The organism is Actinomadura sp. WMMA1423 (assembly GCF_006547145.1).
In the GTDB taxonomy this organism is placed as follows: domain Bacteria; phylum Actinomycetota; class Actinomycetes; order Streptosporangiales; family Streptosporangiaceae; genus Spirillospora.
This window is the reverse complement of sequence record NZ_CP041244.1, coordinates 7,673,627-7,729,815: the sequence shown is the minus strand read 5'-3', so window position 1 is coordinate 7,729,815 and position 56,189 is coordinate 7,673,627. Positions and strand designations below refer to the sequence as shown.

The following is a 56,189-nucleotide window of genomic DNA, read 5'->3' as shown; positions in this document are numbered from 1 at the left end:
GGCGAGGCCCTGGAGAAGGCCGGGCTCGGCGACCTGGTGCGGCAGGCCCGCGACGACCTCGGCACCGGTGCGGCGGGGCGGGGCGTCCTGACCGAGGTGCGCACCCGCCCGTGGGAGGCCGAGCGTGCGGCGGCCTGCTCCGAACAGGGGCCGGAGCAGTGGCCGCGCACGTGGGCCGAGACGGGCGGCCTGCTGTGGGGCCAGGTGCAGGCGCTGGTGACGCGGGTGCGCGGGGCGGTCGGCGAGCAGGCCCACCGCAGGACGATCACGGCGGGGGACGAGCGGTCCACCCCGGAGGAGGACGCCGCCGAGTCGCTGCTGCGGGCGGCGACGCTCGACGCCGTCCTGGGCCAGCACGACGCGCCCTGGCTGGCCTCGTTCGAGGCGCTCGGAAGGATCGACGGCCCCCTTGCCGGGCTGGCCGAGGTGGCCCGCTCGGCCGGCTGGTGGTGGCCCTACGAGCGGCTGGTGATCCTCTCCGAACGCCCCGGCGAGTTGCATCGCGACGAGCCCGGGCGGCTGCACCGCGGCGACGGCCCCGCCCTCGCCTACCCTGACGGGTTCGCCCTCCACGCCTGGCGCGGCATGCCGATCCCGCCCGGTTTCGTGGAGTCGCTCACCGACCTGACGCCCGACCGCATCTCCTCCGAGCAGAACGCCGAGCTGCGCCGCGTGATGCTGGAGATCTTCGGATACGACCGGTACCTGGCCGAGACCGGCGCGCGCCCGCTGCACCGCGACGAGACGGGCGTCCTGTGGTCGATCGACCTGCCGGGCGACGAACCGGTCGTCATGGTGGAGGTGGTGAACTCCACTCCCGAACCCGACGGCACGCACCGCACCTACTACCTGCGCGTCCCGCCCGACACCCGCACGGCACGCGCGGGCGTCGCATGGACGTTCGGCGTAGACGAGGCCGACTACCACCCCGAGAAGCAGACCTGACCCAAGGAGAGCCGTCCCGCCCAGAGCACGCCGCCCCCGCTGATTAGGGCCGCGCCCCCTCACCGGGCCCGCGCTCCCCGATCAAGCCGCGCCCCGCGATCGGGGGCGTGCTTCCTGGCCGGGCCGTGCTTCCCATCAGGCCGCCCCCGCGATCGGGGTTGTGGTCTCTGGTCGGGACGTGCTGCCCGACCAGGCCACGTCCCCGATCAAGCCGCGGCCCGGGGGCGGGGGTGTGGTCTCTGAGCGGGGGCTTGCTCGATCAGGGGGGCGCTCTCGGTCTTGGTCACCGGGTCTCGTCGTCCAGCAGGGCGGAGAGTGTCTTTTGCAGGCGGGCGGTGCGGCCGGCCGGGGTTCGGGCCTTGAGGAGCGGAAGGATCATGAGGTAGCGGGCGGTCCTGTCGAGCGCCTCGAAGCGGGCGGCGGCGCGCGGGCTGGCCGCGAGCGCGGCTTCCAGGTCGGGAGGGACGGTGGCGTCGTGCTGGGGCGCGTAGGCGGCGGCCCAGCGCCCGTCGGCCTGGGCGGCGGCGACCTCGGCCAGGCCGGGCGGCCGCATCCGCCCGGCGGCGGTCAGCGCCTCCACGCGCTCGACGTTCTTCCGCGACCAGGAGCCGCCCTTGCGGCGACGCGAGTACCGCTGGAGGTAGAAGCGCTCGTCACAGGACCTGCGGTGGCTGTCGATCCAGCCGTAGCACAGCGCGATCTCCAGGGCCTCCGTGATGGTGACGGAGCCGACTCCGGACCCCTTCTTGGCGATCTTCAGCCGGGCGCCGTCCCCGCTCTCGTGGTGCTCGGCCAGCCATGCCTCCCACTCGGCGGCGTTCGCGAAGTGCATCATCGGTCCACGACCTCCAGGTGCTCGGTGTGGCGGCGGGCGGCGGCGTCGGCGGAGGGGCTGACGGCGGAGAGGCCTCGCGGCATCGGATGGTTCCCTTCTCGGTGAGCGACGACTCCCATGCTTCCCGGTAAAGTGCTCATCTTCTGAGCACTTTGTTTGGGAACCTGATGCCATGCGCGCTGACCGCCTCGTCGCCGTCCTGATGCTGATGCAGGTCCGCGGCCGAGTGACCGCCGCCGAGGTGGCGGCCGAGCTCCAGGTGTCGGTGGCCACCGCCCGCCGTGACCTGGAGGCGCTCGCGTCGGCGGGCGTCCCTGTCTATCCGCAGCCGGGCCGCGGGGGCGGCTGGCAGCTGGTCGGCGGCGCCCGCACCGACCTCAGCGGTCTGACGGCGGCCGAGGCGCGGGCCCTGTTCCTGCTCGCCGGTCCCGCCGCCGCATCGCCCGAGGCCAGGGCGGCGCTGCGCAAGCTCATGGGGGCCCTGCCGCGGACCTTCCGCACCGACGCCGAGGCCGCGATGGACGCGACGATCGTGGACCCCGTCCGGTGGGGCGAGCGGGACCGCCAGCGGCCGGCGGTGGTCGACCTGCTGCAGACGGCCGTGATCCGCCGCCGCAGGGTCCGCCTGACCTACGCCGGCCGCACCCGGGAAGCGACGGAGCGGCTGGTCGATCCGTGGGGCCTGATCGACAAGGACGACGTCTGGTATCTGCTGGCGGAGACCGAGCGGGGACGGCGGACCTTCCGCGTCGACCGGATCATCCGGGCCGAGCCGACCGACCTTCCCGCCGGACGCCCCGACGACTTCACCCTCGCCACCGCCTGGCAGGAGGTCGTCGACGAGATCGAAGGGCGACGCTCGCGCACGTGGGCGACGGTGCTCGTCGAGGAGCGGTTCGTGCCGGTCCTGCGCGACCAGTTCGGGCGGCACTGCCACACCGACGGCGCGGCCGGCGACGGGCGGGTCCGGGTCCGCCTCGCCGCCCCGACCCCGCTGGACATCGCCCGCCACCTGGCCGGCTGGGGCGCCCTGCTCGACGTCATCGAGCCGCGGAGCGTCCAGCGCGAACTGGCCCGCATCGGCGGCGAACTCGCCGGCCGCTACACCGGCGACACAGATGGCCAGAGCGGGACGGGGCCGGAGTGAGAGCGGTCAGGGCTGGTCCAGCAGGGCGGGGATCCGTTCCAGGACGCCTCCCGCGAACGTGTCGTAGAGGCCGAGCGGTTCCAGGTGGACGTAGCCGATGTGGCAGTCGCACGTGTCGAGGGGGCAAGCGCGCGGCGCCAGGGCGTCCCGGAACGAACCGTCGTAGAGGTTGCCCAGCACGGACGGGACGAAGTGGCAGCGGCGGACGGTTCCGTCGCCGTCCACCGACACGACCGTGTCGCCCGTCCGGCAGGGGCGGCCGCGGCTCGCGTGCGGGTGGCGGCTCAGGGGGAACAGCGGGTCGAGGTCGGTCCAGGAGGCCGCCTCGGCGTCGTCGTAGACGCGCCCCTCGGCGGCGTTGACCCACAGATAGGTACCGCCGGGCAGGTCCGCGCGGAGGCGGCGGGCCGCTTCGAGGTGCTCCGGCTGGCCCACGATCCCGACGCTGAAGCGGACCCCGCGCGAGGCGAGGTCCAGGCATTTGCCGAGGAACCGGTCGTAGGGCACCTGTCCGGGGTGGTAGGTCGCCCACAGGGCCAGCCGGGTGAGGTCGGCCTCGGCCGTCCACGAGACGCGGTGGCTGAGGTTGGTCTGGATCGCGACCCGCTCCACGTGCGGGAGGTGGCTGAGCTCGGTCAGGGCGCGCCGGTACCAGGAGCGCACCAGCCCTTCGCCCCAGGGGGTGAAGAGGACCGACACGCGGTGGCCGCAGTGGGTCGCCCACTCGGTGAAGCGTTCCAGCGCGGCGCGGTCGGCGCGGAGCTGCTCCGGGGTGTCGCGGCGCTTGGCGAACGGGCAGTACGGGCAGTCGTAGTCGCAGCTGGCGAGCGGCCCCCGGTAGAGGACGGTCAGATGGTCCATCACCGTGCCTCGTAGGAGTCCATGAGGGCTCGCACTTGCGACGAGAACAGCGCCGGGCCGATGGCGTCGGAGTGGGCGAGCCCTTCGGGGGTCAGCCGGAAGGTGTCCTTCGAGGCCTCCAGCCATCCGCGGTCGGCGAACGACTTCAGGTCGGCGGGGAAGTCGTCCACTGGGTCGCTCCCGAAGCGCGCGCGGTACGTGCCCAGGTCGACGCCGTCCGCTTGCAGGAGGGACTGGACGAGATGGCGCCTGCGGCGTTCGTCGCCGTCCAGCTCGAAGCCGACGCGGGCGGTGCCGAAGTCGGGCTCGCGCACGTAGTCGTCGATGATGGAGCGCACCTGCCCGGCTCCGACCGCGTACTCGAACGAGTAGTGGAGGCGGGAGGTGTAGGAGCGCGCCCCGCAGCCGAGGCCGACCATGCCGTCGGTCTGGCAGCAGTACTCCGTGCCGCCCGCGCCTGTCGATGGCAGGCGGAACATCCGCATCGACACCTGCTCGTACCCTTCGCCGAGCAGGTGGTCGCGGCCGATCCTGTAGAGGGTGAGGCGCTGGTCGTCCCAGTCCTGGGCGCGGCGCCCGAGGCCGGTCAGCGGGCGGACGTAGAGCGGGTACAGGTAGACCTCCTCCGGACGCCACGCGAGTGCGGCGTCCAAGGAGTGCGTCCACGTCGCGGGGGTCTGGCCGTCGATGCCGTAGATGAGGTCGATGTTGAGGATCGGGAACCCCACCGCGCGGATGCGGTCCAGCGCGGCCTCCACTTCGGCGCGCTTCTGAGGGCGGACGGCCGCGCGGGCCTCCTCGTCCAGGAAGCTCTGCACGCCGATGGAGACGCGGGTGGTTCCGCGTTCGGCGAGGACGGTCAACCGGTCGGTGGTGGCGGTCGCCGGGGACGTCTCCACGCCCAGCGGGACCGACCCGAAGCCGGGGAACCGTCCGGCGATGTCGCAGAGCCGCTCCAGCTCGGACGCCGTGAAGTAGGTCGGCGTCCCTCCGCCGAACGCCGCGGTGGCGAAGGCGGGGCCGTCCAGGGCGTCCAGGACGGCGGTGGCCTGCCGGTCGAGCGCGTCCAGGTAGGCCGCGGTCAGCTCCTCCGGCGCGCCGGTGCGGGTGAAGAGGTTGCAGAAGCCGCACCGCATCTCGCAGAAGGGCACGTGCAGGTACAGGAAGAGCGCGTCCAGCGGCTCGTCCGCCCAAACGCCCCGCAGCGGGGGCGCGGGGCTCAGCGGACGGTAGGCGGTCTTGTGCGGATAGGCGTACACGTACGCCTGGTAAGGGTTCCCGGTGGTCGGGTTTTCGGTGGTCGGGTTCACAGTGGTCGGGTTCACAGTGGTCGGGTTCACGGCAGAACGAACTCCCCGTACGGAACGGTCCAGACGACCTCGTGGCCGATGCGGTGGCCCGAGTGGCCGTCCTCGCCGTACGCCGTTCCGTGGTCGGAGCAGACGATGACGAAGCACGGCCGGCGCATCAGGCCGAACAACCTGCCGATGTGGGCGTCCACGTGCCGGAGCGCGGCGGCGTGGCTCGCCCGCGTGTCCCCGTCCGCGGGCGTGGCGCCGTCCTTGTAGAACCAGTTGGGCTGGTGCAGGGACGCGACGTTCAGCAGCAGGAACAGGCGGCGTTCGGCGGGCAGCCGGGCCATGACCTCGGCGATCCGGTCGATCTGGTTGGGCAGGGACTCCGGGTCGGTCACGCCGAACCCGCGCTCCCAGTGGCTCTCGGCGAAGAGCGACGGCAGCGCCGACCCGAGCGGCGTCAGCTTGTTGAAGAAGCCGACGCCGCCCACGCAGACCGTGTGGTAGCCCGCGGCGGCGAGGCCCGCCGGAAGGTCGGCGGCGTCGAACGTCCACGTGCCGGCGGCGGTGGTCTCGCTGCCGGGGAAGGCCCCGGCGAACAGGCGTGGATGCGGGCCGGGCGCCGCGGGCGTGGGCAGGTATCCGGCCAGCATCGCGGCGTGCGCGGCGTAGGTGAAACTGCCGGGCGTGTGGCGGCGTTCCCAGCGGCCTCCCGGGAGCAGCTCGGCGAGGGTAGGGGTCTCCCCCGCCGCGGCCAGTTCGGCGGCCACGTCGTACCGGAGCGTGTCGAGGGTCACCAGCAGCACGTCGTGGCTGCCGATGACCTCGTTCATGTCGTGCATGCGCTCAGCATGGCCCGGACCTGGGCGGCGTAGGTGTCCAGGCCCTCGGCGGAACTCCCGGGGAGCCCGGTCAGCCCCGGCAGCAGGTCGCCGAAGGCGTTCACCTCGCAGACCGCGAACCGCTTCAACCCGAATCCCACGAGCAGGTCGACGCCGACCATGGGGCTGCCCGGGAAGCAGGCGGCGGCCCGCGCACACACGTCCATGGCCCGTCTCCAGCCGTCGTCCCCAAGCGCGCGCTGCACCGCCCCCAGGTCTCCCCTGGCACCGCCCAGGTGCAGGTTCGTCATCGGGGTCCGGCTGGTCCGGACGACCGCGTGCGTGGGTTCGCCGCCGATGACGACGACGCGCAGGTCGAACACGCGCCCGCCGAGCGCCGCCTTGGGCAGCCATCGCTCCACGTGCAGGCCGTCCGGGGCGAGCCGGTCGATCAGCGCCGCGACCTCCTCCTCCGTCTCGTACGAGCGGACGCGCAGCGAGTTGACCAGCCGGTCGCCGTCCAGGGCCGCCGACGTCACGGCGCGCACGCGGCCCGGTGCGGTCTGGAGAGCGACCACCCCGGAGGCGGACGAGCCGTGCGCCGGCTTCACGAACACGCGCCGCTCGCCCGCCTCCTCCATCCTCGAACGGAGCGCCGCGTACCCGTCGACCTCAGGCAGGGCGGGCGGGACGGGTACTCCCGCGCGGAGCAGGCGGGCATGGGTGAACCGCTTGTCGAACATGACCGCGATCTCCTCGACGTCCCCGAGGAGACGGGCGCCGGACGCCGAGGCCGCCGCCGACACCCGCCGCAGCGCCGCCGTGAACGTCCGGTGCCAGCGCGCGCCGCCGCCCACGCGCGCGGGCGCGCCGGGGCCGCGCAGCAGCGCGTCGGCCTCGGGGTCCTCTCCGGGCGAGTCGACGCGGACCGTCTCGCCCGCCTCGAAGGAGAGCGGGGCCCCGCGCAGCACACCGGTCCAGGGGACGAGCCGCGGCTCGGGCAGCCCGGCGGACCGGCACGCCGCGGCGAGCAGCGCGGGACGCCGGTCGCCGGGCGTGCCGACCACCGCGAGCGTCACCGCGCCATCCTCTTCACCGCGCCACCGCCGTCACTCCGCCACCGCGACGTAGTTGTCGCTGTGGGTCCACTGCTCGCCCACCCAGGACGCCTCTCCGAGCGCGTCCTCCAGATCGACCTCGACGCCGGGCAGCGCCGCCTCGATCCGCTCCGCCATCGGCTCGCTCAGGTACGCGTGGTGCAGATCGAGGCCGCGCAGGTGGGTGAGGGGCTGCCCGGACAGCAGCGCCTCCGCCCCCCGGTCGGACAGCATCCCCATGGCCAGGCTGAGCGACTCCAGCCGGGCGACGACCGGGGCGCTCGCCAGGGCCTCGGCGAGCTCGTCCTGGAAAGGGCCGTTCTCCAGGCCGAGGTGCTTCAGCGACGGGAGCCGCTCGCCGGTGAGGATGGGCGCGAAGTCCTCGGCCGAGGACGTCCCGCCGTGCATGTCCGAGCCGATCCAGAGGTCCAGGTGCTCCAGGGCGGGCAGCGCACTGCCCGCGACCGCGCGCACGACCTCCGCCGGCAGCCCGCCCGACTCGATCCGCAGCGCCCTCAGCCGCTCGAGGTGCAACGGCTCGAACCGCAGGTCGTACGCGCCGCGGATCTCGAAGTGCTCCAGCTCCGGGTAGGCGGCGAACAGCGGCGAGATGTCTCCGTGATGGATCCAGGAGATGTGGCATTCCCAGTCGAGGATGTCGCCGAGGAACACCGCCCGCAGTCGCGGGAACCGCTCGGCGTTGTCCACCAGCCACTCGACCGGGGCGAACTCGTCGGTGCCGAACCCCCAGAAGCCGATGACGAGGTGGGTGACCTGGGCGGTGTCGACCTTCTTCAGGAGGAGGTCGAGGTTCTCCGGGACCTCCGCCCCCCACGCGCCGTTCTCGTGGACGTGCTGGTAGACGCCCCAGGCGACCTCGTCCGGCGCAGGCAGCGGGCCGTCCGGCTCGCCGTCGAAGGTGTGGACGGGCAGCCCCGCGAACTCGTCGAGGCGTTCCTGGATCATTCGGACACCGCGATGTAATGCCACTCGCCGTCGGGCTTCTCCTGGTCGTCGAGGTCGACCTCGACGCCGGGCAGCGCCGCCCGCACCCGCTCGACCATCGCGTCCGACAGGAAGTGGTGGTGCAGGTCCAGCTTGCGCAGGTGGGTGAGCGGCTGGCCGGCCAGCAGCGCCTCGGCTCCCTGGTCGGTCAGGATGCCCATCGCGAGGCTGAGCGACTCGAGCCGCGCGACGACCGGCGCGCCGGCGGCCGCCGCCGCGATCTCGTCCTGGATCTCGCTGTCCTCCAGGCCGAGGTGGCGCAGGTTCGGCAGCCGCTCCCCGGACAGGAACGGGGCGAGGTCGGCGACGGTGGTGTCGCCCCCGTAGTTCTCCTCGCCGAGCCACAGGTCGAGGTGCTCCAGGTTGGGCAGGTCGCTCGCCCCGACCGCCCGGACGATCCGCGCCGGGAGCCCGCCCGACTCGAACCGCAGCACCTTCAGCCTCTCGCTCCTGATCGGGTCGAGGACCAGCCCCTGCGCGCCGCGCACATCGAAGCGCTCCAGGTCCGGGAACGCGGCGAACAGGGGCGTGATGTCGGAGTGCTCGATCCAGGAGATCTCCGCCTCCTCGCCGGTGATGTCGCCGAGGAACAGCGACCGCAGGCGCGGGAACGACGCGGCGGCCCCGGTCAGCAGCGCGACCGGGTCGGGGAAGTCGTCGGACTCGTAGGACGCGCCCCAGTAGCCGATGATGAGCGCCGTCACCTCGGTGGTGTCGATCGTCTCCGTGAAGCGCCGGAAGACCGCGTCGAACGGCTCCTCGTCGAAGGAGGTCCCGACGAACCAGGCGGCCTCGCCCGCGGGCGGGAAGTCCGCCCCCGTGACGGGGTCGGCGCCCGCACCGCGGCCGTCGTCCTCTTCCTCGTCGGTGCCGGTGTCCTCGTTGAACGTGGCCACCGGCAGGCCGACGTACTCCTCAAGGTGCTCGTAAATGGCCATGGGGGTCCCCTTCGCATGATCGTCCGGACATGTCCTATCAGGACGAGCGGACAAACCGCGACGATTTGCGGCGTTCGGGGACCGGACGGGGATCAGGAGGCGATCAGCACCGACCCCTTGTACTTGTCCTCGACGTACTTCTTCACCTCGGGGCCCTGGAGCAGCTGGACGAGCTTCTTCACGCGGGGGTCGTCCTTGTCCTCCGGCAGCGTGACGATGCCGTTGGCGTAGGGGTTGCCCTCCGCCTTCTCCGCGGCGAGCGCGTCCCTGTTCGGAGCGAGGCCGGCCTCGATGGCGTAGTTGCCGTTGATCACCGAGAGGTCGACGTCCTCGAGCGAGCGGGGCAGCTGCGCGGCCTTGAGCGGCTTGAACTTCAGGCCCCTGGGGTTGCTCGCGACGTCCCGCTCGGTGGCGCTCGCCGGGGCGCCCGGCTTCAGCGTGATCAGGCCGTTGTCGGCGAGCAGCTTCAGCGAGCGCCCCTCGTTGGCCGGGTCGTTCGGGACGGCGACGGTCGCGCCCTGCGGGACGGCCTGCAGGCTCTTGACCTTCTTGGAGTACACGCCGAGCGGCTCGAGGTGCACGGGCGCGACGAACGCCAGTTTCGTCCCGGACTTCTTCTCGAACTCCTCCATGAACGGCACGTGCTGGAAGTAGTTCGCCGTGACCTGCTTCTCCTTCAGCGCGGTGTTCGGCTGCTGGTAGTCGCTGAACGTGACGATCTCGAGCCTGAGCCCGGCCTTGCCCGCCAGGTCGTCCTTCACGTACTTGAGGATGTCGCCGTGCGGGACGGGGTTGACCGCGACCTTCAGCGGGGCGTCCGGGTCGTCGGACGCCGACGACGAGCCGCAGGCGGTGAGGCCCGCGAGGAGGGCGACGGAGGCCAGGGCGGTGGTGAACTTGCGGAGCACGGGCAGTGCCTTTCTCTGCGTTTCCAAGGGATCTGCGTTACCAGGGGGATCCGCGTTACAAGGGGAGATGCGTCATCTGCGGGTCAGCCGGCGGGCGACGATGTCCCCCGCCGCCTGGATGGCCAGGACCAGGACGACCAGCAGCGCGACGGTGGAGACCATGACCTTGGTCTCGAAGCGCTCGTAGCCGTAGACGACGGCGAGGTTGCCGAGCCCGCCGCCGCCGACCGTCCCGGCCATGGCCGTGTAGCCGATGAGCGCGATGACGGTGACGGTCAGCCCGGACACCAGGCCCGGCCGCGCCTCGCGCAGCAGGACCTTGCCGACGATCTCGCGGCGGGTGGCGCCCATCGCGTCGGCCGCGGCGACGACGCCCGGGTCCACCTCGCGCAGCGCGATCTCGACGAGCCGCGCGTAGAAGGGGATGGCGCCGACGGTCAGCGGGACGATCGCGGCGGCGTTGCCGATGCTGGTGCCGACGACCGCCCGGGTGAACGGGATGATCGCCACCATCAGGATCAGGAACGGCAGCGACCGGCCGATGTTGATAACGACGCCGAGCACGGTGTTCAGCGGCGGCGCGGGCAGCAGGCCGCCCCGCTCGGTGGTCACCAGCAGGACGCCGAGCAGCAGCCCGAGGACGGCGGTGAACAGCGTCGCGACACCGGTCATGTAGAGGGTCTCGCGGGTCGCGGGCCACAGCAGCGGCATGACCTCGTCCCAGCTCATCGCGCGTCCTCCTGTACGGGGTATCCGGCCTGCCCGGGGTCGCCGGGCCGTCCCCGGCTTCCGGCCCGCTCCGGGTTCCTGACCTGCACGGCCAGTCCGGACTCGCGCAGGAACGCCAGCTGCGCGGCGTTGCGGTCCGGGTCGCCGGGCAGTTCGAGCTGGAGGCGGCCGACGCGCTCGCCGCCGACCGTCTCCACGGCGCCGCCGAGGATGTTGACGTCCATCGCGTACTTGCGGGCCAGCGCCGAAACGAACGGCTCGTCGGTGGCGCCGCCGGTGAAGGTGACCTCGACCAGCGTCGTGCCGTCGCGGGGATCGGCGGGCGGCAGCGGGAACAGGCCGCGGGCCAGCTCCGAGCCCGGGCGGGCGAGCAGCTCGGGCACCGGCCCCGACTCGGTGAGCCGTCCCTCGCGCATCACCGCCGCCGAGTCGCAGATGCGCTTGACCACCTCCATCTCGTGGGTGATCAGCAGGATCGTGAGGCCGAGCCGGCGGTTGAGGTCGCGCAGCAGCTCCAGGATCGAGGCGGTCGTCTCCGGGTCGAGCGCGGAGGTCGCCTCGTCCGACAGCAGCACCTTCGGCCGCCCCGCGAGCGCCCGGGCGATGCCGACGCGCTGCTTCTGGCCGCCGGAGATCCGCGCGGGGTAGGCCTTCGCGTGCTCGGTGAGCCCGACCAGGTCGAGCAGCTCGGCGACGCGCCTCGCCCGCTCGGCGCGCGGCACGCCCATGACCTCCAGCGGGAACGCGACGTTCCCGGCGACCGTCCTGCTGCCGAGCAGGCCGAAATGCTGGTGGATCATGCCGATGCCCTGGCGCGCCCGGCGCAGCGCTCCCCCGCGCAGCCCGAGCAGGTCCCGGCCGTCGACCACGACGCGGCCCTCGTCCGGCCGCTCCAGCAGGTTGACGCAGCGCAGCAGGGTGCTCTTGCCCGCACCGCTGCGGCCGAGGACGCCGTAGACCTCGCCCTCGGCGACGGTCAGGTCGACGCCGTCGACGGCGGTCACCTCGCGGCCGCGGCCGCGATAGACCTTTCTGAGTTTTTCGATCTGAATCACAGGAAATCACCGATGCGGACGGGGCCGCCGTGCGGGCGGCGGCGTTCAGGGCGGAACGATGCTCAGGCCGGGACGGCGTCCAGGACGGAGCAGAGATCAGGACACGCCGGTGAGCACGACACTGCGGCGGTCAGGACATTCCGGCGTCAGGGAGCGCGGCGTCGGGACATGCCGGGGCGCGCGGTCAGGAAAGACCGGGCGGGTACGGCGTGTGGCTCAGCAGGTGGCGTTCGAAACACATTGTGCGACTCGGGGGGTCGGAGTTCGCTCGCTTCGGGGCGCGAGTCTCAGGCGGGGGCCCTCAGCGGTCACACATTCGCCGGCAGCACGCACGCCGAAGGGCCCGCGGCATCGGCGGGCGGTGCTCACGGCACGGGCGTACGGAAGGCATGTCAGCAGTTAACCGGCTCCACACCGATGACGCAACTCCGCCCGGTGTGACGCCCGTCGCTTCGGGTCACGGCATTCGCCCTAGTCAGCGCCCTGGTCAGCGGCCTAGTCGTCGCGGTAGTCGAGGTAGGTGCCGCCCGCGCCGCTGCGGACGGAGATCCAGCGGGGCGAGCGGTCATCGGAGAGGACCGGGTTGAGGTGGGCGTTGCCGGCGCTCGTCCACCCGGCGATCCGGTAGCGCGAGCCCGCCGGGACGATGATCTTCACGGTCCCGGAGCGGGCGGAGGCGTCGACCGAGTCCGGGGGCTCGGCGTAGCGGAGGTCGAGGGCGCCGGACGACACGTCGGCCCGCGTCTTCGGCGAGGCGAGCGCGCGGCCGGTGATCGTGCCGGACCTCGCCAGCAGCCGCAGCCGGCCACGCGTGCCGGCGACGGCGATCTCCCCGGACCCGGTGCGCAGGTCGAGGTCGCCGGTGATCCCCCGCACGTCGATCCGGCCGGAGCCGGCGACCGCCGACACGCGCGCCCCGGCCGGGACCTGGACGTCGATGTCCGCCTCGCACCCCGCGCCCAGCCGCTCGGGTCCCGGGCAGCGGAACGTGACGAACAGCACGTCGTCCACCAGCGACTCGCTGAACTCGGGCCTGCTCAGCCCCCAGCGGAGGTCCCTGTAGACGCGCGCCCCGCCGTCCGAGCCCGGCCAGACCGAGACCTCGGCGTCGTCCACGTCCAGCCGCACCTCCCGCACCGGCTGCCGGTAGGGGGTCATCGACGTCGACGTCGACGTCCCCTTGACGGCCCGGAAGAACCCGGTGAGGCCGGCCCCGGCCGGCGCGACCACGACCAGCGCTGTCGCGATCGCCAGCGCGATCCAGACGCCGCGCCGCCTCGGCCGGTCCGGAGGGGCGGGCGGGACCTCGGCGGGCGGAGCCGTCACGCCTCGCCGTCCAGGAAGCGCAGCACGGCGAGGACGCGGCGGTGGTCGCCCTCGGCGTGCGGGAGGTCGAGCTTGGCGAAGATGCTGTTGATGTGCTTCGCGACCGCGCTCTCGCTCACCACGAGCGCCGCCGCGATGCCCGCGTTGGAGCGGCCCTCGGCCATGACGGCGAGGACCTCCTTCTCGCGCGGGGTGAGCCGGTCCAGCGGGTCGCGGTGCCGGCGCAGCAGCAACTGGGAGACGACCTCCGGGTCCAGGGCGGTACCGCCGGACGCGACCCGGCGCAGCGCGTCCAGGAACACCGAGACGTCCGCGACGCGGTCCTTGAGCAGGTAGCCGACCCCGCTGGTGCTGGTCGACAGCAGGTCCGCCGCGTAACGCTCCTCGACGTACTGCGACAGCAGCAGCACGGCGGTCCCCGGCGTCTCCCGCCGCATCACCAGCGCCGCGCGCACGCCCTCGTCGGTGAAGCCGGGCGGCATGCGGACGTCCACGATCGCCGCGTCCGGCCGGTGCTCGCGCACGGCGGCGAGCAGCCCCTCGGCGTCGCCGACGGCCGCCGCGACCTCGAACCCGGAGGTCTCCAGGACCTTGATCAGCCCGGCCCGGAGCAGGACCGAGTCCTCGGCGATCACAATGCGCACGGCAGCTCCACGGTGACGGTCGTCGGGCCTCCCGCCGGACTGGTGATCCGGAAGGTACCGTCCACGGACCGGACGCGGCGGGCGAGCCCGGTCAGCCCGGTCCCGGCGGACGGGTCGGCGCCGCCCACGCCGTCGTCGCGGACGGTCACCCGCAGCACGTCGCCGCTGCGGGCCACGCGGACGTCCACCTCGCCGGCGCGCGCGTGCTTGACCACGTTGGTGAGCGCCTCGGAGACGACGAAGTAGGCGACGGCCTCGACGGTCGAGGAGGCGCGCGGCTCGATGTCGACGCTGAGCCGGACCGGCAGCGGCACCCGCGCGGCGACGCCGGACAGGGCGGCGTCCAGTCCGCGGTCCTCCAGCACGGCCGGGTGCAGGCCGCGGATCAGGTCGCGCAGCTCGGTCAGCGCCGCCTTGGCCTCCTCGTGCGCCTCCACGATCACGCGCAGGGCGTCGTCCGGGACGCCGGTGAGCGTCTCGCGCGCCAGCCCGAGGTTGAGCGCGAGGGAGACGAGCCGCTGCTGGGCGCCGTCGTGCAGGTCGCGCTCGATGCGGCGGCGCTCGATGTCGGCGGCGTCCACCACGCTGGCGCGCTTCTCGGCCAGGTCCTCGACGCGCCGCTCCAGCTCCATCGCGCGGTCGGGGCCGAGCAGCAGGGCGGCGGCGCGGGCGTCCAGGTACCGGACGCCCGCCGCCGCCCACGGCGCCGCCGCCACGAGCAGCACGCCGACCGCGGTGAGGGCGGCGACGCGCTGGGGATGGCCGGCCAGCGGATCGCCGGGGTGCACCGCCCACGCGTAGGTCGCGGACGCGGCGAGGGCGAGGCCGGCCGCCCACGCCCCGATCACGATCGCCCCGCCGGCGGCGAGGAACGGCCCGGCCAGCAGGTGGTACTGGAGGACCCGCCACAGCTCGGGCGAGCGGAGGTGGCCGAGCGCGTCCCAGGGGCGCCCGGCGTCGAAGCCGGGCATCCGCGGGATGTCGAGGCCGAGCATCGCCCAGCACCGCTCCCGCTGCCAGGAGGTCAGCGGGCGAAGCGCGAGCAGCAGCAGGACGGCCGACGCTCCGAGGAGCAGGAGGATCGGGGCCGCCTTCTCGGGCGTCCAGACCGCCCAGAGGGAGCACAGGATCAGCCAGCCGGTGAGGTGCAGCGGCACCCCGGAGGCGACGAACACCGTGTCGCGCCATGCCGCCGCCGACCACGGAGCGCGCACGCGGACGTGCCGGACCGCGGAGAGGGATGACATGGGGCAACCGTATTGCCCCACTTCGAGCGCCGCCATGAACCAGGGTGCAGGGCCGGGGGTGAAGCCAGTGCCACCCCGGATCGGGAGGCCGCGTTACTGATCTTGAGGCGGATTCCGGCGAGGCTTTGACCGGCATCCGGGAAGCGGATGCGCACCCGTCCCCAGGAGTCCCCATGGTCACCGCCGTCACCCGCCTCGCTCCCCCGCCGTCCCGCCTCGGGATCGCCCCCCGGCGCCGTCCGCGCTCCGGACGCAGCGGGCCGCCCGCCCCCGCCGCCCAGCGGACGGCGGGGAGCCGACGGCTCGGCTGGGCGTTCGTCGGGAGCGCCGCCGCACTGGTTCCCTGGATGTGGATGCTCGCCGCCACGATGCCGTCCACGGCCGTGGTGTCGAACTGGTCGGCTGCCTGGGTGGGGCTGGACGCGATGGAGGCCGCCGCGCTGCTCGGCACCGGTGTGCTGCTCGTCCGCCGCGATCCGCGCCACGGGCTGTGCGCCGCCGCCGCGGGGGCGCTCCTGGCCGTCGACGCGTGGTTCGACGTGATGACCGCCACGCCCGGCGCGGAGCGGGCGGTGGCGATCGCCTTGGCGGCGGGAGTGGAGCTGCCGCTGGCGGCCCTGTGCGCGGTCCTCGCCGCGCGGACGCTCCCCTCCCGCGCGCCCTTGGACGACCACGAGATGAAGGACGGATGGCAAAGGGTCGTCGGGAGTACACCAGACGGGTGAAACCAGACGAGCCGGACCTCTAGAGTGAGTGCCACGTGGGGCCCTCTCGCGGGAGGGCCCTTTGCCCTGCCTGCACGATCAGAGGTCCCCCATCATGAACGACCACGAGGTGCACGAGGAGTGCCTGCGGCTCCTCCGGGACGGGCTCCCCGTCCCCGCTCCCGCCCGCTTCACCGAGGGGCGGGACTACCTTCCGCTCGGGCTCGACAAGGACGGCGACGTCGCCGTTGTCACGTTCCTTTACCAGTGGGCGGACCCGGCGTCCGCGTTCATCGAGGGCTGGACGTTCCATCGCCGCGACGGCGAGTGGATGGAGCTCGGCGGCGCGGGCGGCTCGGCCCCCGCCGAGCCGCTGGCGCGCCGCTCGTCCGGCGAGATGGGACGCCACCTGCTCAAGTACGGGTCGGCCCGGACGGTGCGCAACGCGAACCGGCTGCTGCCCTGGGGCGCCAAGTGGGTCAACGAGGCGCGGCTGCGGGCCTCGGCCGAGGTCGCGCGGGTGCGGGTCGGCAAGCGGATCCTGGACGTCCCCGAGCACGGGCACGTCGTCGTGGTCTGGGGCGCCCGCCGCGGACCGGTCGTGGAGGCGCTCGCCGCCGACGGCTCGGTGCTGGACGTCATGGACCTCGACCGCCCGTCCCTTCCCGCGCCCGCACAGGCCTGATACTTGACCACTCGTTCTTGAATTCCCTATCGTCGTCGCCATGGCACGGGCGAAGGAGTTCGATCCGGACGCCGCGCTGGAGCGCGCGCTGGAACTGTTCTGGGAGCGCGGGTACGAGGCGACGTCCATGGCCGACCTCGTGGCCCGTCTCGGCATCGCCCGGGCCAGCCTCTACGCGACCTTCGGCGGCAAGCGCGAGCTGTTCCTGAAGGCCCTCGAACGCTACCTCCGCGACACCGACCCGAAGGTCGCCGAGGCGCTGTCGCAGCCCGGACCCGTGCTGCCCGCGGTCCGCGCGCTGATCGAGCGCTACGCCGAGGAGTCGGCGCGCGGCCGGCCCCGGCGCGGCTGCCTGGTGGTGAACACCGCGGTCGAGCTGGCCCCGCGCGATCCCGAGGCCGCGCGGCTGGTGGAGGCGAGCTGGAACTTCCTGGAGGCCTCGCTCACCACGGCCCTGACCCGAGCGCGGGCCCAGGGGGAACTGGCCGCGGACAAGGACCCCCGCGCGCTGGCCCGCCTGCTGCTCGTCCTGTTCCAGGGCATGCGCGTCCTCGGCCGGGCCGCCCCCGACGACCACCGCCTGCGCGACGCGACCCGCCAGGCCGCGGCGCTCCTCACCTGACCCTCCGACCGACCGGCGCGGACCGGTACCGCCCCGCCACTCCGGCGGGGCTTCCTTAGGCCCTTATTCAAGACCGATCGATCTAATATTTGGAGTTCGAGATGCGATTCGACGGCAAGATCGTCCTCATCACCGGCGGCGCGGGCGGCATCGGCCGCGCCACCGCGCACGCCTTCGCCCGCGAGGGCGCGACCGTGGTCCTGGCCGGCCGCGACGCGGCGGCGCTGGCCGAGGCGGTGAAGGAGATCGGCTCGGACCGGGCCGACCACGTCGTGGCCGACGTCACGGACCCGGCCTCGGCCGTCGGCATGGTCGAGACGGCCGCGGGCCGCCACGGCGGCCTGCACGTCGCCGTCAACAACGCCGGGATCCTCGGCGCCGCAGGGCCCGTCGCCGACATCGACGCCGCCGCCTGGAACGGCGTCCTCGCGGTGAACCTGACCGGCGTGTTCCTGTCGATGAAGCACGAGATCGCCCACATGCGCGCCCACGGCGGCGGAGCGATCGTCAACGTCTCCTCCAACATCGGCGCGCACGGGCGCCGCCCCGGCCTCGCCGCGTACGCGGCCTCCAAGGCCGCGGTCAGCGTCCTCACCCGCACCGCCGCCCTCGACCACATCGGCGACGGCGTCCGCGTCAACGCCGTCAGCCCGGGCGCCTCCGACACACCGATGTCGCTCCTGCCCGGCGAGACGCCCGCCGGGCGCGCGGAGCGGATGCGCGCCACGCCGTCCGGCCGCGTGGCCGACACCGCCGAGGTGGCCGAGAGCATCCTGTGGCTGGCGTCGGACGCCTCGTCCCACGTGGTCGGGCACGACCTGGTCGTGGACGGGGGCGTCACCGCCTGACGACGCTTTCCGGGCGGCTCACCGGGCATGCTCACTGCATGGCCCTCTCACCCGGTCAAGACTCCGGCCCTGAACGCTTCCGCCTCGCCGCCAGGGTCACCAGGAAGTACCTGATCGGGGCGCGGAGCCTGCACGACCACATCGCCTCCAAGCTGCTGGGCTCCGGCGCGTCGCGCGTCCTGGACATCGGCTGCGGGGAGGGCGCCCTCAGCGACGCCCTCCCCGACCCGCCGCCGTTCGGGCTCGTGGGGCTTGACGTGTCCGCCGAGCTCCTGGCCGCCCACCCGGCGCCGCGCCTGCGGGCCGACGCGCTGCGTCTGCCGTTCCGGGACGCGGCGTTCGACGCCGCCGTGGCCGTGAACCTGCTCCCCCTGCTGGACGACCCGGACCGCGCGCTCCGCGAGGCCCGCCGCGTCCTCGCCCCGGGCGGCCTCCTCCTGGTCACCGCGATCTGCCGCACCGACAGCCCCGAGCTGTCGCCGGTGTGGCGCCCCGAGCCGACCCCGTTCGACGCCGAGGACGCCCCGGCCCGCGTCGGCGAGGTCTTCGGCGAGGTCGAGGTGGAGCGCTGGGACGCCCCGCTGATCACCCTGCCCGACCAGAACGCCGTCCGCGACTACCTGATAGCCCGCCAGGTCCCCCGCCCCAAGGCAGCCGAGGCCGCCGCCCACCTCCGCACCCCGCTCCCGGTCACAAAACGAGGCTCCCTAGTCCTGGCCCGCCGCTGACGAGGCTGTGTTTTCTACAGTCCCGGCCCACTTCGCTCGCCTGGCGGCTGTGTTTACTACAGTCCCGGCCCACTTCGCTCGCCTAGCGGCTCGCTACGTGACCGTGCCTGGGCGAACGCGGCATCGCTTCGCGATCCGCCCGGCGCCGCTCGCCTCCGGCTTCGCGGCACCGGCCAGGTCACGCGTTCGCGCGCGTGGCCGAGGCCACTTCGAAACAGGCTCTAGAAGACTGCTGAAGATCTTGGGGTTTTGGTCCCGCCGCGGATGCGGCGGGGCCAGTGTGTTGTGGTGTGGTGATGGGTGAGTGGGCCGGGGAGACGGTCGGTCCGGATGTGTGGGAGACGTGCCGGGAGCTGATCCCAGCGGGGAGCGTGTTCGCGTTCCTGGCCGAGCACCGTGGCGCGTTGTTCCCGGCGGTGATGTTCGCGGACATGTATCCGTCGGCGAACGGGCGGCCGTCGATGCCGCCGCAGATCCTGGCCGCGGCGATCACTTTGCAGGCCCTGCACGGGCTGTCGGATTCTGAGACGGTGCAGGAGTTGCGGTGTGACCTGCGCTGGAAGGCCGCGTGCGGGCTGGGCCTGCACGACACCGCGTTCGATGCGTCGCTGCTGGCCTACTTCCGCCGTCGGCTGGCACGCTCGGCCCGGCCCGACCGGATCTTCGAGGCCGTGCGGGAGGTGGTGCGGGCGACCGGGGTGCTCACCGGCAGGCATCGCCGTGCGCTGGACTCCACGGTGCTGGACGATGCGGTCGCCACCCAGGACACCGTCACCCAGTTGATCGCCGCCGTCCGCTCAGTGATCCGCCATGTCCCCGGGGCGGCCGAGGTGGCCGCGGCGGCGTGCACCGCCCACGACTACACCGACCCGGGCAAACCGCGCATCGCCTGGAACGACGAGCAGGCCCGCGCCGAGCTGGTGGACGCCCTGGTCACCGACGCGCTCAGGTTGCTGGGGCACCTGCCCGAGCAGGAACTGGGCGAGCGGGCCGCGAACGCGGTGGGCCTGCTGGCCCTGGTCGCCGGGCAGGACGTCGAACCGGCCGAAGGGTCCGACGGCCGCGACGGGCGCTGGCGCATCACCGACGGCACCGCCCCGGACCGGGTGATCTCGACCGTCGACCCCCAAGCCCGGCACGTCCACAAGACCCGCAGCCACCGCCAGGACGGCTTCAAAGCCCACCTGGCCGTCGAGCCCGAAACCGGCCTGTTCACCGCGGTGGCCCTGCGGCCCGGCGCCGGGGCCGCCCACCACGAGGCCGTCGTCGGCCTGGACCTGCTCGCCGGCGAGGACACCCCGGTGCAGGTGTTCGGCGACACCGCCTACTCCACCGGCCAGGCCCGCCACGCCCTCACCGCCGCCGGGCACCGGCTGTTCATCAAGCCCGCCCCGCTGCGGCCCGCCGTCCCCGGCGGCTTCACCCTCGACGACTTCGCCATCGACACCACCAACGGCACCGTGACCTGCCCCGCCGGGCACACCGCCCCCTTATCGGACCCCGGCGGACGCCACCACCAGCGCAAAGCCGTGTTCGGGAACCGGTGCACCGGATGCCCCCTGCGCGAGCGGTGCACCAACGCCAAGGCAGGCCGGATCCTGACCATCCGCCCCCACCACGACCTCCAAGCCGCCGCCCGCCGCCAATCGGCCCACGACCCGGCCTGGCAAGCCGACTACCGCCGCTGGAGACCACCGGTCGAACGCGCCGTCGCCTGGCTCGTCCACCACGGCAACCGCCGCCTCCGCCACCGCGGCACCATCAAAGCCGACGCCTGGCTCCACACCCGAGCCGCCGTCCTCAACCTCCGCCGACTCATCAACCTCGGACTCACCCGAACCAACGGCACCTGGCACCTGTCCACGGCCGAAGCATGACCACACAGGGGCTGTCCGGCCCACGGCCGGACAGCCCCTCACAAGATCTTCAGCAGTCTTCTAGGCCCGGCCACCACCGCAACCCGGCAACAACCTCAATGGTTGCGATCGCGTCCGAAGGCAGATTCGAGCGAAGCGAGAATCTGATCGCGCAGCGAGCCGCCAAGGCGAGCCGGAGCGATGCCAGCGATCGCCCGCGGTGCCCGACGATGGAGGGCCGCCAGGCCCGAAGGAGGAGGGCACTGCAATGAGCTAGAGCCATCCGAGGTCTTTGGCGGTGCGGGCGGCGGTGTGGCGGTTGTCGGCGCCCAGTTTGGTGACGGCGGCGGACAGGTAGTTGCGGACGGTGCCCTCGGACAGGCCGAGGGTGCGGGCGATGCGGGAGACGGGGGCGCCGTCGGCGGCGGCGCGGAGGGTGTCGAGTTCGCGCGGGGTGAGGGGGCACTCCTCGGCGGCGAGGGCGTCGGCGGCCAGCTGGGGGTCGATGTAGCGGGCGCCCGCGGCGACCTGACGGATGACCTGGGCGAGCCGGCGGCCCGGGGTGTCCTTGCCGAGGAAGCCGCGGACGCCGGCGGCCATCGCGCGGCGCAGGTTGCCGGGGCGGCCGTGCGCGGTCACGATCACCAGGCGGCAGGCGGGCAGCTCGCGGGACAGGCGCTCGGCGGCGGCGAGGCCGTCCAGCCCCGGCATGTCGATGTCGAGGACGGCGACGTCGGGCTTCAGCGCGAGGGCGCGCTCGACGGCCTCGTCTCCTCGTCCGACGTCGGCGGCGACCTCGATACCGTCCTCGGTCTCCAGGAGCAGGACGAGCGCCTCCCTGATCAGGAGGTGGTCGTCGGCGAGCAGGACGCGGATCATGCGACTCCCTTCGCGGGGACGGCGGCCGCCACCCGGAACGTCCCGTCGCCCGCGGGGCCCGCCTGGAAGGCGCCGCCGGCGGCGGTGATCCGTTCGGCGAGCCCGGCGAGGCCGCTGCCCGCGTCCCCGGCGGCGCGGCGCGCGGCGCCGTCGTTGACGATCTCCAGCCGGACCTCGCCGCGGCCGGACCGGACGGTGATCTCGCACCAGGTGGCGCTGGAGTGCCGCAGGACGTTGGTCGCGGCCTCGCGGGCGACCCAGCCGAGGGGCTCATGGACGTGGGCGGGCAGGTCCGGCGACACCTCGGGGCGCTCGCAGCGGATCCCGGCGGCGCGCAGGACGGCGGACATGCCGTCCAGCTCGGTGCGCAGGGACGTGGCGCGGTAGCCGCGGACGACCTCGCGCACGTCGCGCACCGCGTCCCGCGCCATGGTCTGGATCTCGGTCAGCTCCTTGCGGACGCGGCCGTCGTCGCGTTCGAGGAACCGCTCGGCGACCTCGGCGCGCAGCGCGACGGCCTGGAGGCTGTGGCCGAGGACGTCGTGCAGGTCGCGGGCGAATCGGAGGCGCTCCTCCCCCACCGCGGACCGGGCCAGTTCCGCGCGCGCCTCCCGGAGCTCCTGGACCACGTGGAACAGCCAGACCGTGACGTAGCCGGAGAAGGCGCCGAGCGGCACGCCCGTGACCTCGTACATGACGGTCAGCGCGGGAAGCCCGAGGAGCACGCCGTAGACGGGGGTCAGGACGGTCGCCGCCGCCGTCACGGCGATCGCCTCGCGCACCGGGAGGACGACGGCGATCAGCCCGGCGGGGACGAGGAGCGCGTTGCCCCAGCCCTGGCCGGTGCCGAGCAGCGGCGGCAGCGCCCAGCAGATCGCCGCGATCGCGGCGAGCCCGAGCCCGTGCGCCGGGGCGGTGCGGCGCATCAGGTTCTGCCAGAGGAGGCGGGCGTAGAGGGCGAACGCGGCGCCGGCCCCGAGGAGGGCGAGGACCAGCCGCCCGGCGTCGCGCCGGTCGACGATCTCGTACCAGAGCGCCGGCAGCAGGAACCCGGCCAGCGTCAGCACCGTCATCCCCACGATGATCGCGGCGATGACGGTGGGGCGCGGGATCCTGGGCTGCACGCGCCCAGCGTATGCGGCCGTCAAGGGGGGATGCGGGGGCTCAGGCGGCCCGGGGGCGGACGGCGCGGAGGCGGGCGGCGTCCCGTCCCGTGACCAGGCGGCCCTCGTCCAGGACGCCGACCCGGTCCGCGCGGCAGGCCTCGTCCGGGTCGCGGGTCGTGACCACCACCGCGACGCCGTCCGCGGCCAGCGCCCGCAGGACCGACCACACCTCGCGCGCCGCGGCGGTGTCGAGCCCGGCGGTGGGCTCGTCGAGGACGAGCACGTCCGACCGTCCGACCAGGGCCAGCGCCAGGTCGAGCAGGCGCCGCTGCCCGATGGTGAGCCGCTCGAACGGCACGTCGGCGAGGCGGGTGAGGCGGGCCAGCCGCAGTGCCCGGTCGCGGGTGAGCGGGTCCAGGGTCCAGCGCCGCCAGGTGTCGACGACCTCGGCGACGGTCAGGCCGGGGAAAAGGCCGCCGTCGCGCCAGACGGCCCCGGCGCGCGCGGCGTTGCGGTCGGCGTAGGGGTCGACGCCGCGGATCCGGACGGCGCCGCCGGTGGGGCGCCGCAGCCCGGCGAGGATCTCCAGGAGGGCCGTCTTGCCGGAGCCGTAGCGGCCCAGCAGCGCGTAGACCTCCCCCCGCGCCACGGTGAACGAGACGTTGCGGACGGCCTCGTTCAGGTCCAGGTCGCGTACCTCGATCACAGGTGCCTTCATGACATCCATGCTGTCCGGCGGCGGCGCGGGCGTGCAGTCACGGACGTCAGGAAACGATCATGAGGATCTCAGGGGTGACCCATGACGAATGTCATGGGTCGGCCCGGCCACGGCGGTTCCTTCAGGGTTCGGCGATCGCCCACCCTGCGGGCGGGACGACGGCGCCGTCCCCGGTGAAGTCGGCGTCACCGGCCACGCGCGTCCAGCCGGCGGCGGGCAGGTCGACCTTGGCGGGCTCCTCAGCCAGGTTCAGGACGACTCCCAGCCGCTCTTGGCCGTCCCCCACCGTGTAGGAGAAGGCCGTGTTCGTCAAGGTGGCCGCCGTGGTCTGCGCCCGGACGAGCCAGGGATGGCGCCGTCTGACGCCGATCAGGTCCTGGTAGAGGCGGTGGTGGGGCGCGCCGTGGCCGGGAACGTCACCGGGAACCGGCGGGAACTCCGGCCGGACGGCGTCGTCCCCGCCCTCGCGCTCCTCCTTGAGTCCTTCGAGGGCGAACTCGTCCCCCGCGTAGACGGACGGGACGCCGCCGACCGTCATCAGGACCACCAGCGCGTGGGCCAGGGCGCGCCGGTCGGTCAGCCGGGTGGCGATGCGGGTCACGTCGTGGTTGCCGAGGAAGGTCTGCGGGGCGAACGTGGCCAGCATCCCGTTGTGGCGCCCGAGCGCGTAGGCCAGTTCGAAGAAGTTCCGGTCGTTCAGTGAGCTCCAGATGGCCTTCCACAGCTCGTACTGGGTGACGGAGTCGAATCCGGTCTGCTGCACGAGGCTGGCGTAGTCGCCATGGATGACCTCTCCGACGAACCAGGCGTCGGGGAAGCGCGCGCGGACGCGCTCTGTGACCGTCCGCCAGAAGTCCGAGGGGACGGCGTAGGCGGCGTCGAGGCGCCACCCGTCTATGCCGCGCTCCAGCCAGTGGGCCATGACGTCGGTGACGTAGTCGGCGACTTCGGGTTCGGCATGGTTCAGGGTCACGAGGTGGTCGTGCCCCTCGAACGTGCGCAGGTCGGCGTGGAACCACTTCCGGTACGGGGAGGCGTCGCCATTGGCGGCGACGTCGGCGAAGGGCCCGAACCCGCGTCCCACGTGGTTGAAGACGCCGTCGAGCAGCACGCGCACCCCCTTCTGGGACGCTTCGTCGATCAGGCGCCGCAGGTCGTCCTCACCGCCGAGCCGGGGATCGACCCGGTAGTGGTCGACGGTGTCGTAGCCATGCGTCTCGGACGCGAACACCGGGCCGAGGGCGAGCCCGTTGCAGCCGAGGCCCACGAGATGGTCGAGCCAGACGTCGAACCGTCCGAGCCGCGGTGCCGGGGCGGTGGCGGCCGCGCGTTCGGCGCCGACGAAGCCGAGGGGGTAGGCGTGCCACCAGATGACGTGATCGGGCCAGCGCATGCGCGTCTCCTTACCCGGAAAACCATTACGTAACCGCGAACTATCGGGCGAGGCGCTCCATGAGCCTGGCGGCGACCCGCAGCACGTCGAGCTCGGTCTCGGAGAGCCCGTCGAGCGCCTCGGCCAGCCAGGCGTCGCGCTGGGCGATGTCGCGCCGCAGCGCCTCGGCGCCCCGCTCGGTGATCGCCAGCACGACCCGCCGCCTGTCCCGGTCGGCGCGCGAGCGGGAGATCAGACCCTCGGCCTCCAGCTCGGCGAACACGCGCGTGAGGGACTGCGGGCGCTGGCCTTCCGCCTCGGCCACCTCGCCCGCCGTGCCGGGGCCGCCGCGGTAGAGGTGGCCGAGCACGGTGAGCTTGTTCGCGCTCAGCGCCTCGGGCGACCTCGCCGCGCGCATCCGGCGCAACATGCGCATGATCCCGTGCCGGATCTCCGTCACGGCCTCTGTCGGGACGCTCTCCACAGTATTAAGATATCACTTACTAATTTCGAGGAGGCGATCATGACTCTCGCCGGAGTGCGGCCCCGGTCGGTGCCGCCGGCCGCCGTCACCATGGCGGCCGTCCTCGCGGCCTTCGGTTCGGCGCTCCTCCTGGGCCGGCTCGCCCCCCTCGGAGCCGACGCCGTCATGCAGGCGGTCGTCCTGTCCGTCACGCTCGCCGGAGCCCAGCGGGGCGCGTCCCCGGCCGACCGGCTCACCGCGTGCCTCGTCCTGCCCCTCGTCGCCCTCGCGGCGGCCGGGCTGGGGACGCTGATGTCGGGCCATCCGGTCGCGGGTGACGCCGCGTTCGTGCTCCTCGTCACCTCCGCGGTCTGGATCCGCCGGTTCGGGCGCCGGTTCGGCCGGGCGGGCACGCTGATGACGCTTCCCGCGATCGCCCTCCTCGTCATCCCGCATACGCGAGCACCGGGGCACCTCGTGTGGACGCCGGTGATGGCGCTCCTCGCGTGGGCCTGGGTGGCGGCGTTCCAACTGCTCGCCGACCGCCTGACCAGAGACGGCCACGCCCCGCCGAAGGAGTCTGCGAAGCCGAAGGAGTCTGCGAAGGGGACGAGGCGAAGCCCCGCCGTTGGACGGATGGCCGCGCAGATGGCGGTCGCCCTGGCCGCCGCCTTCGCCGCAGGACATCTCTTCTTTCCCGACCACTGGTCTTGGGTCGTCCTCACCGCGTTCATCGTGTGCAATGGTGCCCTTGGGCAAGGAGACGCCTTGTACAAGGGCCTCCTGCGCGCGCTCGGCGCCGCCGCCGGCACCCTTCTGGCCGCCCTCATGGCCGGGGTGTTCGCTCCAGGGGCCTGGGGCTCCGTCGCGCTCATCTTCGTGGTGCTCGGCGTCGCTCTCTGGCTGCGCCCCAGGAACTACGCCTACTGGGCCGGAGGAATCACCGCTGCCCTGTCCCTGCTGTACGGCTACTTCGGGCAGTCCGCGATGCCCCTGCTCTGGTCCCGGCTGGAGGCCATCCTCGCCGGAGGGGTCGTCGGAGTAGCGGCGGCCTGGTTCGTGCTGCCGTTCCGGACCCGGGACGTGCTGCGGCGCCGAGCGGCCGCGGCGCTGGCCGTCCTGCCCCGGGCCCTCGGCGGCGAGCCCGGGGCGCTGACCCGGTTCGAGCGCGCCGTCGCGGAACTGGACAGGCTCTACCCGCCGCTGAGGGCGCACCGGGCCGTCACGCGGCGGCGCCCGCACCACGCCGACGTGGTCGACCATCTGCGCGACATCCGCGGCCACCTCCGCGTCCTGGCCGGGGAACCCGCCGACGAACACGAGAACGGGGGCCGCGCCGCCGTCGAGGAGATCGATTCCGCGGTGGCCGGGATCCGCGCGGTGCTCTCCCCGGCTACGCGCGCACAAGGATCTCCGGGGTCAGCTCTTCCGGACGCCTGATGCCGGAGAGCGCCATGGTCAGCTCCAGTTCGGCCTGGAGGCAGCGCAGCACGTGCTGGACGCCGGCCTGGCCTCCGAGCGCCAGCCCGTAGGCGTACGGGCGCGCGACCAGGACGGCCTCGGCACCGAGGGCGAGCGCCTTGGCGATGTCCGCCCCCGTCCGGATCCCGCTGTCGAAGAGGACGGCCGCCCGGTCGCCGACGGCCTCGACCACGCCGGGGAGCGCGTCCAGCGAGGCGACCGCGCCGTCCACCTGGCGGCCGCCGTGATTGGAGACGATGACGCCGTCCATGCCCGCGTCCACGGCCTGGCGGGCGTCGTCGGGATGCTGGATGCCTTTCAGCGCGATGGGCCCGTCCCAGTGCTCGCGCAGGAAGACCAGATCGTCCCAGGTCAGGGACGGGTTCCCGAAGTTGGCGACCCAGTGCAGGATCGCCATGTCGCGGTTGGCGTCCGTCACCGGCCCGCCGACGGCCTTCTGGAACACCGGGTCGCTGAAGTAGTTCGCGACGCCGATCCCGCGCAGGAAGGGCAGGTAGGCCTGGTCGAGGTCGCGCGGGCGCCACGCCAGCGTGAAGGTGTCGAGCGTGACGACGAGGGCGGTGTACCCGGCCGCCTTCGCGCGCTCCAGGAAGCTGACGGCGAGGTCCCTGTCCTTCGGCCAGTACAGCTGGTACCAGCGCGGCCCGTCCCCGTTGGCCTCCGCCACCTCCTCGATGGCGAACGAGGCCGCGGTGCTCAGCACCATCGTCAGGCCCTCGGCCGCCGCGGCCCGCGCCACGGCGAGCTCGCCGTCCGGGTGGAAGATCGACTGCACGCCGATGGGGCCGAGCAGGACCGGCGACGGCATCGGCGTGCCGAGCACGGTCGCCGACAGGTCGCGCTCGGCGACGTCTCGCAGCATGCGCGGGACGATCCGCCACCGCTCGAACGCGGCGCGGTTGGCCCGCGCGGTCGCCTCGCTGCCCGCCGACCCGGCCACGTAGCCGAACGCCCGCGCCGACAGCGACCGCTCGGCGAGCCCCTCCAGCTTCGTCAGATCCGTGGGCAGCGCCGGCAGGACGTCCCCGAGTCCCTGCAGATAGATCGAGTTCTGGAAGTCGGCCAGCCCGCTCAACGAAACCTCCACCTGCTCGACGGAACCCCCGCCCCCGGCGACGAGAATCCGGAGCGGGAGACCGAAACGGTCCGTGCTCAATCTGCCAGGTCCGCGGAGGTGACGAAACGGGATCGATCCACCGTCTTGACCGGAACACCCGGTGGGGCGGGCGAAAGATGTCCCCGGGACCGGCCACAATGTGGGGCATGGCACGACGCGGATCCCAAGCCCCTCCCCCGCCGCCGGACTTCGAGGAGAACATCGTCGACGTCGACGTCTCCGACGAGATGCGCGGCAGCTTCCTCGAGTACGCCTACTCGGTCATCTACCAGCGGGCGCTTCCCGACGCGCGCGACGGCATGAAGCCCGTCCAGCGCCGGATCCTGTACTCGATGAGCGAGATGGGGCTGCGCCCTGACCGCGGGCACGTCAAGTGCGCCCGCGTCGTCGGCGAGGTCATGGGCAAGCTGCACCCGCACGGCGACAGCGCCATCTACGACGCGATGGTGCGGATGGCGCAGCCCTGGGCGATGCGGATGCCGCTGGTCGACGGGCACGGCAACTTCGGCTCGCTCGGCGGCGACGACCTGCCCGCCGCCATGCGGTACACCGAGGCGCGGATGTCCCGCGAGGCGATGCTGATGGTCACCTCCATCGACGAGGACACCGTCGACTTCCGCCCGAACTACGACGGGCAGGAGCAGGAGCCGGAGGTGCTGCCCGCCGCGTTCCCGAACCTGCTGGTCAACGGCGCGTCCGGCATCGCGGTCGGGATGGCGACGAACATGGCGCCGCACAACCTCGGCGAGGTCGTCGCCGCGGCCCGGCACCTGATCGACCACCCGGACGCCACGCTCGAGGAGCTGATGCGCTTCGTGCCCGGCCCCGACCTGCCCACCGGGGGCAGGATCGTCGGCCTGGAGGGCATCCGCGACGCCTACGAGCGCGGCCGGGGGACTTTCCGCACCCGCGCCACGGTCTCCATCGAGAGCGTCACGCCCCGCCGCAAGGGCATCATCGTCAGCGAGCTGCCCTACGCCGTCGGCCCCGAGCGCGTGAAGGCCAAGATCAAGGAACTGGTCAACGCCAAGAAGATCCAGGGGATCTCCGACCTGAAGGACCTCACCGACCGCACCGTCGGCCTCCGCCTGGTCATCGAGATCAAGAACGGCTTCAACCCCGAGGCCGTCCTCGCCGACCTCTACCGGCTGACGCCGATGGAGGAGACGTTCGGCATCAACAACGTCGCCCTGGTCGACGGCCAGCCCCGCACGCTCGGCCTGCGCGACCTGCTCCAGGTCTACATCGACCACCGCATCGACGTCGTCCGCAGGCGCTCGCTCTTCCGGCGCAAGAAGCGCGAGGACCGCCTCCACCTCGTCGACGGCCTGCTCGTCGCGCTGCTGAACATCGACGAGGTCATCCAGGTCATCCGGCAGAGCGACGACGCCGCCCAGGCCAAGCAGCGCCTCATGCAGATCTTCGAGCTGTCGGAGATCCAGGCGCAGTACATCCTCGACACCCCGCTGCGCCGCCTCACCCGCTACGACCGCCTGGAGCTGGAGAAGGAGAAGGAGCAGCTCGCCAAGGAGATCGCCAAGCTGACCGCGATCCTCGAGTCGGAGAAGAAGCTGCGCGCCCTCGTGTCCAAGGAGATGGGCGAGGTCGTCAAGGAGTTCTCCACCCCGCGCCGGACCGTCCTGCTGGAGTCCTCCGGCCACACCGCCGCGGAGGCCGTGCCCCTGGAGGTGGCCGACGACCCGTGCACGGTGCTGCTCTCCACGACCGGCCTCCTGGCCCGGACGCACGACGCGTCGCCGCTGCCCGACAGCGGGCCCCGCGCCGCGCACGACGTGCTGACCTCGGTCGTGCCCGCCACGGCCCGCGGCCAGATCGGCGCGGTGACGTCCCTGGGCCGCATGATCCGCGTCGACGTCCTCGACCTGCCGACGCTGCCGCCGTCCGCGACGCCCCCGTCCCTGGCGGGCGGGGCCCCGATCACCGAGTACGTCGACCTGGAGCCGGACGAGACGGTCGTGGGCATCGCCTCCGTCGGCGAGGAGGGCGGCGGCCTGGCGCTGGGCACCGCCCAGGGCGTGGTCAAACGGGTGGTCCCCGACTTCCCCGCCAACCGCGACGAGTTCGAGGTCATCGGGCTCAAGGAGGGCGACCGCGTGGTCGGCGCCGTCCAGCTCCTGTCCGAGGAGCAGCACCTCGTCTTCATCACCACCGACGCGCAGCTCCTGCACTTCGCCGCGTCCCTCGTCCGTCCCCAGGGCCGGGCCGCCGGAGGCATGGCGGGCATCAAGCTCGGCTCCGGCGCGGGCGTCCTGTGGTTCGGCGCCCTCGACCCGGCCCGCGAGGCCCGCGTCATCACGGTCTCCGGTTCGTCCTCCGCGCTGCCCGGCACCCAGACCGGAGCGATCAAGCTGGCCGACTTCGCCGACTTCCCGGCCAAGGGCCGCGCGACCGGCGGCGTCCGCGCCCACCGGTTCCTCAAGGGCGAGGACGTCCTTCTCCAGGCGTGGGCGGCCCCGACACCGCTCCGCGCGGCGGCCGCGGGCGGCAGGCCGGCGATGCTCAACGTCACCCTGGGCCGCCGGGACGGCTCCGGCGAGAGGCTTGACAAGCCGCTGACCGCGATCAGCGGCCCCCTGGGCCCGCCGCCTCCGGAGGAGGACACCCCCGACGACTGACGCGAGAGGCCCCGGGCGGTCGCCCGGGGCCTCTGCGTTCCGCCGTCCGCCGCGAGGGCGGAAGGGACCGGCGGAAGGGAGGGACGCCTCAGTCGGCGCAGATCGCGAAGACGCTGATGCCGACGTCGCTGAAGCCGGTCTGGCGGCCGAGCACGATCCAGCCGCGGGCGTCGTCGGTCGGGAACGAGCCGACGAGGATGGCGCCGTTGCCCCGCGCCTCCCCACCGCCGCCGAGGACGCGCTTGCCACCGGGGCAGAGGAGGGTCCGGCGCTGGAAGTTGGGGACGTTGGCGTTCGGCAGGGTCACGAGCTGGTAGCCGGGCGGAAGGGCGGCGGCCCGGTGCGCGGCCGGCCTGGAGGGGGACTGGGCGCTGGCCGCCCCGGCGGTGGCCAGGCCGGTCACCGCGGCGGTCGCGGCCAGGGCCAGGGCGGTCGTCTTGATCGACGGCATGTGCTCTCCTTCGACGGTGGTCCCCGCACCGCCGGGATCCGCGCGTCCCCGGAGACGCAGGGGGGTGCCGGGGACGCGGGTGGCGGGGGGTGACCAGTGAGGATTGAACACGCCCAGTGTTCAGCAAGTCACGCTGGGCTTCCAGAGCCTCGCCCACCTCAGTCGATTACGGAGAGTGCACAACCGCCATTGCGGAGGGAGTCTGCCTGGGCCGCGCGGCTCTCACCAGCGGTAGTCGCTTCATTACGGACAGCGCCTGTCCGGATGCGGCCAGCTACGCCGCGCCTCCCGGGGACTCCTCCCGGCGGTCAGACCTCCACGTCGTCGGGACCCCAGTGGGCCTCCATGCGGATGATCTTGCCCTCGGAGTCGAAGGTCATGACGTCGATGGCGTGGACGCGCATACCGGGGACGTCGACGGTGAAGGCCATGGCGGCGCGGTCGCCGTGGGAGCCGCGGATGGGCGCGTCGAGGGTGAGCTTGGCGCCGCCGGCGATGGCGTTGGCGTAGAACTCCTCGATGGCGGCGCGCCCGGTCATCGGCGGGTGGCCGACCGGGTCCTCGATGACGGCGTCGTCGGCGTAGAGGCCGCAGACGGTCGCGGCGTCGGCGGCGTTGAAGGCGTCGACGTAGGTCTGGAGTGCCTGCTTCATGTGGTCCTGGGAGGGCATGACCGAAGCCTAGCAAGCGATCGCTTGGTCACCGGCGGGACATGATGGGGGCATGGCTATCGCATCGTTCATGGTTCCGCTCGGCTCCCCCGTTCCCGCGTTCCGGCTCCCGTCCGTCGAGGGCGTGGCCGTCTCGGACGGCGACTTCCCGGACGCGGCGGCCCTCCTGGTGGTGTTCCTGTCCAACCACTGCCCCTACGTCCGGCGGATCGAGAACGGGATAGGCGCGCTCACCGCCGAGTACGCGGACAAGGGCCTGGCCACGGTCGCCGTGTGCAGCAACGACGTCGCGAACTACCCCGACGACGGCGCCGAGCACCTGCGGGAACAGGCGGAAAGGGCCGGGTTCCGGTTCCCCTACCTGGTGGACGAGTCGCAGGAGACCGCCAAGGCGTTCAAGGCCGCCTGCACGCCCGACTTCTTCCTCTACGGCCGGGAGCGCACGCTCGCCTACCGGGGCGAGTTCGACGGGGCGAGGCCGCGCAACGACGTCGAGCCGGACGGGGCCTCGCTCAGGGCCGCGCTGGATCACGTCCTGGCCGGAAAGGAGGTCCCCGAGCCGCACACGCCGAGCCTCGGCTGCGGCATCAAGTGGAGGCCCGGCAACGAGCCGGTGTGATCACGGGACGTCTGATCGCGGCGCTCGAATCACACCGCTCGAATCACACCCTTTGAATCACACCGCCTGAATCACATCGGGCGAGTTACGCCACCGTGGTTCGGTCCTCGCGGGGACGCGGCCTCGGGGACCGCAGGCCGCGTTCGGCGCAGTCGGCCAGGGCTTCGAGGAGGTCGGCCGGCCCCTTCGAGGCGTCGTCGTAGTGCCAGAACCGGATGAGCCTCTCGCCCTCCGCGCCCGGGTTGAAGCGGCCGAGGGTGAAGCAGCCGGCGACGGCCATGCGGACGATGACGCGTTCGCTGTCGTCCAGCTGGGCCACGTAGGCGGCCGCGTCGATGAGGCCGATCGCGGCGCGGGCGTTGCGGCCGCCGTCGCAGGGATCTGGCCGGTTGATGCGCCACTGCGCGTACGGGCGCAGGTACTCCGCGATCATGCAGGTTCTGAGCACCGTCTCATGCTGGGGCCGCCCGCGGGCGCGGGGGCCTGCCTTGACCCAGCCCTTGCCGGATGCTGACCGAAGATCAGCCGCTGAGGCCGTGCCGGAAGGCGTAGGTGACCGCCTGGGCCCGGTCCCGGAGGTTCGCCTTGGCGAACAGGTTGTTGATGTGCGTCTTCACGGTCGCCTCGGAGATGAACAGGTCGCCGGCGATCTCGGCGTTGGAGCGTCCCTGGGCGATGAGGGTGAGCACCTCCGCCTCGCGCCGGGTCAGGCCGTCCGGCAGCGTGCCGCCCCCGCCGCGGCGGGGGCGCTCGCCGACCGCCACGGCCTCGACCAGGCGGCGCTGGACGGCCGGGTCGAGCTGGGACGCTCCCCCTCGGACGGCGGCCACGGCGCGGGCGATCTCGTCGGCGTCGGCGTCCTTGGTGAGGTAGCCGCGGGCCCCGGCGCGCAGCGCGGCGAAGATCGACTCGTCGTCGGCGTAGGTGGTGAGCACGACGATCCCGACCTGCGGGTGCGCCTCCTTGATGCGGCGGGTCGCCTCCACGCCGTCCATCCGCGGCATGCGCAGGTCCATCAGGACGACGTCGGGCTCCAGGTCGGCGACCATCGCCACGGCCTGCTCGCCGTCGCCGCACGCCCCGGCGACCTCGATGCCGGGCAGCAGTTCCAGCAGCAGGACAAGGCCCTCCCGCACCACGGTCTGGTCGTCGACGACCAGGATCCTCGCCGTGTCGTTCACCGCTCCCGCCTCCCGTCAGGCCGGCACGCTGAGGGACACGCGGAATCCCTTGCCGTCCGGTCCGGTGACCAGCGTGCCATCGATCAACTCCGCACGCTCCCGCATCCCCACGAGGCCGTACCCGCCGCCGCCCAGCTCCTCGACGGTCTCCGTACCGCCGGTGTCGGTCACTTCGAGCTCCACCTTGCCGGTGAGGTAGCGCAGGGCGACCTGGGCGCGCGCGCCGGGAGCGTGCTTGCGGACGTTGGTGAGCGCCTCCTGCGCGGTCCGTACGACCGCGAGCCCGGCCTGCGGCGACAGTTCGCGCGGTTCGCCGGTCACGTGCACGTCGCAGGGGCGCCCGGTGCTGGCGTAGAACTCCTCGGCGAGCTCCTGGATGACCTCTTTGGGCTGCGGTGTCTCCCCGCGCAGCGTCGCCAGGGCCCGCCTGGTCTCCTCCAGGCCGGAGCGGGCGAGGTTCCGCGCGCGCTCCACCCGGTCCAGTGCCTGGACGCGGTCGCCGTCCCGCGCGAGCAGCAGCCGCGCACCCTCCAGATGGACGATCTGCGCCGACAGCGAGTGGGCCAGGATGTCGTGGATCTCCCGTGCGATGTGCGACCGTTCGGCGAGGACGGCGTTGGCCGCCTCCGCGCGGCGGGTCGCCTCCTGCGCGGCCTTGCCGTGGCGGCTCGCCAGCGCGCCGAGCGTGAGCCCCGCGAACGCCGCCATCAGGCCGAGATCCGCGCCGCCGGAGCCGAACCCCTCCCCCACCCCGGCGATCGAGGCGATCGTCAGGGCGCTGACCGCGATGCCCCAGGGGATCGGCAGGCGCGTCAGCAGCACCCAGAGACCGATCATGGAGAACAGCAGGCCGTCCCCGGGATGGGGGGCGAGCGCGTACAGCGCCATCGCCGCCGCGATGGACCCGAGCAGGAGGCCGATCCCGAGGCGCCGGTGCGGCCCCTCGTTCCTGCGCCCGAACCACAGACCCGCACCGAGCAGGAGGAACATGACCACGTTGAGCACGACGAATGCCAGGCCCGCGCCGTGCAGCGCGGGGGCGGGGTCGGCCCTGAGCAGGCCGCGGACGTAGGCGGCCAGCCCCCAGGCCAGCAGGTTGCCGATGACGAGAAAGCGGGTCACCCGCTCCCCGGTGGTCTTCACGGGACGACGCTAACCGGTGCGGCGCCGTCCGCGCTCCCCGCCCGCGGGCCCGGAACGGGACCCTGGGCGATCGCCACCGGGGCGGGGACGGTGCGGTCGAGGGAGTGCATGCCTTCGAAGGTATGCGGCGCGGGCGCCCGGCAGGATCGGCGCCAGGCTGGACTTCCCGGTCTCCACCGCGGGGTGGAGACCCACGCTCAGGTGTCGATGCGCTCGGCGTCCAGCTCGGTGGCTCCGGCGGTGATGAACGCGCGGCGCGGGGCGACCTCGCTGCCCATCAGCAGGTCGAACACCTTGCCCGCCTCTTCGGCGTCCTCGATGCGGACGCGCCGCAGCACCCGGTGGCGCGGGTCGAGCGTCGTCTCGGCCAGCTGGTCGGCGTCCATCTCACCGAGGCCCTTGTAGCGCTGGATCGGCTCCTTCCAGCGCTGGCCCTTGCGCTCCAGCTCGACGAGCCGCTTGCGCAGCTCGGCGTCGGAGTAGGTGTAGATGTACTTGTCCTGCCCCTTCCTGGGCTTGATCAGCTCGATGCGGTGCAGCGGCGGGACGGCGGAGAAGATCCGCCCGGCCTCCAGCATCGGCCGCATGTAGCGGTAGAAGAGGGTGAGCAGCAGCGTGCGGATGTGGGCGCCGTCGACGTCGGCGTCGGCGAGGATCACCACGCGGCCGTAGCGGGCGGCGTCGACGTCGAACGTCCGCCCCGACCCGGCGCCGAGCACCTGGATGATCGCGGCGCACTCGGCGTTCTTCAGCATGTCGGCGACGGACGCCTTCTGCACGTTCAGGATCTTGCCGCGGATCGGCAGCAGCGCCTGGAACTCGGAGTTGCGGGCCAGCTTGGCGGTGCCGAGGGCCGAGTCGCCCTCGACGATGAACAGCTCGCTGCGGTCGTCGGCGGTGCGGCAGTCGACGAGCTTGGCCGGGAGGGCGGAGTTCTCCAGGGCGTTCTTGCGGCGCTGGTTGTCGCGCTGGGTGCGGGCGGCGATGCGGGTCTTGGCGGCGCCGGCGACCTTCTCCAGGACGGCGCGCAGCGGCTGCTTCTGACCGCGCGGCGGGTTCTCGAAGATCGCGCGAAGCTCGCGCTGCACGACCTGGGAGACGATGCGCGTCGCCGCGGAGGTGCCGAGGACCTCCTTGGTCTGGCCCTCGAACTGCGGCTCGGGCAGGCGGACCGTCACCACGGCGGTGAGGCCCTCCAGGACGTCCTCCTTGATGACGTCCTCGTCGCCGTTCTTCAGCAGCTTGGTGGCGCGGAGCTGCTCGTTGAGGACCTTGAGCACCGCGCGGTCGAAGCCGCGCACGTGCGTGCCGCCCTTCGGGGTGGCGATCACGTTGACGAACGACTTGGTGATCGTGTCGTAGCCGCTGCCCCAGCGCAACGCGATGTCGACCTCGAGGTCGCGCTCCACGTCGGTGGGCGTGAGGTGGCCCTGGTCGTCGAGGACGGGGACGGTCTCGGTGAAGTGGCCGCGCCCCTGGAGCCGCAGCACGTCGACGAGCGGGGCGTCCTTGGCGAGGTAGGAGCAGTACTCGCCGATGCCGCCGTCGAACCGGAACGTCTCGTCGACGACCTCCTCGCCGCGCTCGTCGCGGACGTCGATGGTCAGGCCCGGGATGAGGAACGCGGTCTGCCGCATCCGGTCGAGGACGAGGGACTGCTCGACCGTCGCGTCCTTCAGGAAGATCTGCAGATCGGGCCAGAAGCGGACACGGGTACCGGTCGTCTTCTTGGCGACCTTGCGGATCTGGCGCAGGCCCGACTTCTTCTTGAAGCGGGCGTTCGGGCGGCCCTCGTCGGCGAACTCGCCGGGCAGGCCGCGCCGGAAGCTGATCGCATGGGTGTGGCCGTCGCGGTCGACCTCCACGTCGAGCCGCGAGGACAGGGCGTTGACCACGGAGGCGCCGACGCCGTGCAGGCCGCCGGAGGCCGTGTAGGACACGCCGCCGAACTTGCCGCCCGCGTGGAGCCGCGTCATGACCAGCTCGATCCCGGGCAGGCCCGTCTTGGGCTCCAGGTCGACGGGGATGCCGCGGCCGTTGTCGCCCACCTCGAAGGAGCCGTCGGCGCGCATCGTCACGCTGATGTGCGTGCAGTAGCCGGCGAGGGCCTCGTCGACGCAGTTGTCGACGATCTCCCACAGGCAGTGCGCGAGGCCACGGCTGTCGGTCGACCCGACGTACATGCCGGGTCGCTTGCGCACGGCCTCCAGCCCCTCCAGCACCGACAGGTGCCGGGCGGAGTAGCCGTGCGGGTCTTCGGTTGTCGCTTCGGCGGTCGCGGCGGTCAACGTGCGTGTGCTCCTCGGGGGTAGGACGGTCGGCAGAAGGGTACCCCCGGACGCCGACAATCCACCGAAAGGCTCGCCGCCGCCGACGTCGCGCACGCCGTCGCGGTGGGGCCCGTACGGTCCGCCAGGCTACCCCTACTTCGACTATCAGACCCGAACGTCCACCTATGGGTGGGTGTGCCAGGCCCGGTTTCTCCTTACTGTCCTCGCATGGCGCAAACGATCGAGGTCTCGGGCCTCCGCAAGCGATACGGGGACGTCCGGGCCGTGGACGGGGTGACGTTCTCCGTCGAGGAGGGCGAGTTCTTCGGCATCCTCGGGCCGAACGGGGCCGGCAAGACCACCACACTGGAGATCATCGAGGGGCTGCGGCAGGCGGACGAGGGCGACCTCACCGTGCTCGGCCTCCCCCCGTGGCCTCGCAACTCCAAGCTGCTCCCCAGGATCGGCGTCCAGTTGCAGGCGTCGTCGTTCTTCGAGCGGCTGACCGCGCGGGAGCAGCTGCGGACGTTCGGCTCCCTCTACGGCGTCCCGGCGAAGAAGGCCGACGCGATGCTCGAACTGGTCGGCCTGGACGACAAGGCCGACACCCGCGTCGAGAAGCTCTCGGGCGGCCAGGCGCAGCGCCTGTCCATCGCGTGCGCGCTCGTGCACGACCCTGAGCTGCTGTTCCTCGACGAGCCCACCGCCGCGCTGGACCCGCAGGCGCGCCGCAACCTGTGGGACGTGCTCCGCTCGATCAACACCGAGGGCCGCACCATCGTCCTGACCACGCACCACATGGACGAGGCGGAGAGCCTCTGCGACCGCGTCGCCATCATGGACTCGGGCAGGATCCTCAAGCTCGGCGCCCCGGCGGTCCTGGTGCGCGGACTGGACGCCCCCGCAAGGATCAGCGTGGCCAGCGGCGTCCTGGCCGTCGAGGACGCGCGGCTCCTGCCAGGCGCCGACGGGGCCGACGACGACGGCGTCTCGCTGACCATTTCCACCCGAGATCCCTCTGCGGTGGTCGCCGCCATGGCCGCCAAGGACGCCCTCACCGGCGTCCAGATCCGCGGCGCCACGCTTGAGGACGTCTTTCTGGAGCTCACCGGACGGGAGTACAGGGCGTGAGCACGTTCGAGAGTTTCAAGAGCCTGTCCAGGGCGATGTTCCTGGGTTTCCAGCGCGACTACACGGCGCTGTTCTTCACCGTGTTGTTCCCCCTGATGTTCCTGGTGCTCTTCGCTGGGATCTTCGGCCACCAGTCGACCTCCAAGGTGAAGGTCCTGGAGGTGGGGAAGGCGCCGGTCATCGACCAGGCGGTGACGCAGGGGGCCGACGAGCTCGGCAAGGTCCTGAAGGTCGAGAAGGCCCCGGACCGCGCCGCGGCCCTCCGCAAGGTCGAGAAGGGGGACGCCGACGCGGTCGTGGAGCAGCGCGGGGGCGAGCTGGTCGTCCACTACTCGGCGGCCGACCAGGTCAAGTCCGGGACGGTGCGGGGGCTGATGAACTCGATCGTCCAGTCGGCGAACCTCGCCGCCTCCGGCAAGCCGCCCGCCTACCGGGTGACCGACCAGCAGGTGGAGGACGACTCGCTCAAGGCCATCCAGTTCTTCACCCCGAGCCTGCTGGGCTGGGCCCTGGCGTCGGCGGGCGTCTTCGGGGCGTCCCAGACGCTCGTCACATGGCGGACCAAGGGCATCCTGCGCCGCCTCCAGCTCTCCCCCGCGCCGATCCCCACCGTGTTCGCCGCGCGGGTGGCGGTCAGCCTCGCCGTGGCCCTCGTCCAGTTCGTGCTGTTCGTGGTGGTGGCGCAGCTGCCGATGTTCGGCCTGAAGCTCAGCGGCGCCTGGTGGATGGCGATCCCGATGGTGATCGCGGGCGTGCTCGCGTTCCTGTCGATCGGGATGCTGATCGGCGCGTGGGCCAAGACGCAGGAGACCGCGCAGGCGGTGACCCAGCTGATCGTGCTGCCGATGGCGTTCCTCGGCGGCTCGTTCTTCCCGCTGGACGCCTCCCCCACCTGGATGAGGACGCTGTCCTACATCTTCCCGCTGCGCTATCTCAACGAGGGCATGCTCAATGTGATGGGCCGGGGGCTCGGGCCGGCCTCCGCGCTGCCCCAGATCGCCGTTCTGCTGGGCGTCGCGGTCGTCGGGGCGCTGATCGCCATGCGCGTGTTCCGGTGGGACGCCGCCTAATGTGACCTCGGTCACTTATTGGGCCATTCTGCTGTGGGCGTACGAAGAACCAGGTTGGGAACGCCAGCGTCGGGTTAGATGTTGTCCTAAGTACCGACCCCGAGCATGAGGAAGGTGCCGTGACTGGAGCCCTTGCCCCAACCAAGCCGCTGACCGTCGCCGACCGATGCGACCGCTGCGGCGCTCAGGCCTACGTCCGTGCGGTCCTTGTAGGCGGCGGCGACCTTCTGTTCTGCGCCCACCACGGGCGCAAGTACGCAGAGGCCCTCCGCTCCAACGGGGCCGACATTCAGGACGAGACCGACCGCCTCACCGAAACCCCGGCCGTCGCTTCGGACGAGGACCGGTAGACCTCCAATAGAGCGAACCCAAGGACGGCGGCCACCGGAGACGGGGGCCGCCGTTCGCATTCCACCCGTTAGGCGCATCGCCGAGCACAATGCGGCGACAATTGCGAAGAGTATGCGAATGATTGCGCATCGTAGCCGAATCGGAGTGGTGGCGTGCCGCGTCTCGTCCTTCTCACCGAGTGGTGACGTTCTTCACCCGGTAGTGATAGGCCGCCGCCCGCTCGAACCCCTCCGCCTCGTACAGCGCCCTGGCGGGAGCGTTCCGCTCGACCACGACCAGGTACGCCCGTTCGCATCCCTGCTCGCGCCCCCAGCCGAGAAGGGCACGCAGGACGCGCCTGCCCAGCCCCCGCCTCCGCGCGTCCGGTGCGACGGCCATGGCGTAGATTCCGAGCCACTCGCCCTGCGGGACGCCGCGCCCCACGGCGGCACCGTCCGCCCAGGCGTAACCGGCGCCCACACCGGTGAGGATCTTCTCCGCCATCGGCAGCTGGTGGTCGTAGCGGCCGTCCACCGACCACCAGAGGTCGAGCCACTCCCGGGACGGGGAGTCAGCGACCTCCACGCCCTCCCGCCCGTAGGGGCCGCTTAGCTCGGTCGCCATCGCGATCGTCGGTTCGACCACGCCGTACGCGCGGCCTTCAAGGACCCGGTCGAGCCCTTCGGGCCGCGCCTGGGCGTCCATCAGGAACACCGTCGGGAGCCCCAACCCGGCGTAGAAGCCCTCGGTCCGCTCGATGGCCTTGTCCAGGTCTCCTGGATCACTCAGAGGCAGGACGGAGTTGGCGCGCTTCGTCACGCCGCCGGCGTGGCGCAGCAGCCAGCCGCCCATATCCTGTGCGGATGGCGCGGGCCACGCTTCGGCGACCAGCTCGCCCAACCGGCTCTCGAGGGACCGCGCCATCTGTCACCGCTTTCGGGAGAATCGTGCACATCCTGCTGCCGCCGTCGGAGAAGAAGGCCGCCGAGGGGGACGGGCCTCCCCTCGATCTCGCCTCGCTGAGCTTTCCCGGGCTGAACCCGGCGCGCAAGCGCGTTCTCTCGGCCCTGGCGAAGGCCTGCCGGCGCGCCGACGCGGCCGAGGTGCTCGGACTGCCGCCCGGCCAGGCCGACGAGGCCATCGCCCGCAACAGGGCCGTGCGCAAGGCACCGACCATGCCCGCGGCACGGCTCTACACCGGCGTCCTCTACGACAACCTCGACCTCGCCGATCTGGACGCCGAGGCCGCGGCCCGGCAGATCATCGTGTTCTCGGGGCTGTGGGGCGCGCTGAGGCTCACCGACCGCGTCCCGCCCTACCGGCTGGCCATGGGCGTGTCGCTGCCTCCCGGAGGAGGGCTGGGGGCCTCGTGGCGCCCGGCGATGCGCAAGGCGCTCCTCCTGGACGACGACCTGGTCGTCGACATGAGGTCCGGACCGTACGCCTCGGTGTGGAAGGCGCCCGCGCCCGCGGTCGCCGTGCGGGTGTTCAGGGAGCGGCTCGCGGACGGCGTCGCCAAGCGGACCGTCGTCAGCCACATGGCCAAGGCCACGCGCGGACGCATCGCCCACGACCTCATCAAGGCGGGCGCCGCGCCGCGCACTCCCGAGGGCCTCCTGAAGGCCGTGGCCGACCTCGGCCACACCGTCGAGTTGAACGGCACGAACCTCGACGTCATCCTCCACGACTGACCCGCACGCCCCTCGGCCAGCGCCGGCCTCTCACGACCCGACACGCTCGCGGCAGGATTCCGAGGCGCGGCAGGCTCGCGGCAAGTGACACGCTCCCCGCATGCTCGCGCCACGCGGCAGGGCCCCGGCTTTGCCGGGGCCCTCGCGTCGGGCGGTGGTGCGGCCGGTCAGTCCAGGTAGTCGCGCAGGACCTGGGAACGGGACGGGTGGCGCAGCTTCGACATGGTCTTGGACTCGATCTGCCGGATGCGCTCCCGGGTGACCCCGTAGACCTTGCCGATCTCGTCCAGGGTCTTCGGCTGGCCGTCGGTGAGGCCGAACCGCATCGACACCACGCCCGCCTCGCGCTCGCTGAGCGTGTCCAGGACCGAGTGGAGCTGCTCCTGGAGCAGGGTGAAGCTGACCGCGTCCGCCGGGACGATGGCCTCGGAGTCCTCGATGAGGTCGCCGAACTCGCTGTCGCCGTCCTCACCGAGCGGCGTGTGCAGCGAGATGGGCTCGCGGCCGTACTTCTGGACCTCGACGACCTTCTCAGGGGTCATGTCGAGCTCCTTGGCCAGCTCCTCCGGGGTGGGCTCGCGGCCCAGGTCCTGGAGCATCTGCCGCTGCACGCGCGCCAGCTTGTTGATGACCTCGACCATGTGCACCGGGATGCGGATGGTGCGGGCCTGGTCGGCCATCGCGCGGGTGATCGCCTGCCGGATCCACCAGGTGGCGTACGTGGAGAACTTGTAGCCCTTGGTGTAGTCGAACTTCTCGACCGCGCGGATCAGACCGAGGTTGCCCTCCTGGATGAGGTCCAGGAACAGCATGCCGCGGCCGGTGTAGCGCTTCGCCAGCGAGACCACCAGGCGGAGGTTGGCCTCCAGGAGATGGTTCTTGGCGCGGCGGCCGTCCTCGGCGATCCACTCGAAGTCCTCGAGGTCCTCCTCGGACATCGAGGGGCCGGACGCGGCGAGGCGCTCCTCGGCGAACAGGCCGGCCTCGATCCGCTTGGCGAGCTCGACCTCCTGCTCGGCGTTCAGCAGCGGGACCTTGCCGATCTGCTTGAGGTAGTCCTTGACGGGGTCGGCGGTGGCGCCGGCGGCCGCGATCTGCTGCGCGGGCGCGTCCTCGTCGTCGTCGCCGAGGGTGAACCCCTCCTCCTCCGAGGTCGGGGTGTCGCCCTTGCCGGCCGGGACGGCCTTCGCCGCGGGCACGGCGACCGGGGCGGGCTCCTCCTCGGCCTCGGGCTCCTCGGCCTCGGCGGTGTCGGCGGTGTCGTCGGTGTCGTCCTCGAGCTCGACCTCGAGGTCGGTCAGGTCGGCGTCGAGATCGACGTCCACCTCGTCGTCGACCTCGGGGTCCTCGCCCTTGTCGGCCTTGTCGGACGGGGCGGCCTTGACGGGCTGCGCGGCCTTCTTCGCAGGCGCGCCCTTCTTCGCCTTGGCGCCCTTGGCCTGCGCCGCCTTCTTCGGCGGGGCGGGCTTGGGAGCCGCCGGACGCTGCTCGGCGACGGCCTCCTCAGGCGCGTCGTCGCCGACGACGGCGGTCACCGTGTCGGGCTGCTCCTTGGCGGCGGCGGCGGTCTTGGGCCTGCGTGCCGGCGGCGTCGCGCGCTTGCGCGGACGCTTGGGCGCCGCTGAGTCGGCAGCGCTCACCATGACGGTCACACCCTCCTTGCTGAGGCTCCGCAGAATGCTGGAGGCCTTCGACACGGGGATGTCGGCCTCCTCGAACGTACGTCGTACGTCGTCGGCTTCGAGGTAACCCTGGGACCGTCCACGCTCGATCAGTTGCGCGATGACGTGATCGTGCAGATCTGACGCTTTCGAGGTCGAGCTAGCAGGCGACACAAATACCTCTCGAACGAACGTGTGGCTTGGTTGACCCAAGTGCCCTGACGGGCTCGGCCTCACACTGGGTGGGACCACACACGGAGCGGACCTCCCGGTGCGGGACCGCAGCGTACCCGCTCTCTCTGGGTCAAGCATTCTGGCACTGCTGCGCATTCCGCCTTGGAGTCCTACCCGGTAACACTCCACCTTAGAGGGCGTGGGGCGGTCCTTCGAACGTGCGGGACCGTCTCGGCGCCGACTTCGGCGGGGTTCACTCGGATTTGGGCGGGACGTGCAGGGCAAGCACGGTCACATCGTCTACCTGCTCATACCCGGCAAGCATCCGATCGACCAGGAAGTCGACGAGTCTCTCGGGATCTCCTACCACTTCAGGTGGGGCGTCCGCCGCCACGGCGACAAGCTCCTCCAGCCCGGCGTCCACCCCACGCCTACGGTTCTCCACAAGTCCATCGGAATAGAAGACCACAGTGTTGCCGGTCTCGATGGAAAAACTTGTCTGCTGTCGTTGGCTCGGCCAGCCGAGGGGCGTCCCCGGCTCCCGCGTGCTCACGCGCGCGGGCGTGTCGGGCGAGATCAGGAGGGCCGGGGGATGGCCCGCGTTGCTGAGCTCCCCCTGCCCGGTCTCGGGATCGATCACCGCGTAGACGACGGTGGTGAACTGCTCCTCGTCCTCGGTGGCGCTGAACAGCCGGTCGAGCCCGGCCAGGACGGCGGCGGGACGCGGGTCGTTCAGCGCGAGGGCGCGCAGGGCGTTGCGGACGCGGCCCATTCCGGCCGCGGCGAGGACGCCCTTGCCCATGACGTCGCCGCACGCCACGGCGAGCCGGTTGTCGGCGAGGCGGAAGACGTCGTACCAGTCGCCGCCCACCTGCACGTGGCGCGTCGCGGGGTTGTAGCGGGCGGCCAGCACCATTCCCGGCAACTGCGGCAGGCCGCTCGGCAGGAGGCTGCGCTGGAGCTCCTCGGCGGTCCGGTGCTCGCGCTCGAACAGCAGGGCCCGCTCCACGGCCAGCGCGCACTGGCCCGCGAGCGCCTCCAGGAAGACCCTCTCCTCCTCGGTGATCTCCCTGGGGCGGGTGAACGAGAAGCGGAGCGCGCCGATCGGGGCACCGGCCGCGAGCAGCGGCAGGCCCACCCACGCGCGCTCCTCGGTGTGCTGGGCGAACAGGTCGCGCTCGCCGTGGCCCAGTTGCAGGCGCAGGCTGTCGGGATGCTCGGCCAGGAACGGCCGGCTCTCGCGCACCGCCACCGACATCACGGTCTGGTCGCTGACCTTGATCCCGTCGCGGGACGGCGGCTGCGTCTCGCCCTCGGACCCCGGCTGGGACGGGGCCACGATGCTGAGCCGCAGCTTGTCGTCGTCCAGCAGCGCGACGGCGGAGTAGTCGGCGCCGATCGCGGACCGGCCGACCTCGGTGATGACCTGGACGACCTGGGAGACGGTCAGGGCCTCGGCGAGCATGGAGGTGGCCTGCTGGAGGCGCGCCGTGCGCAGCGCCGCCGCCGACAGCTGCTCGGTCAGCCGGCCGCGCATCTCCTCGGCCTCGCGCTGCCCCGTGACGTCGGTGTTGGCGCCGACCCACTCGATCACCGCGTCGCCCTGCCAGATGGGCACGGCCCTGACGTCGAAGTGCCGGTAGGTGCCGCTCTTGGTGCGGATCCGGTAGTTGGTCTCGAAGACGCGGTTCTCCTCCACGCAGTCGCGCCAGTGCGCCTCGATGCGCGGGCGGTCCTCCGGGTGGACGACCGACAGCCAGCCGCCGACCGCGTAGTCGTCGGGCGTCTGGCCGGTGATCGCGCGCCACTCGGGCGCGTCGTCGATCACGCCGCCGGCCGGAGCGGCGACCCACACCACCTGGGCGCTGGCCTCCACGAGGGAGCGGTAGCGCTGCTCCTTGCGGCGGATGACCTCCTCGGCCCTGCGCCGCTCGGTCACGTCCAGGGCGGTCAGGACGACGCCCGGCCGCTCGTCGCCGCCGTCCTTGGCGGGCAGCCACGTGCACGCCAGGATGCGCTCCTCGACGGCGGTGGCGACGCCGGACGCCTCACCGGAGGCCTCCTGCGTCCGCGCCGGGACGACGACCTCGAGGCCGCTCACCGGGCGGTCCTCGGCGATCACCTTCCGGAGCGCCGTCTCGAACGCCGCCGCCAGGGCCTCGGGCATCACCTCCGAGGGCCGGCGCTGCTGGAGGTCGCGCACGCGCACGCCCAGCAAGGCCGCGAGGGCGTCGTTCGCCCGGCGGCATCGCAGCTCACGGTCGAAGAAGGCCAGGCCTTCGGGGCCTTCCTTCAGCAAGGTCGCGTACAGCGCGGCGTCGGACGCATCCATGGGCTGCCCCTCCACCCCTGACACGCGGGGATGCGGGACGGACGTCTCGGTGCTCAAGGACAACACCTCCGCCCCAGAGGGTCCCGTACCGCGCGGCAATTATTCATCACTATGAGTGAATGGGAGCAGGTTAACGCTCCCGCCTCCATCACAACACCGGTCGGAGTCAGGTACTCATCATCCCGATGGTTCGCCGCGTACGGAACCCCTGATGAACATCCTTGTCCCTTCGGCCCCGGACGAACTCGTCGGTTTCGGACACCGTCCTGGAAGTGGCGCGCGCGGCGGCCTGTTTCCGGACGGCGAGTAGCAGATGTTACGGCGTGCGCGCGTGACAGGGCGTCATCTCGCCCCGTTCGGCGAGTTCCGCCCGTCCGCGCCCCTACTCGGCGGCCTTGGCGGCGGCCTTCATCTCCTGCTTGAAGGCCCGCACCTGGGCGAGGGACTCGGGCCCTGTGATGTCGGCGACGGACCGGCGCGAGCCCTCCTCGCCGTACGCGCCGGCGGCCTCACGCCAGCCGTCCGGTCGGATCCTGTACTGCTTGCCCAGAAGGGCCAGGAAGATCTGCGCCTTCTGCTTGCCGAAACCGGGCAGGCCGTTCAGGCGCTTGAACAGCTCCTTGCCACTGTCGACGCCCTTCCACACCTTCTCGGCGTCCCCCTCGTAGTCGTCCACGAGGTACTGGCAAAGCTGCTGGATGCGCTTGGCCATCGAGCCCGGGTAGCGATGGACGGCCGGCTTCTCCGCCAGGAGCGCCGCGAACCGCTCCGGGTCCTGGGCGGCGATCTCGTGGGCGTCCAGGTCGTCCGTGCCGAGCCGCTGCGCGATGGTGTACGGACCGGAGAACGCCCACTCCATCGGGATCTGCTGGTCGAGCAGCATGCCCACCAGCGCGGCCAGCGGGCTGCGCCCCAGTAGCTCGTCGGCCTCCGGACGCTGTGCGAGGTGAACCTTCGTGGCCATGAGCCCAGCTTAGGGCGACGCCGCGTCGTTTAGGGCGACATCTATATAGGGGGACACCGTGTCCGTTCAGGGGCGTGCTACATCCTCGTTCAGGGATGGAGCCCGAATCTGTCAGAAGTCTTACGAGGTTCGCCGCGCACTGGCGGGCCCTGGCCGTCGGTGCTCGAATGGGGTGGTGAGCGAGGAGGAACGGACGGAAGGCAGTCCGGTAGGACGGAGAGTCGTCCTGGGGATGCTCGGCCTCGGCGTCGCGGGGGTCGCCGTGGGGGCATCCGTTCAGGACAAGGTGAGCCGGACGCTGGCGCCGGTCGGGCCGATCGGGGACGTCCTGCCGGCCGCCGGCGGGTTCCGCTACTACTCGGTCACGTCCGGCGTGAAGCGCCAGAGTGCGGCGACGCATCGAGTGACCGTTTCGGGGCTTGTGGACAAGCCGCAATCGTTCGGGATGGCCGATCTGGCGCGGTTGCCGCAGACGGTGCTCGACAGGGACTTCCAGTGCGTGACGGGCTGGCGGGTACCGGACGTGCGGTGGGTCGGCGTGGCGCTGCCCGACCTGCTGGAGGCGGTCGGGGTGTCCCCCGAGGCGCGGGCCGTGCGGTTCACGTCGTTCGACGGCGTCTATACCGAGTCGCTGACGCTGGACCAGGCGCGCCGCCGGGACGTCCTGGTCGCGACCCAGATGGACGGCAAGCCCGTCACCCACGACCACGGTGGCCCCACGCGGCTGTACGTGGCACCCATGTACGGCTACAAGTCACTGAAGTGGCTGGGCGGCATCGAACTGACCGACCGGGTGAAGCCCGGCTACTGGGAGGAGCTCGGGTACGACGTGGACGCATGGGTCGGACGGTCGAACGGACGCAGCGATGCACCGACCTGAAGCGACGCATCGACCTGAGCCGTCCTCGGGATGGCTCGTCCGGTTCACCCGGGCAGAACGGTCGATCCACCATGTCACCGCGCTGCTGATGCTGGTCTGCCTGCTGACCGCGGCCCTGCTCTACCTTCCGTTTCTGTCGACGCTGGTGGGCCGCAGGGAGATGGTCAAGACCGTGCACGTCTGGTGCGGGTTCGCCTTGCCCGTGCCGATCGTGCTGGGTCTGCTGTCCCGGGCGTTCAGGGCCGACCTCCGCCGGCTGAACAGGTTCGTGCCCGCGGACTGGCAGTGGCTCAGGCGCGGCGACCGCAGGGGCGTGCGGGCCGGGCGCGGGATCCTGCCCGTAGGCAAGTTCAACGCGGGCCAGAAGCTGAACGCTGCGTTCACGGCGGGCGCGATCCTCGTCATGCTCGGCACCGGCGAGATCATGACCTTCCCCGGACCTTGGGGCGACCGGTGGCGTACGGGCGCCACCTTCGTCCACGACTGGCTGTTCCTGGTCGTCCTCGTGGTCACCGCCGGACACCTGTGGGAGGCGCTGCGGGACCGCCAGGCCCTGACCGGGATGCTGACCGGGCGGGTGGATCCGGAGTGGGCCGCCCGGCACCACGTGGCCTGGGCCGACGCCGTCCGCGGGTCCGGGAACGCCGGTGCGCGAACGTCCTCCGGAGGGCCGAGTCCGCAGGTGGGCGAGGTGACGGACGCTCCGGAAGGAACGCCCGGTGAACGGGGTCCGGAATTTGCGAAACGACCTCCGGGGAGCTCTTGACTCCACCCGCACGCGCGCTGGAGTGTGGCATCGAGGCGGGTCGTCGCCGGAGCTCCCGCGCCAGGGCCGGTCCGACGCGCGCTCCGTCTCGCCGACGGCGTCCCCGCCCGTCGGTTGCCCCGTGCGCGGAGGTGTGCGCTGATGCCTGCACTGGCCGATCACCGGAACGAGACCCGCGACGCGCTCGCACGAAGGCTGTGCGACGAGTTCGCGACCTTCCCCTCGGACGCGGTGCACCGGTGCGTGGCCGACGTCCAGGCATGCATGGCCCATCTGGGCCTGGAGGCCACGCCGGCCAGAGTCGAGCGGATGGCCCGGGAGCAGCTCACCGGCATCCTGAAGTCGCAGCCGCCCTCGGGGCGTGCGGCCGCCGGCGGTGTGGACGGCTGAGCGGCCGGCCCTCCGCGCGCGGCGACCCATTCCGGCCTTCGGCCGCGTCCCGGCCACCGCCCGCCCCGGATCTGAGAGGCTAGGGGGGTGAGTCCCCGCAGCCGTGACCGATCTTCCGGGGACCCTGCCTGGGACGGCCCGAAACCCCCGGACGAGGTCTCAGCGATCTTCGACGGCATGCTCCGGCACGCCCGCGAGCTGCTGGCGGTGCGCAGCCCCCTCGACGCCGAACTCATCGTCAGCGAGATCCTCGGCTCCTGGTGGGGGCAGCGCGTCCCGGACGGCGACGTGGAGGAGGTCATCGGCGAGGCCCTGGTGGGCTACGCCGCGGCGGCGGCGACGCCGGCCGCGCTGGCGCTGCTCACGGGGATCGCCTACATGGGCACCCCGCGCCAGGCCGCCAAGGCGGAACGGGCGGCGCTGCAGCTGATGAGCGACGGCGTCGCCAGACCGGGCTGGGCCGACCGCGTGGGGATGGTCGAGCCCGAGGCGTGCTTCGCGTCCAGGGACGTCTACGGCGACCAGGACTCCGTCATCTGCACCTACACCTACGGGGGCGCCGAGAGGCACGCCCTGGTGATCCTGGTCGACCGCAACCGGGCCGGGGCCGTCCAGCCGCGCGGCGGCCCGTTCGCGACGCCCGCGCGCGCGGGCGAGCCGCCGGCGAGCGGGATGGTCCGGGACGCGTGGGTCTCCTCCCGGGTCGACAGGCTTCTGGAGCAGTGCCGCCGCGAGGCCCGCGACAACCCCCTGATGCGGTTCGAGGAGCTCGACCCACGGGACACCAAGGCGTTGCTGCGGAGCGCCCTGGATCTCACCAACGCGACCAACGAGCCGCCGGTGAACGAGAACTTCGGCTCCTACCACGCCTTCGTGCGCGCGCGTGTGGACATCCTCCCGCCGGGAGGCCGCCTGCCCCAGCCTCCGGTTTACGGGCGCGACAGGCGCGCCACGATCGCCACACGGTTCCTCGCCTCGGACGAGGCCGGGGAGCTGTCCGACCTCGCCTCGGCGATCCGGTGCGTCGACCGGATCATCGAGTACGGCTGCACGCACGACTTCGGGCGGCCGCTGCGGGTCAGCCCGATCAAGTGCGAGATGTTCCTGCTCGACTGGCTGCCGCGCAAGGTCCTGCTGTCCCCGTCGGAACAGGAGGCCGTCCCCCACGTGCTGGCCGCGTGGGTCCGCTGGGCCGGGCGGCGGACGGGGCTGCCGGAGGAGGGCATCAGAGCGACCCTTGACGCCCTGTGGGACGCCACCGCGCAGTTCTCCGCGGCCTACCGGGATCCGGCCGCTTTCGGCCTCGACCGCGAGCTGGTCGCCCGGCTCCTGCCCGACGGCGACCTGGAGGCCCTCCCCCGCCGCGCGTTCGCCCTCCCCTTCCTGTCGGGAACGCACAGGCGGACGGGGCGGCACGGCTTCGTCGACCTGTCGGAACTCGACCCCGCCGACCCAGGCGACCGCCGCGTCCTGCTGGAGTTCGAGCACCCGGGCGGCGGTGAGGAGCACCTCGACGCGCACGTGCGCCTCGCGGCGATGCTGTGGGACGGAGAACCGCCGGGCCTGTGGGACACCGCCCAGTCCCTGCTGGACGTCGGCTACGAACGCCATGAGATCCTGCACAGGCTCATCGACGTCCTCGACCGCTGCGGGGACGACCCGGAGGCCCTGCGGGAGGCCCTGCGTGTGCTTCGTCACGAACCGCCGCCGGACTGAACTCCCGGTTTGCGCGTCGCGCTCCCGGCGACAATCATCGGGTCCCGGGCGCGGTCTCGCGGGGGTCGGCACCGGCCCCTGGTCGTAGGGAGTGATCTTGTTGGAGTGGTCCGAGTTCGCCCGGCGGCTGGGACGGGAGCTGGCGGGCCTCGAACGGGACACGATCCTGATCGTGCGCGAACGCGACGAGAGCCGTCACTACGTCCAGGCCATGCGCGAGCCCGACCGGCTCTACGCCGAGGCCGTCAGCAACAACTTCCTCGAAGGCCCCCTCCTGCTCACCCTGGCCGACGAAGAGGTCATGAGCGAGGCGGGCTGGCGCCCGCCCGCCGACCCCGCGCCGCGCAACTGGTGGACCGAGCTGCCGGAGGCGGGCGCGCCCGGCGGGATGCCGAGCGTGACCGACGGCGACTTCTCGCGCCTCGCCGACGTGATGGTCACCGCGCTGCGCGACGTCCAGGGCGTCCGCCGCCCGTCCGACCTCGTCTACGAGTCGTTCCACCGGCACGGGTCCGGCCTCATCGAGCTGCTCGACTTCGGTATCGAGGTCGCCGACCCGTCGCGGGTGAGCAAGCGCCGCGCGTCCTCGGACGGGGGCGTCCCCTCCGGAACCGGCCCCCTGCCCGCCGGGCCGCCGCCCGCCGGCCCTCCCCCTGCGGGGACGCGGCTGCCGCTCCCGGAGCACGCGCTGCCCGGCATGGACGCCGAGCTGCTCGAACCGCGCCTGGCCGAGGCCAAGGCCAACGGCGACAACGCCGCCTACTTCCGGCTCCTGGAGAACGCCGACCTGGTCCTCCCCGCGACCGCCTCCGCCGTGGAGGACCCCGACCGCGCCGAGTTCCCCACCGTCACCATCGGCAGCGGTACCTACGTCACGGTGTTCACCTCGCCCGGGGCCCTGGCCCGCACCGGCGAGCGGCACCCCGGCCTGTACCGGCGCACCTCGTTCGCCCGGCTGGCCGCGGGGTGGCCCGATCCGGCGTGGCGCCTGGCCATCAACTGGGGCCTGCCCAGCGAGGTCCTGCTGGACTCCTCCGTCATCGGCCGGTTGCAGGGCGGCATGGGCGAGGCGCCCATGCCCGTGCAGGACGAGCCCAACCCGTACGGAACGGTCGACCCCAACGCGCTCGCCGGGCCCAACCCCGTGGCAGGCGGGGCGGTCCCATCGGTCAACGGCTCGGGGCACGGCGCTCCCGTGCCAGGCACCCCAGGACCAGGGGAGCCGATCCCGGGTGGCGTGGCACCTGGAGAGGGCGCCCCGGCGGCGGACGCCCCGCACGACGACTCCCTTACGGCGGTCGACCCGTACTCCGCGGCCGACCTCCGGGCGGCGCTCGAGGCGGGCGCTCCGCCGAGGGCACCGGAGCCGGAACCGGCGTCGCCCCTCGGCGCCCCGACCGGCGACCCGCCCGCCCGGCCCGCACCTCAGGCTCCCGCACCCCAGACGCCGACACCTCAAGCGTCCGCACCCCAGACGCCTACACCCCAGGCGTCCGCCCCCCAAGCGTCCGCACCGCAGACGGCCACACCGCAGACGGCCACACCTCAGGCACCCGCACCGCAACTGCCCGCACCGCAAGCCTCCGTGCCCGAAAGGCGGCCCGGCGGCGTTCCGCTGCGGCCCCCGCACGGGACGCGCCTCTGGCGCGCGGCGGGCGACGGCGAGCACGCTCCGGTCGCCGTCTACGACGCCATCGGGGGCGTCTGGGCACCGGTGCGGGCCGACGCGGTTCCCTCTCCCTGGAGCGAGTGACGCGCCCTTCGGCTACCGTCGAGTACGGACTCCCGCCCCGCACGTGAAAGTGGATCCCCAGTGGACTGGAACGACTTCGCCAAACGGCTGACACTGGAGCTTTCACGGCTGCCGGTCACGTCGTTCCTCATCGTGCAAGGCCCGAGCGGCCTCCCCTACGTCCAGGCGATGCGCTCCGAGGGGACGCTCGACGCCGAGGCCGTCGGCAGCGCGTTCCTGCCCCGCCCGCTCGCGTCGCGGCAGGAGCGGCGGCTCAGGGCGCTCGGCTGGGAACCGCCGGACGAGGAGGACCGCAAGAACTGGTGGGACCGCCTCACCTTCCGCGAGCGCGGCGGCCGCGCCTCCTCGGAGCTGCTCGAGGCGTGCGCGCTGCTCGCCGGCCAGATGATGGGCGCGTTCCGCGACGTCTACGGCATCGAGTCACCGCTCGAACTCGTCTACCAGGCGAGCAGGTCCGGCCCCGACGGCGGGCCCCTCGCCCTGCCGGGGCTCGGCATCCCGCTCGCGGTGCCGGAGGACGAGCGCGCCGCCCAGACCTCGGCGCGCCAGGCGCGCCCCTCCGGGTCGACTCTGGAGGCCGCCCTGGCCGAGGCGCGCGAGCGCGGCGACCAGCAGGGCTACCTGGAGCTGCTCGCGCGCGCGGTCCTGTACCTGCCCGCGCCCGGCGACCCGGGGGCCGCCGAGCACCAGTTCGCGACGGCGCAGTTCGGCGACGGCACGTTCGTCCTCGCGTTCACCTCCCCGGAGGCGATGGACCGCTCCCTCCAAGGGCAGGCGGTCCACCACCGCCGGGCCTCGCTGGCGGAGCTGTCTCGGCGCTGGCCGCACCCGGAGTGGCAGCTCGCCGTGAACCCCGGCCTGCCGAGCGCGTGCTACCTGGACGCCAACGCCCTCCTCGAGCCCGAGGAGCCCGCCGCGCCCACTCCGCCGGTCCCGACCGACGTCCACGTGGCCGGCCCGTCGCGCCGGGCCGCGTCGCGCGGCGCCTCGCCCCGCGCCGGAGCCCGCGGCGCCCCGGCCGCCGCCCCCGCCGCGCCCCGGCAGGCCCCCAAACCGCCTCAGCGCCCGGAACCGGCGCGGCCCCGAACCGAGACGCCCTCCCCCGCCTCCGCGCCCTCACGGGCGGGCACAGCCCCGCCGGGCGGCCCGCCCGCGCCCGGGGTCCGCGCACCCGCGCAGCGGCGGCCGGCCCCCGCCCCGGCTCCTCCGGCTCCCCCGCCGCCGCGGCGTCCCGAGGCGCCGGCCGCGAGGCAGGCCCCGGTGACCAGGGAGACGCCGGTCGCGAGGGAAGCGCCCGTCGCGAGGGAGACCCCGGCGCCCAGGGAGGTGCCGGTGACCCGGGAGACCCCCGTGGACCCGCGCGGCCTCCCCGCCCGAGACCCGGGCGTCCCGCCGAGCCCGGCCGCCCCGCCGAAGCCCGCCGCCCAGCCGAAGCCCGCCGTCCCGCAGAATCCGTCCCGCGAGACGCCGAGCGACCCTCACGGGCTGCCGGCGGCGCCGCTCTACGGTCAGCGCGAGCGGGCACGGGCCGACACGAGGCGGCAGAACGTCCCGGCCGCCGCACAGGCCCCGCATGCCGAAACGCAGACCCGTGCGGAGCGAACGCCCACCATCGTCGAACGCGGGTCGAGGTCCCCATCGGAGGCCGGCAGGGCTCCCCGAGAGGACATGTCCGCAGACGGCTCCTCCCAGGTCGTGGTGATGCAGAAGGCCGTGCGGCCCGAGCACGTGCAGCACTACCTGGAAGGCGGCTACGACCTCGTCGCCGGTTACGTGCACCGGTTCCAGGACGTCCAGGAGCTGAAGAGCCCCGCCGCGCTGATCCGGGCCCTGGGACTGGTCTATGAGGGGTCGCCGTTCGCCCCCGCCGACGAGCAGATCTTCGTGATCCGGTGGCCGGCCGTGAGGCCCGCCCTGTTCCGCCGCCCGCTGGGCGGGATCGACGAGTGGAGCATGGGGATCATTCCGGGCGGATGGGTGATCGAGAAGGCGCCGTTCCCGGGGTCGGGGTACGCGCCGGGCGACGGCCCCGCGATCCCCGAGTTCAAGATCGAGAGCCAGCGCCTGCCGCACGGGGCCGAGATGTACCGGCTCGACGCGCAGGGCAGGGAGACCCTCGTAGCGGGGTACGACGCCGACCTGCGCAGGTGGCTCGTCAAACTGCCGGGAGGCCGCGGATGAGCATCCGGCACGGCTACTACGCGGGCTGGCGCGGCGCCGAGTACGAGGCGAGCCCGGACGGCGACCAGGTGCGCCTCTACGCCGCACGGCTGGTGGAGGGCTTCCTGCAGGTCACCCCGGACCGGTACGTCAAGGTGGTGCCCCTGGCGGACGTCGACCGCCTCCAGTACGTCACCACCCACTGCACGTGGCGCGGCGAGCCGTTCGTGGTGCTCGGCGAGCACGAGGGCTGGCTGCGCGTGGAGTACAGCGGCGGCAAGGCGCCGGTCGCGGAACGGCTCGGCCTGGAGCCGTTCGACCGCGGCGTGTACCAGGCGTGGGCGTCCATGCACGAGGTCGAGGACATGCGCGAGGAGACCGTCTGAGCACGGGGATCGGTGGTGGGGCATGACGGTCATCGACGTCAACGCCGACCTCGGCGAGGGGTTCGGCGTCTGGCGCTTGGGCGACGACTCGGCGCTGCTCGACGTCATCACGAGCGCGAACGTGGCGTGCGGGTTCCACGCGGGCGATCCGCTGATCATGCGCCGGGTGTGCGCGGCGGCGGTCGAGCGCGGGGTGACGATCGGCGCGCAGGTCTCCTACTGGGACCTTGCCGGGTTCGGCCGCCGGGAGATGGACGTGGCCGCGCCCGAACTGACCGCCGAGGTCCTCTACCAGCTCGCGGCGCTGGACGGTATCGCGCGTGCGGAGGGCGGACGTGTTGCCTACGTGAAACCGCACGGAGCCCTGTACAACAGGGTCGCGCGTGACCCCGTCCAAGCGCGCGCGGTGGCCGACGCGGTGCGGGCGTACGACCCGTCCCTCCCCCTCCTCACGCTTCCGGGCTCCGCCGTGCATGACGTCGCGGACGGGCTCACCGTCGTCGCCGAATGCTTCGCCGACCGCGCCTACACGCCGTCCGGTGCGCTCGTGTCCCGCCGGGAGCCGGGGGCGGTCGTCCATGACCCGCACACGGTCGTGGAGCGGGCGGTGCAGATGGCGGTGGGCGGCACCGTCGTCGCCGTGGACGGCACCGAGGTCCCCCTGAAGGCGCGCTCCATCTGCGTGCACGGCGACACCCCGGGCGCGGTGGAACTCGCCAAGGCCGTCCGTTCCGCGCTGTCCGACGCGGGCGTCATCCTGGAGTCGTTCGCGTGAACGTGCGGCGGGCCGGAGAGACCGCCTTGCTCGTGGAGACGGGCGACCTCGCGACCGCCCACCGCCTGCACGCCGCCCTGAGGGACGCGCCCCCACCCGGTGTCGTCGACGTCGTCCCTGGCGAGCGGACCGTCCTGGTGATGGCGGACCACTCCGCCGACCTCGGGCGCCTGGCCGCGCTCCTGCCGCGACTGCGCCTGGGCGACGGCGCGGCGGGCGACGCCCGGCCGGTCGAGATCCCGGTCGTCTACGACGGGGAGGACCTCGACGAGGTCGCCTCCCTCACCGGGCTCTCGCGCGAGGAGGTCGTCCGGCGCCATTCCGCGAGCTCGTACACGGTCGCCTACCTCGGCTTCTCCCCCGGCTTCGGCTACCTGTCGGGGCTGGATCCGGCGCTGCACGTGGCGCGGCGCGAGTCGCCGCGCAAGTCCGTCCCGGCCGGATCGGTCGCGGTGGCGGGCCCGTACGCGGCGGTGTATCCGTCACGGTCGCCGGGCGGCTGGCGGTTGCTCGGGCGCAGCCGCCTGCCGCTGTGGGACGTGTCGCGCGATCCGCCGTCCCTGCTCCAGCCGGGGACGCGGGTCCGGTTCGTCCCCGAGGAGCGTTCTTGATCGAGGTCGTGCGGCCCGGGCCGCTGGCGACCGTCCAGGATCTCGGCAGGCCCGGGCGCGCGCATCTCGGCGTCCCACGATCCGGTGCCGCGGACCAGCGAGCGTTCAGGCTCGCCAACCGGCTGGTGGGCAACCCCGAAGGCGCGGCCGGCCTCGAGTTCACCTTCGGTGGGGCGGCCCTGCGCTTCCATGAGCGCGCCTGGATCGCGGTGACCGGCGCCCCGGCGCCGTTGCGGATCGACGGCCGCGCTCACGGAACGAATGCGCCCTGCTACGTCGCGGCCGGGGCCCTGCTGGAGCTCGGCACACCCACTGCGGGGCTCCGCAGCTACGTCGCCGTGCGTGGCGGTGTCGCCGTGGAGGAGGTTCTAGGAAGCCGGTCGACCGACCTCCTGTCCGGCCTCGGGCCGGCCCCGCTCGCGCCGGGCGACTGCCTGCCGACCGGGTCCGCCAAGGAACTGCGCCACATCAACGTGGACGTCGTGCCTGAGGCGCCTCTGCTAGAGGCACCGATCCTGCAGATCCTGCCGGGGCCCCGCGCCGACTGGTTCACTCCCACAGCACTGGCCACGCTCACGTCCACGCACTACGAGGTGTCGCCGGACAGCAACCGCGTGGGCGTGCGCTTGGACGGCCCACGGTTGGAACGGGCGCGCGACGGCGAACTCGGCAGTGAGGGCATGGTCATCGGCTCCCTCCAGGTGCCGCCCAGCGGGCTGCCCATCATCTTCCTCGCCGACCATCCGACCACCGGCGGCTATCCCGTGGTGGCCGTCCTCGCCGCCTCCGCGGTGTCCGGGGCCGCGCAGCTCCGTCCGGGCCAGAAGCTCCGGTTCCGGTTGCGACCAACGCGTTGACACCGCGGCATGTCGCCCTCATGGGGCGGTTGAGAAGGGCAGCACTGCCCAAGTCAACGAAACGCCGGCCCGGCGGAGCGCCGCGCTAGGTCAGCGGCGCGGGGGCGGGGCGGTCCAGGTGGGAGATGTCGTTGAAGC

Annotated in this window: 55 protein-coding genes (2 of these 55 running past the window's edge); 25 read left to right on the top strand and 30 right to left on the bottom strand. The window is 72.8% G+C overall.

Annotated features, from left to right (window positions below; all coding sequences use genetic code 11):
* A protein-coding gene (locus FKD65_RS35855; protein ID WP_141583213.1) for a DUF6745 domain-containing protein crosses the window boundary here: on the top strand, positions 1-945 show its 3' portion. Its footprint begins 207 nt before the window's first position; 945 of the gene's 1,152 nt are visible here — the last part of the coding sequence; its start codon lies beyond the left edge, outside the window; its stop codon occupies positions 943-945.
* 283 nt (positions 946-1,228) lie between these two features.
* Here the strand turns inward: FKD65_RS35855 and FKD65_RS35850 are convergent, their stop codons facing one another.
* On the bottom strand, positions 1,229-1,780 hold the full coding sequence (locus FKD65_RS35850) for a YdeI family protein (RefSeq protein WP_141583211.1): 552 nt from the start codon (positions 1,778-1,780) through the stop codon (positions 1,229-1,231).
* 172 nt (positions 1,781-1,952) lie between these two features.
* Between FKD65_RS35850 and FKD65_RS35845 the strand changes: the two genes are divergently transcribed.
* Entirely contained in the window at positions 1,953-2,927 is a 975-nt protein-coding gene (locus tag FKD65_RS35845) for a YafY family protein (protein WP_141583209.1), read from the top strand.
* Between the two features lie 6 nt (positions 2,928-2,933).
* On the opposite strand, the gene FKD65_RS35840 is transcribed toward FKD65_RS35845, so the two are convergent.
* From FKD65_RS35840 to FKD65_RS35785, 12 genes are all read right to left on the bottom strand, one after another.
* Positions 2,934-3,788: an STM4011 family radical SAM protein gene (locus FKD65_RS35840; protein ID WP_141583207.1), complete on the bottom strand. Its 855-nt coding sequence runs from the start codon at positions 3,786-3,788 to the stop codon at positions 2,934-2,936.
* The gene (locus FKD65_RS35835) at positions 3,788-5,098 is read right to left on the bottom strand and encodes an STM4012 family radical SAM protein (protein WP_205718957.1); all 1,311 of its coding nucleotides are present in this window, start codon (positions 5,096-5,098) and stop codon (positions 3,788-3,790) included. Before FKD65_RS35835 ends, FKD65_RS35840 begins: the two co-directional genes overlap by 1 nt.
* Positions 5,099-5,124: 26 nt before the next feature.
* Positions 5,125-5,925, bottom strand: a complete 801-nt coding sequence (locus FKD65_RS35830) for an STM4013/SEN3800 family hydrolase (RefSeq protein ID WP_141583205.1) — start codon at positions 5,923-5,925, stop codon at positions 5,125-5,127.
* Positions 5,913-6,983, bottom strand: coding sequence for an STM4014 family protein (locus tag FKD65_RS35825; RefSeq protein WP_141583203.1), 1,071 nt, complete (start codon positions 6,981-6,983; stop codon positions 5,913-5,915). Before FKD65_RS35825 ends, FKD65_RS35830 begins: the two co-directional genes overlap by 13 nt.
* Before the next feature lie 30 nt (positions 6,984-7,013).
* Positions 7,014-7,967, bottom strand: a complete 954-nt coding sequence (locus tag FKD65_RS35820; RefSeq protein ID WP_168221291.1) for an STM4015 family protein — start codon at positions 7,965-7,967, stop codon at positions 7,014-7,016.
* A complete protein-coding gene (locus tag FKD65_RS35815; RefSeq protein ID WP_141583201.1) occupies positions 7,964-8,944 on the bottom strand; it encodes an STM4015 family protein in 981 nt (326 codons plus the stop codon). The genes FKD65_RS35820 and FKD65_RS35815 overlap by 4 nt, the downstream gene beginning before the upstream one ends.
* A 92-nt stretch (positions 8,945-9,036) precedes the next feature.
* On the bottom strand, positions 9,037-9,879 hold the full coding sequence (locus FKD65_RS35810; RefSeq protein ID WP_240809760.1) for a MetQ/NlpA family ABC transporter substrate-binding protein: 843 nt from the start codon (positions 9,877-9,879) through the stop codon (positions 9,037-9,039).
* Positions 9,880-9,924: 45 nt separating this feature from the next.
* Positions 9,925-10,581: a methionine ABC transporter permease gene (locus FKD65_RS35805; RefSeq protein WP_141583198.1), complete on the bottom strand. Its 657-nt coding sequence runs from the start codon at positions 10,579-10,581 to the stop codon at positions 9,925-9,927.
* Positions 10,578-11,636 (bottom strand): methionine ABC transporter ATP-binding protein, encoded by a 1,059-nt coding sequence (locus FKD65_RS35800; protein WP_141583196.1) that lies wholly within the window; start codon positions 11,634-11,636, stop codon positions 10,578-10,580. Before FKD65_RS35800 ends, FKD65_RS35805 begins: the two co-directional genes overlap by 4 nt.
* A 495-nt stretch (positions 11,637-12,131) precedes the next feature.
* On the bottom strand, positions 12,132-12,962 hold the full coding sequence (locus tag FKD65_RS44560; RefSeq protein WP_168221290.1) for a hypothetical protein: 831 nt from the start codon (positions 12,960-12,962) through the stop codon (positions 12,132-12,134).
* The gene (locus tag FKD65_RS35790) at positions 12,959-13,606 is read right to left on the bottom strand and encodes a response regulator transcription factor (RefSeq protein WP_141583194.1); all 648 of its coding nucleotides are present in this window, start codon (positions 13,604-13,606) and stop codon (positions 12,959-12,961) included. The genes FKD65_RS44560 and FKD65_RS35790 overlap by 4 nt, the downstream gene beginning before the upstream one ends.
* Positions 13,594-14,853, bottom strand: coding sequence for a sensor histidine kinase (locus FKD65_RS35785; protein WP_141583191.1), 1,260 nt, complete (start codon positions 14,851-14,853; stop codon positions 13,594-13,596). The genes FKD65_RS35790 and FKD65_RS35785 overlap by 13 nt, the downstream gene beginning before the upstream one ends.
* 173 nt (positions 14,854-15,026) lie before the next feature.
* Here FKD65_RS35785 and FKD65_RS45125 point away from each other — a divergent pair, with 173 nt between their 5' ends.
* From FKD65_RS45125 to FKD65_RS35755, 6 genes are all read left to right on the top strand, one after another.
* Positions 15,027-15,578 carry a hypothetical protein gene (locus FKD65_RS45125; protein WP_205718364.1) on the top strand — a complete coding sequence of 184 codons (552 nt, stop codon included), beginning with the start codon at positions 15,027-15,029 and terminating at the stop codon, positions 15,576-15,578.
* Positions 15,579-15,672: 94 nt separating this feature from the next.
* Positions 15,673-16,242: a hypothetical protein gene (locus FKD65_RS35775; RefSeq protein ID WP_141583189.1), complete on the top strand. Its 570-nt coding sequence runs from the start codon at positions 15,673-15,675 to the stop codon at positions 16,240-16,242.
* Positions 16,243-16,282: 40 nt separating this feature from the next.
* The gene (locus FKD65_RS35770; RefSeq protein WP_141583187.1) at positions 16,283-16,864 is read left to right on the top strand and encodes a TetR/AcrR family transcriptional regulator; all 582 of its coding nucleotides are present in this window, start codon (positions 16,283-16,285) and stop codon (positions 16,862-16,864) included.
* 101 nt (positions 16,865-16,965) lie between these two features.
* The gene (locus FKD65_RS35765; protein WP_141583185.1) at positions 16,966-17,712 is read left to right on the top strand and encodes an SDR family NAD(P)-dependent oxidoreductase; all 747 of its coding nucleotides are present in this window, start codon (positions 16,966-16,968) and stop codon (positions 17,710-17,712) included.
* Positions 17,713-17,750: 38 nt separating this feature from the next.
* Entirely contained in the window at positions 17,751-18,440 is a 690-nt protein-coding gene (locus FKD65_RS35760) for a class I SAM-dependent methyltransferase (protein WP_141583183.1), read from the top strand.
* 296 nt (positions 18,441-18,736) lie between these two features.
* Positions 18,737-20,317, top strand: coding sequence for an IS1182 family transposase (locus FKD65_RS35755; RefSeq protein WP_141579963.1), 1,581 nt, complete (start codon positions 18,737-18,739; stop codon positions 20,315-20,317).
* Between the two features lie 252 nt (positions 20,318-20,569).
* Here the strand turns inward: FKD65_RS35755 and FKD65_RS35750 are convergent, their stop codons facing one another.
* The 5 genes from FKD65_RS35750 to FKD65_RS35730 all read right to left on the bottom strand — a co-directional run bounded on the left by FKD65_RS35750 (position 20,570) and on the right by FKD65_RS35730 (position 24,855).
* On the bottom strand, positions 20,570-21,175 hold the full coding sequence (locus tag FKD65_RS35750; protein ID WP_141583181.1) for a DNA-binding response regulator: 606 nt from the start codon (positions 21,173-21,175) through the stop codon (positions 20,570-20,572).
* Entirely contained in the window at positions 21,172-22,299 is a 1,128-nt protein-coding gene (locus tag FKD65_RS35745) for a sensor histidine kinase (RefSeq protein WP_141583179.1), read from the bottom strand. The genes FKD65_RS35750 and FKD65_RS35745 overlap by 4 nt, the downstream gene beginning before the upstream one ends.
* 40 nt (positions 22,300-22,339) lie before the next feature.
* Positions 22,340-22,999, bottom strand: coding sequence for an ATP-binding cassette domain-containing protein (locus FKD65_RS35740; protein WP_141583177.1), 660 nt, complete (start codon positions 22,997-22,999; stop codon positions 22,340-22,342).
* Positions 23,000-23,120: 121 nt separating this feature from the next.
* Positions 23,121-24,392, bottom strand: coding sequence for an alpha-amylase family protein (locus FKD65_RS35735; protein ID WP_141583175.1), 1,272 nt, complete (start codon positions 24,390-24,392; stop codon positions 23,121-23,123).
* A 40-nt stretch (positions 24,393-24,432) separates the two neighbouring features.
* A complete protein-coding gene (locus tag FKD65_RS35730; RefSeq protein WP_205718363.1) occupies positions 24,433-24,855 on the bottom strand; it encodes a MarR family winged helix-turn-helix transcriptional regulator in 423 nt (140 codons plus the stop codon).
* Between the two features lie 39 nt (positions 24,856-24,894).
* Here FKD65_RS35730 and FKD65_RS35725 point away from each other — a divergent pair, with 39 nt between their 5' ends.
* Positions 24,895-26,274, top strand: a complete 1,380-nt coding sequence (locus tag FKD65_RS35725; RefSeq protein ID WP_141583172.1) for an FUSC family protein — start codon at positions 24,895-24,897, stop codon at positions 26,272-26,274.
* On the opposite strand, the gene FKD65_RS35720 is transcribed toward FKD65_RS35725, so the two are convergent.
* A complete protein-coding gene (locus FKD65_RS35720; RefSeq protein WP_141587293.1) occupies positions 26,228-27,391 on the bottom strand; it encodes a lactate 2-monooxygenase in 1,164 nt (387 codons plus the stop codon). The two genes, FKD65_RS35725 and FKD65_RS35720, sit on opposite strands and share 47 nt — an antisense overlap.
* A 188-nt stretch (positions 27,392-27,579) precedes the next feature.
* Between FKD65_RS35720 and FKD65_RS35715 the strand changes: the two genes are divergently transcribed.
* On the top strand, positions 27,580-30,069 hold the full coding sequence (locus FKD65_RS35715) for a DNA topoisomerase (ATP-hydrolyzing) subunit A (protein WP_141583170.1): 2,490 nt from the start codon (positions 27,580-27,582) through the stop codon (positions 30,067-30,069).
* 88 nt (positions 30,070-30,157) lie between these two features.
* Here FKD65_RS35715 and FKD65_RS35710 read toward each other — a convergent pair whose 3' ends face one another.
* Both FKD65_RS35710 and FKD65_RS35705 read right to left on the bottom strand, forming a co-directional pair.
* Positions 30,158-30,520, bottom strand: coding sequence for a hypothetical protein (locus tag FKD65_RS35710; RefSeq protein WP_141583168.1), 363 nt, complete (start codon positions 30,518-30,520; stop codon positions 30,158-30,160).
* Positions 30,521-30,828: 308 nt separating this feature from the next.
* Positions 30,829-31,191, bottom strand: coding sequence for a nuclear transport factor 2 family protein (locus FKD65_RS35705; protein ID WP_141583166.1), 363 nt, complete (start codon positions 31,189-31,191; stop codon positions 30,829-30,831).
* 52 nt (positions 31,192-31,243) lie between these two features.
* Here FKD65_RS35705 and FKD65_RS35700 point away from each other — a divergent pair, with 52 nt between their 5' ends.
* The gene (locus FKD65_RS35700) at positions 31,244-31,810 is read left to right on the top strand and encodes a thioredoxin family protein (protein ID WP_141583164.1); all 567 of its coding nucleotides are present in this window, start codon (positions 31,244-31,246) and stop codon (positions 31,808-31,810) included.
* Positions 31,811-31,895: 85 nt separating this feature from the next.
* Here FKD65_RS35700 and FKD65_RS35695 read toward each other — a convergent pair whose 3' ends face one another.
* The 4 genes from FKD65_RS35695 to FKD65_RS35680 all read right to left on the bottom strand — a co-directional run bounded on the left by FKD65_RS35695 (position 31,896) and on the right by FKD65_RS35680 (position 36,422).
* Positions 31,896-32,258, bottom strand: a complete 363-nt coding sequence (locus FKD65_RS35695) for a hypothetical protein (RefSeq protein WP_141583162.1) — start codon at positions 32,256-32,258, stop codon at positions 31,896-31,898.
* A 73-nt stretch (positions 32,259-32,331) separates the two neighbouring features.
* Positions 32,332-32,991: a response regulator transcription factor gene (locus FKD65_RS35690; RefSeq protein WP_141583160.1), complete on the bottom strand. Its 660-nt coding sequence runs from the start codon at positions 32,989-32,991 to the stop codon at positions 32,332-32,334.
* A gap of 15 nt (positions 32,992-33,006) precedes the next feature.
* On the bottom strand, positions 33,007-34,134 hold the full coding sequence (locus tag FKD65_RS35685; protein ID WP_205718362.1) for a sensor histidine kinase: 1,128 nt from the start codon (positions 34,132-34,134) through the stop codon (positions 33,007-33,009).
* Between the two features lie 197 nt (positions 34,135-34,331).
* Positions 34,332-36,422 (bottom strand): type IIA DNA topoisomerase subunit B, encoded by a 2,091-nt coding sequence (locus FKD65_RS35680; RefSeq protein ID WP_141583158.1) that lies wholly within the window; start codon positions 36,420-36,422, stop codon positions 34,332-34,334.
* A gap of 210 nt (positions 36,423-36,632) precedes the next feature.
* On the opposite strand from FKD65_RS35680, the gene FKD65_RS35675 reads away from it, so the two are divergent.
* The 3 genes from FKD65_RS35675 (at position 36,633) to FKD65_RS35665 (ending at position 38,955) form a co-directional block, all read left to right on the top strand.
* Complete coding sequence (locus tag FKD65_RS35675) at positions 36,633-37,535, top strand: ABC transporter ATP-binding protein (protein WP_141583155.1); 903 nt, start codon at positions 36,633-36,635, stop codon at positions 37,533-37,535.
* On the top strand, positions 37,532-38,605 hold the full coding sequence (locus FKD65_RS35670; RefSeq protein WP_141583153.1) for an ABC transporter permease: 1,074 nt from the start codon (positions 37,532-37,534) through the stop codon (positions 38,603-38,605). The genes FKD65_RS35675 and FKD65_RS35670 overlap by 4 nt, the downstream gene beginning before the upstream one ends.
* 119 nt (positions 38,606-38,724) lie before the next feature.
* On the top strand, positions 38,725-38,955 hold the full coding sequence (locus FKD65_RS35665; protein WP_141583151.1) for a hypothetical protein: 231 nt from the start codon (positions 38,725-38,727) through the stop codon (positions 38,953-38,955).
* 172 nt (positions 38,956-39,127) lie between these two features.
* Here FKD65_RS35665 and FKD65_RS35660 read toward each other — a convergent pair whose 3' ends face one another.
* Positions 39,128-39,859 (bottom strand): N-acetyltransferase, encoded by a 732-nt coding sequence (locus FKD65_RS35660; RefSeq protein ID WP_141583148.1) that lies wholly within the window; start codon positions 39,857-39,859, stop codon positions 39,128-39,130.
* A gap of 23 nt (positions 39,860-39,882) precedes the next feature.
* Between FKD65_RS35660 and FKD65_RS35655 the strand changes: the two genes are divergently transcribed.
* Positions 39,883-40,626 (top strand): YaaA family protein, encoded by a 744-nt coding sequence (locus FKD65_RS35655; RefSeq protein WP_141583146.1) that lies wholly within the window; start codon positions 39,883-39,885, stop codon positions 40,624-40,626.
* 167 nt (positions 40,627-40,793) lie between these two features.
* Here the strand turns inward: FKD65_RS35655 and FKD65_RS35650 are convergent, their stop codons facing one another.
* The 3 genes from FKD65_RS35650 to FKD65_RS35640 form a co-directional block, all read right to left on the bottom strand.
* Complete coding sequence (locus tag FKD65_RS35650) at positions 40,794-42,461, bottom strand: RNA polymerase sigma factor (RefSeq protein WP_205718361.1); 1,668 nt, start codon at positions 42,459-42,461, stop codon at positions 40,794-40,796.
* Positions 42,462-42,714: 253 nt separating this feature from the next.
* Entirely contained in the window at positions 42,715-44,850 is a 2,136-nt protein-coding gene (locus FKD65_RS35645) for a SpoIIE family protein phosphatase (protein ID WP_240809759.1), read from the bottom strand.
* Positions 44,851-45,175: 325 nt separating this feature from the next.
* Positions 45,176-45,757 carry an HhH-GPD-type base excision DNA repair protein gene (locus FKD65_RS35640; RefSeq protein WP_141583141.1) on the bottom strand — a complete coding sequence of 194 codons (582 nt, stop codon included), beginning with the start codon at positions 45,755-45,757 and terminating at the stop codon, positions 45,176-45,178.
* Positions 45,758-45,932: 175 nt separating this feature from the next.
* Here FKD65_RS35640 and FKD65_RS35635 point away from each other — a divergent pair, with 175 nt between their 5' ends.
* The 10 genes from FKD65_RS35635 (at position 45,933) to FKD65_RS35585 (ending at position 56,051) form a co-directional block, all read left to right on the top strand.
* Positions 45,933-46,637, top strand: coding sequence for a molybdopterin-dependent oxidoreductase (locus tag FKD65_RS35635; RefSeq protein WP_205718360.1), 705 nt, complete (start codon positions 45,933-45,935; stop codon positions 46,635-46,637).
* On the top strand, positions 46,624-47,403 hold the full coding sequence (locus FKD65_RS35630; RefSeq protein WP_141583139.1) for a cytochrome b/b6 domain-containing protein: 780 nt from the start codon (positions 46,624-46,626) through the stop codon (positions 47,401-47,403). The genes FKD65_RS35635 and FKD65_RS35630 overlap by 14 nt, the downstream gene beginning before the upstream one ends.
* Before the next feature lie 141 nt (positions 47,404-47,544).
* Positions 47,545-47,793: a hypothetical protein gene (locus FKD65_RS35625; RefSeq protein ID WP_141583137.1), complete on the top strand. Its 249-nt coding sequence runs from the start codon at positions 47,545-47,547 to the stop codon at positions 47,791-47,793.
* A 177-nt stretch (positions 47,794-47,970) separates the two neighbouring features.
* A complete protein-coding gene (locus FKD65_RS35620) occupies positions 47,971-49,509 on the top strand; it encodes a hypothetical protein (RefSeq protein ID WP_141583135.1) in 1,539 nt (512 codons plus the stop codon).
* A gap of 97 nt (positions 49,510-49,606) precedes the next feature.
* Entirely contained in the window at positions 49,607-51,262 is a 1,656-nt protein-coding gene (locus FKD65_RS46405; RefSeq protein WP_302931568.1) for an SseB family protein, read from the top strand.
* A gap of 60 nt (positions 51,263-51,322) precedes the next feature.
* Positions 51,323-53,443 carry an SseB family protein gene (locus FKD65_RS35605; protein ID WP_141583133.1) on the top strand — a complete coding sequence of 707 codons (2,121 nt, stop codon included), beginning with the start codon at positions 51,323-51,325 and terminating at the stop codon, positions 53,441-53,443.
* Positions 53,440-53,808 carry a hypothetical protein gene (locus FKD65_RS35600; protein ID WP_141583131.1) on the top strand — a complete coding sequence of 123 codons (369 nt, stop codon included), beginning with the start codon at positions 53,440-53,442 and terminating at the stop codon, positions 53,806-53,808. Before FKD65_RS35605 ends, FKD65_RS35600 begins: the two co-directional genes overlap by 4 nt.
* 22 nt (positions 53,809-53,830) lie before the next feature.
* Positions 53,831-54,583 carry a LamB/YcsF family protein gene (gene pxpA / locus FKD65_RS35595; RefSeq protein WP_141583128.1) on the top strand — a complete coding sequence of 251 codons (753 nt, stop codon included), beginning with the start codon at positions 53,831-53,833 and terminating at the stop codon, positions 54,581-54,583.
* A complete protein-coding gene (pxpB, locus tag FKD65_RS35590) occupies positions 54,580-55,194 on the top strand; it encodes a 5-oxoprolinase subunit PxpB (protein WP_141583126.1) in 615 nt (204 codons plus the stop codon). The genes pxpA and pxpB overlap by 4 nt, the downstream gene beginning before the upstream one ends.
* Positions 55,191-56,051: a biotin-dependent carboxyltransferase family protein gene (locus tag FKD65_RS35585; protein ID WP_141583123.1), complete on the top strand. Its 861-nt coding sequence runs from the start codon at positions 55,191-55,193 to the stop codon at positions 56,049-56,051. Before pxpB ends, FKD65_RS35585 begins: the two co-directional genes overlap by 4 nt.
* Positions 56,052-56,136: 85 nt before the next feature.
* Here FKD65_RS35585 and FKD65_RS35580 read toward each other — a convergent pair whose 3' ends face one another.
* On the bottom strand, positions 56,137-56,189 hold the 3' end of the coding sequence (locus FKD65_RS35580; protein WP_141583121.1) for a histidine phosphatase family protein. It continues 643 nt past the right edge of the window; the window shows 53 of its 696 coding nt (coding positions 644-696); its start codon lies beyond the right edge, outside the window; it ends in the stop codon at positions 56,137-56,139.

Coding starts and splice junctions, on each gene's coding strand:
- FKD65_RS35710 (WP_141583168.1), bottom strand. CDS start 30,520: ATGCCGTCGATCAAGACGACCGCCCTGGCCCTGGCCGCGACCGCCGCG.
- pxpA (WP_141583128.1), top strand. CDS start 53,831: ATGACGGTCATCGACGTCAACGCCGACCTCGGCGAGGGGTTCGGCGTC.
- FKD65_RS35715 (WP_141583170.1), top strand. CDS start 27,580: ATGGCACGACGCGGATCCCAAGCCCCTCCCCCGCCGCCGGACTTCGAG.
- FKD65_RS35805 (WP_141583198.1), bottom strand. CDS start 10,581: ATGAGCTGGGACGAGGTCATGCCGCTGCTGTGGCCCGCGACCCGCGAG.
- FKD65_RS35735 (WP_141583175.1), bottom strand. CDS start 24,392: ATGCGCTGGCCCGATCACGTCATCTGGTGGCACGCCTACCCCCTCGGC.
- FKD65_RS35775 (WP_141583189.1), top strand. CDS start 15,673: ATGAACGACCACGAGGTGCACGAGGAGTGCCTGCGGCTCCTCCGGGAC.
- FKD65_RS35660 (WP_141583148.1), bottom strand. CDS start 39,859: ATGGCGCGGTCCCTCGAGAGCCGGTTGGGCGAGCTGGTCGCCGAAGCG.
- FKD65_RS35740 (WP_141583177.1), bottom strand. CDS start 22,999: ATGAAGGCACCTGTGATCGAGGTACGCGACCTGGACCTGAACGAGGCC.
- FKD65_RS35840 (WP_141583207.1), bottom strand. CDS start 3,788: ATGGACCATCTGACCGTCCTCTACCGGGGGCCGCTCGCCAGCTGCGAC.
- FKD65_RS35845 (WP_141583209.1), top strand. CDS start 1,953: ATGCGCGCTGACCGCCTCGTCGCCGTCCTGATGCTGATGCAGGTCCGC.
- FKD65_RS35625 (WP_141583137.1), top strand. CDS start 47,545: ATGCCTGCACTGGCCGATCACCGGAACGAGACCCGCGACGCGCTCGCA.
- FKD65_RS35700 (WP_141583164.1), top strand. CDS start 31,244: ATGGCTATCGCATCGTTCATGGTTCCGCTCGGCTCCCCCGTTCCCGCG.
- FKD65_RS35815 (WP_141583201.1), bottom strand. CDS start 8,944: ATGGCCATTTACGAGCACCTTGAGGAGTACGTCGGCCTGCCGGTGGCC.
- FKD65_RS35620 (WP_141583135.1), top strand. CDS start 47,971: ATGCTCCGGCACGCCCGCGAGCTGCTGGCGGTGCGCAGCCCCCTCGAC.
- FKD65_RS45125 (WP_205718364.1), top strand. CDS start 15,027: ATGGTCACCGCCGTCACCCGCCTCGCTCCCCCGCCGTCCCGCCTCGGG.
- FKD65_RS35785 (WP_141583191.1), bottom strand. CDS start 14,853: ATGTCATCCCTCTCCGCGGTCCGGCACGTCCGCGTGCGCGCTCCGTGG.
- FKD65_RS35640 (WP_141583141.1), bottom strand. CDS start 45,757: ATGGCCACGAAGGTTCACCTCGCACAGCGTCCGGAGGCCGACGAGCTA.
- FKD65_RS35705 (WP_141583166.1), bottom strand. CDS start 31,191: ATGCCCTCCCAGGACCACATGAAGCAGGCACTCCAGACCTACGTCGAC.
- FKD65_RS35755 (WP_141579963.1), top strand. CDS start 18,737: ATGGGTGAGTGGGCCGGGGAGACGGTCGGTCCGGATGTGTGGGAGACG.
- FKD65_RS35760 (WP_141583183.1), top strand. CDS start 17,751: ATGGCCCTCTCACCCGGTCAAGACTCCGGCCCTGAACGCTTCCGCCTC.
- FKD65_RS35850 (WP_141583211.1), bottom strand. CDS start 1,780: ATGATGCACTTCGCGAACGCCGCCGAGTGGGAGGCATGGCTGGCCGAG.
- FKD65_RS35750 (WP_141583181.1), bottom strand. CDS start 21,175: ATGATCCGCGTCCTGCTCGCCGACGACCACCTCCTGATCAGGGAGGCG.
- FKD65_RS35765 (WP_141583185.1), top strand. CDS start 16,966: ATGCGATTCGACGGCAAGATCGTCCTCATCACCGGCGGCGCGGGCGGC.
- FKD65_RS35675 (WP_141583155.1), top strand. CDS start 36,633: ATGGCGCAAACGATCGAGGTCTCGGGCCTCCGCAAGCGATACGGGGAC.
- FKD65_RS35600 (WP_141583131.1), top strand. CDS start 53,440: ATGAGCATCCGGCACGGCTACTACGCGGGCTGGCGCGGCGCCGAGTAC.
- FKD65_RS35830 (WP_141583205.1), bottom strand. CDS start 5,925: ATGCACGACATGAACGAGGTCATCGGCAGCCACGACGTGCTGCTGGTG.
- FKD65_RS35630 (WP_141583139.1), top strand. CDS start 46,624: ATGCACCGACCTGAAGCGACGCATCGACCTGAGCCGTCCTCGGGATGG.
- FKD65_RS35725 (WP_141583172.1), top strand. CDS start 24,895: ATGACTCTCGCCGGAGTGCGGCCCCGGTCGGTGCCGCCGGCCGCCGTC.
- FKD65_RS35820 (WP_168221291.1), bottom strand. CDS start 7,967: ATGATCCAGGAACGCCTCGACGAGTTCGCGGGGCTGCCCGTCCACACC.
- FKD65_RS35770 (WP_141583187.1), top strand. CDS start 16,283: ATGGCACGGGCGAAGGAGTTCGATCCGGACGCCGCGCTGGAGCGCGCG.